Consider the following 56,409-nt stretch of genomic DNA (forward strand, 5'->3'; position numbering starts at 1 on the left):
GCGAAGTCGAAGCCGACCTCCTCGGCGCCGACCACGTGGCGGACCAGGTCCTTCGGTCCGGCCTGCTCGGTCATCATCGTGTAGCCCAGCTGCATGCCCATGCGGCGCGGCTACCCGCAGCTCGGGCGGGCAATCCCCCTCAGGCGCGTTCGGCGGCCAGCGCCTCCCGCATCTTGATCTTGCCGCCGGTGCGGAGCAGGGCGCCCGAGTAGATGCGCCCGCCCAGCCGGACGACGAGCACGATGGCCAACACCATGAGCACGACCGCCAGCGCGATCTCCCACAGCGCCACCTCGCCCGCGGCCTGCCGCACCGGCATCACCAGCGGGGACAGCCCGGGGATGTAGGAGGTGACCCGGGCCAGCAGACCGCCCGGGTCCGACGCGGCCTGGATGCCGATGAAGAACGCGACGATCAGCACCATCGACGTCGGCATGAGGACCGTCGCCAGGTCCTCCTGCCGGCTCACCAGCGAGGCCGCGACGGCGAAGACCGCGGCGTACCAGGCGTAGCCCAGCACGAACCAGGCGATCACGATCGCGACGGTGCTGATCAGGTCGCCGGGCACCTCCACGATGTCGAAGGCCAGCGCCGCGACCACGGCGACGACGCCGATGGTCACGATCTGCCCGAGGGCCAGGAGCCCGAGGCCGAGGATCTTCCCGGCGAGGAGCTGCCACGGGCGCATCGTGGCCAGCAGCAGCTCGACCACCCGGCTGGACTTCTCCTCGACGACGCCCTGGGCGATGAACTGGCCGAACAGGATCAGCAGGCTGTACAGGATCACCACGCCGAAGACCGCGGCCGCGACCCGCTGCCCGTCGGCCGCGGCGTCGGCGTCCAGGGCCGTCACCGCGACCTCCGGCACGTCCAGCTCGCTGATGCCCGCCTCGGTCAGCTGCTCGGTGATCGCGAGCTGGCCCACCGCGCCCTGGACGATCGCCTCGAGGGTGCCGCCCGCGGACTCCCGCACGAGCAGCTCGGCGTCATCCCCGACGAGCAGCGCGCCGTCGACGTCCTCGTCGTCGACCGCCGTCCGGGCGGCGGCCTCGTCGCCGAGCTCGACCACCTCGACGTCGACGTCCAGCGCCTCGCCCTGAGCCTCCAGGGCGGTCACCACCGAGGCGTCGCCCCCGACGAGACCCACCCGGCTCTCCTCGTCCCCGGAGCCCGTCACCACCTGGATGACCACCGCGGCGACGATCACCAGCAGGATCACGACCGAGCTGATGATGAAGCCCTTGTCGCGGATGCGGGTCGCCACCTCGCGCCCGGCGACCAGCCGGACCAGTTGGCTGCTGGAGAGGTCCTGCGGGGCGGTCACGCCGCCACCTCCTCGGTGCTCGGTGCGGCGACGGCGCCGCGGAACAGCTCGACCAGCGTGGGCTGCTGCCAGGCGAAGTGGGTCACCCGGCCGGTCCGCAGCGCCGCACCCAGGACCGACTGGTCGTCGGTGTCCGGTGTCAGCTCGAGCAGGGTGTCGCCGGCCTGCTCGGACACCACGCGGGCGCCACCCAGCCCGTCGGCCCAGCCCGGCGCGGCATCCGGGACGACGACGCGCAGCAGCCGGCCGGCCTCGCGGCGGCGAAGCTCCTCGACGGTGCCGGTGGCCACCATCCGGCCGCGGGCGAGGATGCCCACCGAGTCGCACAACCGCTCGACCAGGTCGAGCTGGTGGCTGGAGAAGACCACGGGGACGCCCTCGCGCACCTGCCCGAGCAGCGCGTCGGCCAGCGAGTCGACGCCGACCGGGTCCAGCCCGGAGAACGGCTCGTCGAGGATCAGCACCTCGGGGCGGCTGACCAGCGCGGCGGCCAGCTGGACGCGCTGCTGGTTGCCCAGCGACAGCTTCTCCACCTGCTCGTCGCGGCGCGGGCCGAGTCCCAGGCGCTCCACCCAGTCCGCCGATGCCTTCGTGGCGGCCGCGGCATCCAGGCCGTGGAGCCGGGCGAAGTACGCGACCTGCTCGCCGACCTTCATCTTCGGGTAGAGCCCGCGTTCCTCCGGCATGTAGCCGACCCGGCGGCGGGAGGCCTGGTCCAGCGGCCGGCCGTGCCAGCGCACCTCGCCGGCGTCCGGCCGGACCAGGCCCATGGCGATCCGCATGGTGGTCGTCTTGCCGGCACCGTTGGAGCCGCAGAAACCGAACATCGACCCCGGGGCGACGGTGAACCCGACGCCCTCCAGGACCCGGACCTCGCCGAAGCTCTTGTGGAGCCCGTCGAACTCGAGCACGTCGCCTCCTCGTGGAAGTTGTCGTCCGAAACCGTATCGGGCCGGGCGGACCGTTCCGAGCCGCCGCGGCCGATGTTCACCGAGCGGTCGCGCACCCTGCCGGCCTGCTGTCTCATCGGTCCATGAGCGAGCGGAACGGGATCGCGCGGCCGCCGTCCGGCGTGGGGCTGGACGGCCTGGCGACCGCGGCGGCCGGCTGCCGGGCCTGCGAGCTGTGGGAGCCGGCGACGCAGACGGTGTTCGGCGAGGGCCCGCCCACCGCGCGCATCGTCTTCGTCGGCGAGCAGCCCGGCGACCAGGAGGACCGGAAGGGCGAGCCGTTCGTGGGCCCCGCCGGGCGGTTGCTGGACGACGCGCTGACCGGCGCGGGCATCGACCGCCGCGACGCGTACATCACCAACGCGGTGAAGCACTTCCGTTTCACGGTGAAGGGCAAGCGGCGCATCCACGCGACGCCGGGCGCGGAGCACCTCCGCGCCTGCGCGCCCTGGCTGCAGAGCGAGCTCGCCGTCCTCCGGCCCGAGGTCGTCGTGGCCCTGGGTGCGACAGCGGCCAAGGCGCTCATCGCGCCGTCCTTCCGCATCACCCAGGACCGCGGGCGGCTGATGCCCTGGGACCTGCCGGGGTTGCCGCCGCCACCGGTCGTGGACGAGGCCGACGACGACGAGCCGGACGAGGCCGCCCCGGCGCAGACCTGGATCCTCGCCACCACGCACCCCTCGGCGGTCCTGCGCACACCCGACGAGGCGCGGCAGGCTGCCTTCGACGCGCTCGTCACCGACCTGAAGGTGGTCGCCGCCGCCCTGGCCTGAGCATCGGTGCCGCAACTATCGGCGGCGCAACTATCGGCGGCGCAACTACTGGGAAGTTGGCCTCCAGGAGCGACGCCCGCCCCCTACTTCCCCGCAGTTGTGGCTGGAGCGCGGCGCGACGCCACTGGCCATCGCTACGAGGGCAGCGGGAAGTCGGGGTGGGTCCGGAGCCCCACCGGCATCCGGCTCGCACCGCTGCGCACGGGTTCCACCCATTCCCAAGCGATGGACGACGTCGTCCCGGCGCTCCTGGCAGCCAGGAACGCGACGTCCTGTGCCGCCTGGAGGAGGCCTTCGGCCAGCATCAGGGTCATGGAGCGCAGTCGAACTGCTCCCTCCCGCAGGAAGAAGCTCGAGCGCAGCGAGGCGTCGACCGTCGAACCGGTGTGCGCCAGGGCGTTGCGGATCGCGTAGGCGTCGCGCAGGTACGCGTCCAGGCTCGCCCCCTCCAGCAGCCGCCACCGGTGCACACCGGAACGGCTCCCGGGTTGGGGCACGACCCGGGCGCGCGCCCGCAGCGGGATCCCGTGCTCCTCGAAACCGTCGACCAGGCCGGCGCTCCCGAGACCCATCGGTTGGCGGCGGGCGTTCCGGATCCCGTGGTGCTCCGCGGCTTCCTTGACGAGGGACTCCCCCGTGGCGAAGGCGAGCAGGAAGCTCCCGGCGGGCAGGCTCTGGTACTCCTGCGCCGGACCTCCTCGAGGGCGGTAGGCCCCCTCTCCGCCGCGCTGCCCGTGCACGTGGATCACGTCCCTGGCGAGCCTGAATCCTGTCGACACCCACGCCACCTCTCTTCCTGCTCGGAGCGGATGCCCCCGCGAGCGCTCATGGTCCCGCGCGCGGTCAGACCGCGGTGCGGGAGGCGCGGAAGAGCCAGAACGAGGGCACCAGCACCGCGACCAGCGCCATCGCGAGCACGACGACGACGCCGCCGGACACCATCGCCACGCTCACCGACGCCGCGCTCGCCAGCGCACCGGCGCGCAGGTCGCCCAGCCGAGGCCCGCCGGCCACGACGACGATGAACACGCCCTGCATCCGCCCGCGCATCTCCTCGGGCGCGGCCAGCTGCAGCATCGAGGAGCGCAGCACCGCGCTCACCATGTCCCCGGCCCCCGCCACGGCCAGGCAGAGAACGGCGAGCCACAGGGACTGCGCCCAGCCGAAGCCGATGATCGCCACGCCCCAGACCGCGATCGCGCCCAGCACCACCGCGCCCTGCCGGTCCACCCGGGACACCCACCCGGACGTCAGCCCCATGAGCAGCGCTCCGATGGAGACGCCGGCGAACAGCCAGCCCAGCGAGTTGGGCGAGTCGGCGAACCGGTTCTCCGACAGCTCGGGGAAGACCGCCTGCGGCCAGGCGAAGCACATGGCGACGATGTCGACGACGAAGGTCATGAGCAGCACCGGCTGTGTGCGGAGGAAGACGAAGCCCTCCCCCACGCCCCGGACGGCGGCACCGAGCCGCAGCGGCCCGATGTCGCGCCCCGGCGGCAGAGCCGGGAGCCCGCGCAGCAGGACGGCGGCGGCCAGGAAGCCCAGCGCGTCGATCGCGTAGGCCAGGAACAGCTCCCCCGCCCCGATGAGGACGCCGGCCAGCAGTGGCCCCGCGATGACCGCGGCCTGGCGCACGGTCATGGACAGCGCGTTGGCCGCCGGCACGCCTGCCGGCCCGACGAGCGCCGGGATGACCGCGCTGCGGGTGGGCTGGTTGACCGCGGCGAAGGCCGAGACGCAGGCGGTCAGGACCCACAGCACCGCGAGGTTGCCCTCGCCGGGCAACAGCGCCTGCCCGGCGAGCAGCACGCTCGTCACCGCAGCACCGACCGACGTGACGAGCATCAGCCGGCGGCGGTCCATCGAGTCCGCGATCGCGCCGCCGAGCAGGCCGAAGACGATCAGCGGCACCAGCGCGACGATCGAGGTGACACCGACCATCAGCGAGTCGCCGGTCAGCGCGTAGACCTGGAAGGGGACGGCGACCAGCGTCATCTGCTGACCGAGCATGGTCGCGGCCACGCCCCAGAACAGCCGCCGGTACGCGGGGTTGCGCAGCGGCGTCGTGTCGATCGCCCAGGAACGCCGGCGGGGAGCCGGCCCGCTCACGGGGCGAGTCGCTGGACGATCCAGCCCCCGCCCTCGGCCTCGTCGCGCACGAAGCGGATCCGGTCGTGCAGCCGGTCCGCGCCGCCCTGCCAGAACTCCACCCGCTCCGGCACGACCCGGTAGCCGCCCCAGGCCGCGGGCCGGGGCACCTTGCCCTCCGGCGTCTGCTCGTCGAGCAGGCGCACCCGCTCCTCGAGCTGCTGCCGGGAGTCCACGACGGTCGACTGCACCGACGCCACCGCGGCCAGCTGCGAGCCGCGGGGTCGGGGGTCCCACAGCGCGTCGGAGGCGGTCTCGCCGATCCGCTCGACGGTGCCGGTGATCCGCACCTGGCGCTGCAGCGCGTGCCACGGGAAGACCAGCGCCGCCCGGGGGTTGACGGCCAGCTGCGCCCCCTTGGCCGAGGCGTAGCTCGTGCCGAACACCACGCCGCTCTCGTCGTAGCCCTTCATCAGCACCAGGCGCCCGTCGGGGGCGCCGTCGGCGTCGGCCGTCGCGACGACGACCGCGTTGGGCTCCGGGATCTCGGCGGCGACGACGTCGGCGAACCAGCGGTCGAACTGCTCCACCCACGTCGCGGCGAGGTCCTCCTCGCGCAGCCGGCCGAGCGTGTAGTCGTTGCGCATGCGGGAGAGGTCGGGCACGCCGCCATGCTGGCACCGGTCCGACCGTCCGGCTCGGGAAGGCTCCTCACATCCCCGGCGCGACGACCCCGGCGACGCCCCACTTGCGTCGGGCGCCTCCCCACGGCCTAGGGTCGGCAGGCAAGCGTGCGCCATGCCTTATGCGCGCACGGGTCCCGCGCGCAGAGGAGCATGCGAGATGGCCGACGACTTCGTACCCGGCCTGGAAGGCGTCATCGCCTTCGAGACGGAGATCGCTGAACCGGACAAGGACGGCGGTGCCCTCCGCTATCGCGGCGTCGACATCGAGGACCTCGTCGGCAAGGTGACCTTCGGCAACGTCTGGGCACTGCTGGTGGACGGGAAGTTCGGCCCGGGGCTGCCCCCGGCCGAGCCGTTCCCGATCCCGGTGCACACCGGTGACGTGCGGGTCGACGTGCAGGCCGCGCTGGCCATGCTCACCCCGATCTGGGGCTACCGCCCGCTGCTGGACATCACCGACGAGGAGGCCCGCGAGGAGCTGGCGCGGGCCGCCGTCATGGCGCTGTCCTACGTCGCCCAGTCCGCTCGGGGCATCGGCACCCCCGCCGTCCCGCAGAAGCGGGTCGACCAGGCCGCCACGATCGTCGAGCGGTTCATGGTCCGCTGGCGCGGCGAGCCCGACCCCCGCCACGTGGCCGCGGTGGACGCGTACTGGACGTCGGCCGCCGAGCACGGCATGAACGCCTCGACCTTCACCGCCCGCGTCATCGCCTCCACCGGGGCCGACGTCGCCGCCTCGCTGTCCGGGGCGATCGGTGCCATGTCCGGCCCGCTGCACGGCGGCGCCCCCTCGCGCGTCCTGCACATGCTCGACGACGTCGAGAAGTCCGGCGACGCCGAGAAGTACGTGAAGGGCCTCCTCGACCGGGGCGACCGGCTGATGGGCTTCGGCCACCGCGTCTACCGGGCCGAGGACCCCCGCGCCCGCGTGCTCCGCCGCGCATCCGAGGAGCTGGGTGCCCCGCGCTTCGAGGCCGCCCTGGCGCTGGAGAAGGCCGCCCTCAAGGAGCTGCGCGAGCGGCGCCCCGACCGGCCGGTCGAGACCAACGTGGAGTTCTGGGCGGCGATCGTCCTCGACTTCGCCGAGGTGCCCAGCCACATGTTCACGTCGATGTTCACCTGCGCCCGTACCGCCGGCTGGTGCGCGCACATCCTCGAGCAGAAGCGGACCGGCCGCCTCGTGCGCCCGTCGGCCCGCTACATCGGGCCCGACCCGCGCAAGCCCGACGAGGTCGAGGGCTGGGACACCATCCAGACCAAGGCCACGACCGAGGTCGCTCCCGCCTGATCGAGGCCCCGTCCGCGGGACCCGCCCTGTGCACCTCCAGGGCGGGTCCCGGCACGGGCCGACCGCACCGCACCGTCGAGAGGCACTTCCCCGGATGACCATCACCATCCCCGCCGAGCTCCTGCCGTCCGACGGGCGGTTCGGCTGCGGCCCGTCCAAGGTCCGGCCGGAGGCCCTCCGGGCACTGGCCGTCGACGGCGCCGCGATCATGGGCACCTCGCACCGCCAGGCGCCGGTGAAGAACCTGGTGAAGGAGATCCGCGCGGGGCTGCGGGCGCTGTTCGACGTGCCGGACGGCTACGAGGTGGTGCTCGGCAACGGCGGGACGACGGCCTTCTGGGACGCCGCGCTGTTCGGCCTCATCCGCGACCGCGCCGCCTTCGGCACCTTCGGGGAGTTCTCCGCGAAGTTCGCCTCCGGCGCGAAGGACGCGCCGTTCCTCGGCGACCCGGTGATCGTGCAGGCCGACCCCGGCACGCTGGCGATCCCGACCGCGCAGCCCGGCGTCGACGCCTACGGCTGGGCGCACAACGAGACCTCCACCGGCGTCATGGCACCGGTGGAGCGGCCGGCCGGCAGCGACGACGCCCTGGTCCTCATCGACGCGACGTCGGGCGCCGGTGGCCTGCCGGTCGACGTGTCGCAGACCGACGTCTACTACTTCGCCCCGCAAAAGTCTTTCGCCGCCGACGGCGGGCTGTGGGTGGCCCTCATGTCGGCCGACGCGCTGGAGCGGGTCGCGGAGATCAAGGCCTCCGGCCGCTGGATCCCCGGCTTCCTGGACCTGTCGATCGCGATCGACAACTCCACCAAGGACCAGACCTACAACACCCCGGCCGTCGCCACGCTGTTCCTGCTCAACGACCAGATCCAGTGGCTGCTGTCGCTGGGCGGGCTCTCCGGCGCCGTGGCCCGCACGCGCGACTCCTCGAGCCGACTGTACTCGTGGGCGGAGAAGTCGCCGTACGCGACGCCGTTCGTGAGCAACCCCGACGAGCGCTCGTTCGTCGTCGGCACGATCGACTTCGCCGACTCGGTGGACGCCGCCGCGCTGGCGAAGACCCTGCGGGCGAACGGCGTGGTCGACGTCGAGCCCTACCGCAAGCTCGGCCGCAACCAGCTGCGCGTCGGCATGTTCCCGGCCGTGGAGCCCGACGACGTGTCCGCGCTCACCGCCTGCATCGACCACGTCGTCGAGCGCCTGTAGCCCCGTCCCGCTCTCCCGGGAACACCCGGTAGCGTTTCCGCCCGCGATACCGGAGCGACGTGGGGGCGTCACCCGGATCCGCCGTCCGATCCCCATGCGCATGCCCGTCCGCGGCAGGAGGTGACCGTGCTCCCCGATTCCCCGTCGGGACCCGGCGGTGACCTGTTCGCCATCGGCGGCGAGGCCGGGCGCATCATGGCCGTCTTCGACTGGTCGACCACCCCACTGGGCCCGGTGGAGGGGTGGCCGGCCAGCCTGCGCTTCGCCATCCGGTCGGTGCTCGTCTCCCGACTGCCGATGGTTCTGGCCTGGGGACCGGAGTTCATCCAGTTCTACAACGACGCCTACGCCCCCCTGATCGGCGCCCAGCACCCGGCGATCGGCCAGGACATCCGGATCACCTTCGCCGCCGGGTGGGACGTCCTCGGCCCGCCGATCGAGCACGCCATGACCACGCTGGAGCCCTCCTGGTTCCCGGCGCTGCCGCTGCTGCTCGAACGCCACGGGTACCGGGAGGAGACGTTCTTCCGGGTCACGCATGCGCCGGTCTTCGACGATGACGGCGCGGTGCGCGGCATGCTGTCCATCGGCCTGGAGGTGACCGGGGAGGTCGTCGGCGCGCGTCGGCAGCGGCTGCTGCACGAGTTGGCGGCGACCACCGGCGACCTCGGGGACGAGGCGCAGGTCGTGCGGGCGATGTGCGAGAAGCTGGGCGGCGATCCGCTCGACGTCCCGTTCGCGGCGGCCTACCTCGCAGGGCCGGACGAGCCGCATCTGCGCCTCGTCGGGACCGTCGGCTGCGACGCCGCAGACCTGCCGGCCGTCACCGAACCGGACGCCGCCGAGGTGGTGCGGGCGCTCGGCGGGCTCGCTCTCCCCGGCGGCCCCTGGGGCGATCCGGTCACCGAGTCGGTCGTCCTGTCCCTCGCCGGCAGCCCGGGGGCGGCACCCGTGGGCGTGCTCGTCGTCGGCAGGAGCCCCAACCTGGCCCTCGACGACGAGTACCGCTCCTTCCACGGGCTCATGGCGGCGCAGTTCGCCGGTGCGGTGGCGACGTCACGGGCGATCGCGTCCCAGCGCCGGCGGGCCGAGGCGCTCGCCGAGCTCGACCGGGCCAAGACCACCTTCTTCTCCGACGTGAGCCACGAGCTGCGGACCCCGCTGACGCTGCTCCTGGGCCCGATCAGCGACGCCCTGGACCGTTCCGAGGGACTCCCCGCCGAGGTGCGGGAGGAGCTGGAGCTCGCGCTGCGCAACGGCCGGCGGCTGCAACGCCTGGTCAACGATCTGCTCGACTTCGCCAGCATCGAGGCGGGGCGGGCGCACCCGGTGCGGGTGCGGACCGACGTGGCCACCTTCACCGCCGAGCTCGCCGGGATCTTCCGCGCCGCCGCCGAGCGGGCGGGGCTGCGGCTGACCGTCGACTGCCCGCCGGTGGCCGGGCCCTCCTACGTCGACCCCCGCATGTGGGAGAAGATCGTCGTCAACCTGCTGGCCAACGCGGTGAAGTACACGTTCGTCGGCGGCATCGACGTGGGTCTCACCTCGGACGAATCGGGTTTCCGGCTCACCGTCCGCGACACCGGCGTGGGCATCGTGGCCGAGGAGCTGCCGCACCTCTTCGAGCGCTTCCACCGGGTCGCCGGGGCCACGGCCCGCACCCGGGAGGGCACCGGCATCGGGCTGGCACTGGTCCAGGAGCTGACCGCTCTCCACGGCGGGACCGTCTCCGTGGTCAGCGAGCCCGGCGTCGGCAGCACCTTCACCGTGGCGCTGCCCTACGGCGCCCCCGATCCGAGCGCTGACGAGGACCGGGCAGCAGCCCAGCCGTCCGAGGCCGCACGGGGCGAGGCGGCGAGCTGGGAGGACGACACCAGCCGGCCCGGTGAGCCGGCGCCGGGCGGCTCCCTGGGCGCGCACGTCCTCGTCGTGGACGACAACGCCGACATGCGCAGCTACCTGGCCCGGCTGCTCGGTGCCCATTGGGCGGTGCGCACCACGGCCAACGGCGAGGAGGCACTCCGGGCGGTCGCCGAGCGACAGCCGGACGTCGTCCTGACCGACGTGATGATGCCGCGGATCGACGGCTTCGAACTGTTGCGCGCCTTGCGGTCGGACCCGGCCACGCGCCACATCCCGGTGATCATGCTGACCGCGCGGGCGGGGCTGGAGGCTTCGGTCGAGGGCCTGGAGGCCGGCGTCGACGACTACCTCGCCAAGCCCTTCCGCGCCGACGAGCTCATCGCCCGGGTCCGGGTCGTGCTCGAGCGCGCCACCGGGCGGACCGGTCCCATCCCGTTGCCCGTGCAGGCGAGGACGGACGGGTTCGCGTCGGTCGCGGCCGCACCGGTGGTCCCGACGGCTCCCCTCGCCGCCGCGGCCCCGGCTCCGCGACCGCCCGCCGACCCCACCCCGCCGGAGCACCAGCTGGGCCGGTGGCGGCTGCCCGCCGAGGCCGCCTCGGTGCCGGTGCTGCGGCGGGGGATGCGCGCGGTGCTGGCCGAGGCGGGCGTCGACCCCGACCGGGCGTACGACCTGCTGCTGGCCGCCGGTGAGGCCGCGACCAATGCCATCGAGCACGCGCAGCGCCCCAGCCAGCCGTTCGTCGACGTCACGGTCGGCGTGCGAGGGGACCGGCTGGAGATCGTGGTGCGCGACTACGGGCAGTGGCGCGAGCGGGTGCCGAGCATGGACCGTGGCCGCGGATCCACCCTGATGAGCGCGTTCGCCGACGTCACCGCCGTCCCCAGCCCCACCGGGACGACGGTCGTCATCCGCAGCCCGCTGGCCTGACCGCGCGGGCGCCCCGGCCTCAGGGCAGTAGCCAGGTGTCCTTGCTGCCGGGGACCGGCCCGCCCAGCTCCACGCGCGTCCACGCCGCTGGCAGGGCCCGGATTCCACCGCCGGTCACGACGGAGAACACCCGCAACCTGGCTCTCCGGGGGTGCAGCGCGCCGTCCACCAGCGCCGGCAGGGTCGCCTCCTCGACGGGCTCCCTGGCCACGAACCGGTGCGGCGCCGCGTCCACCGCGGCGGCCAGCCGGGTGAGCGCCGCGGCACCGCAGGTACGACCGTCCACCGCGCTCTGCCCGCCGTAGGCCGCGACCTCCTCGACGACCAACTGCTGCAGCCGCCCGCGGACCTCGGCCAGCGCGGCCGGATCGGCCAGCACCCAGGTGCGGGGCGAGGGCAGCAGCGGCTGCTCCCCGAGGTAGAAGCCGATCATCGCCGGCACCCAGGCGAAGGTCGCGACGTCGTCGGCGACCCCGTTGCCCGGCACGTTCACCAGGCCCAGCCGCCCGGCCCGCACCGCCTCGGTGAGCTGCACGTCCAGCGCCAGGCCCACGGGCGTCCGGTACGCGCCGAGGCCACCGTCGCCGAAGCGCCGGTACAGGACGTCGACCGGACGGCGCCGGCCGTCCACGGCGATCTCCAGGCCACCGTCGGCGCGCGGCCAGAGGTCGGCGGCCCGCACCAGCGGCACACCGAGGGCCTCGGCGAGCACCGCGTGCTCGAACGAGGAGGTGTCGGTCTCCCCCGCGCTGAGCACGGCGACCTCCGGCGTGCCGGTGCACGCCGGAGGAGCCGCCTCGTCGAGGGCCTGGCGGAGCAGTGCGAGGGCGGCCCCGGGGTCGCCGGGAGCGCCTCCGGCGAACAGCCCCGGGACGGCGGCGCGGAGGGCCAGCCGGTCCTCCAGGGCGAAGCCGAGTCCGGTGGGCGCGCGCAGGTCGTCGGCGGTCACGGCCCACCCGCCGTCGGCGGTGCGGACCAGGTCAGCGGCCGCCACCGTCGCCCGGGGCTGGCCCGGCCAGGCCTGGCCGATGGCGCCGGGGTCGCGGGCGGGGTTGTGCACCACCGCCCACTCCGGCAGCACCCCCGCCCGGACGATCTCCGGGGCGCGGTCGACGTCGCCGCGCCGGCGGCCCGCCGCGCGGTAGGCGTCCGCCAGGAACGCGCACAGGGCGCGGTGCCGCTGCTCCACGCCGGCGGCCAGCAGCCGCCACTGCGCGGCCGGCAGCAGCCGGGGCAGCGGGTCGAGCGGGACCGGGTGCCGCTCGTGACGCCCGTCGGTCCAGGTGCCCAGTGCCACGCCGCGGGTCGCCCGCAGCTCGGCGAGGGACCGGGCCGCCGCACCGAGCCCCTCGGCGCCCAGGTCCGCGAGCGCCGGCTCGAGGACCGCGTAGTCGGGGCTCAGCCGGCCGTCGGGGGTCACCGCCTCGTCGGCGGTGGGAGCGGGGTAGCCGGCGAGCAGTCCGCCGCTCACAGCCAGCTGTCGAACCAGGCGGTGACCCGGCCGCTCAGCTCGACGAGGTGGTCGCGACCGACCACGGTGTGCCCCTCGCCGGGCAGCAGGAGCAGCTCGCAGGGTGCACCCCGGGCGGCGAGCTCCTGATGCGCCTGCACCGACTCGGCGACGGGCACGTTGGTGTCCCGGTCGCCGTGGGCGAGCAGCAGCGGAGCGGTCACCCGGTCCAGTGCCGACATCGGCGAGATCGACGCCAGCATCTCCCGGTCGGCGACGGGGTCGCCGTACTCGGTGACCGAGGCCGCGGCCATCCACGGTTCGGTACCGGCGAAGAAGGTCCGCAGGTCGCTCATACCGGCCAGGGTGGCACCGGCGGCGAACAACTCGGGCCACCGGGTCAGGGCGACCAGCGCGAGATAGCCGCCGTAGGACCAGCCGTGGGCACCGATCCGGCCGGGTGCGGCGATGCCGGAGGTGACCAGCTCGTCGACCGTCGTCCGCACGTCCTCGAAGGAGGACGCACGGGCCGCGCCGTCGTCGGAGGTCATGAACGCGCGGCCGAACCCTCCGGAGCCGCGCACGTTGGGCGCGAAGACCGTCAACCCGGCGGCGACCAGGCTCTGCACGAGCGGGTTGAACGCCGGCCGCTCCTGACCCTCGGGACCGCCGTGGAAGCTGACCACCGTCCGGTTCGGGGCGTGCGCGCCGCGCGGGGTGTAGAGCCATCCCGACAGCGGCATGCCGTCGGGGGCGCGGTACTCGTGCCGCTCGGGCAGCACCATGCGTGCGGCGGACGGGCGGGGGGCGGACAGGCGCAGCGTCGCGGCCGGCCGGACGCCGTCGAGGTCCACCCGCCACAGCGCGCGCGGCGTGGTCGGTCCGGTCAGCTCGGCGACCATCGTGCGGCCGTCGGACGTCAGCGACCAGCCCGGCAGGACGGCGTCGGGCAGCGGGACCCTGCGCACCAGCGCGCCGTCGGACAGCGCGTGCACCGCGAGCTCGGTGAGCCCCCCGGCGTTCCAGATCGCGAGCACCGTGCCGTCGGGGCGCAGCGCGTAGCCGTCGAGGTCGGCGTCGGCGCGGTACAGCACCGTGCGCCCCTCCCCCGTCGGGCCGTCCGGCCCCAGCGGCACCTCGACCAGGCCGGCGCGGTCGGCGAGCAGCGGCCCGGGGAGGGAGGCGCGGAGGTAGACCGCCAGCCCGTCCGCGGCGAACCGGCCGTCCTCGGAGGCGACGCCGCCGGGGGCGTCCGGCCGGAGGACCGGTCGCTGCGTCCCCCCGGCCACGTCGACGGCGACGACGTGCCGGAACCCGCGCGGACCGCGACGGGCCAGGAGCGTCCGGCCGTCGGCCGACAGGGCGGAGACGGAGAGGAAGCCGCCACGGGCCAGCGTGCGGCAGGTTCCCGTGACCACGTCGACGAGGACGACGTCGGCGTCGGGACCGGTGCCGGGGGCGATCGAGCAGAGGTAGGAGCTGGGGCCGGCCCAGAGACCGGCGAACACCGTCGCGCGCGGGTCCTCCCCGGCGACGAGGCGTGCACCGGTGCCGTCGGGCCGCACGACGTGCAGCTCGGCGCAGATGGAGCCACCGGGGCTCACCAGGTAGGCCAGCCAGGCGCCGTCCGGGGACCAGGCGACCGAGACGACCTCCTGCGCCGGCTGCGAGAGGACCCGCGGCGGGTTCCCGCCGTCGACGGGGGCAATCTCCAGGCGCGGGATGCCCGACCGGTCGGTCACGTAGGCGACCTGCCGACCGTCCGGCGACACGGTGGGGCACCAGGCACCGACGGCGCCGGCGATGGACTCGATCTCGGCGACGACGTCGCGCTCGAGCCTCGCGGGCGTGGCGGGCACCAGGTCGGTCACGGGGCTGGCCATCGCACCTCCTCGGCTCTCGAACGTGTGCGTCCCTGGCGGAACGCGAGCGGCAGGATTCCACGGCGCCGGTGCGCACCGGCCCCGCCGGCGACGAACCGACGTCGCGCCGTCGCTCCGCCTCCCCAGCGGCCCCTCCCGTCACAGCGCGCGCCCCACTCTGCCGAGCGCGCGTTTCCGGGAGGTGTCCTCCACGTCATCGGCAGGTGCCGCTCCCTCACCGAGCCCCCGATCGGGTGACGGGACGGCGGGACGCGCCGTGCGGGGCGCGCCTGCGGCGCGCTGCGGGCGTGCGCGGATAGCCTCGGGCTCCGGTCTCTCTCCGGAGCCCTACCGCTCATGCCTTGCAGGAGGTCGCCCGTGCGCACGCTGCGCCTCGTGGGTCTCTCCGACGACGGCACGAGCCTGCTGCTGGTCGCCGACACCGAGGACGGCGAGGAGCGCTTCTCGCTGCCCGTGGACGACCGGCTCCGCGCCGCCGCCCGCGGGGACTCCCGCCGGCTCACCCAGATCGACGTCGACCTCGGCACCGAGCTCCCGCCGCGGGTCATCCAGTCCCGCATCCGCGCCGGCGAGACGCCCGAGCAGGTGGCGGCCGCGTCCGGGACCCGCGTCGAGCGGATCATGCGTTTCGCCCACCCCGTGCTCCAGGAGCGCGAGCGGGTCGCCGAGCAGGCGCGCGAGGCGCGGGTGCGGCTCACCGACAGCACGCCGGGCACCACGCTGCAGCAGTTCATGACCGAGCGCCTGCGGCTGATCGACACCGACATCGACGCCGTAACCTGGGACGCCTACCGCAGCGACACCGGCGCCTGGGTGGTCAGCGGCGCGTGGCGGGCCGGCGAGAAGTCCGGCACCGCCCGCTGGACCTTCGACCTTCCCTCGCGCACGGTCGCCCCGCTGGACGCCGTGACGACCGACTTCGCCGAGGGCACGCGCCTGGTCCGCGTCGTCCCCGACGTCCCCACCGGGCCGCCGCCGGCACCCGTCCAGCCCGCCCGGCCGATGACCGTCCTGCGCGAGGAGGTCCGGCCGACCCCGGCTCCCGAGCCGCCCGCGACGCACGAGGAGCTCCCCGTGCGCGACGTCCACCCGGCCAGCGGTTCCCCGGACGACGCCCGCTCGATGGACTCCTTCCTCGACGAGATCGCCGACCACGACACCGTGGTGCTCGGCCGCCCCGGCGAGGACCTCGACTCCGACGACCCCCGCGCCCGCATCCCGGCGTGGGAGGACATCGTCTTCGGGGTCCGCCGCAACCGCTGAGTTCCACCTGCGCCCGGCCCGAAAGTCGGTCGCTCCCGTCGGGGGTCCGGCCTAGCCTCGATCCCCCATGGACGCCGCCGCCACCCCTCCCGACGACCGGGGCCGGCTCTCCGCCCTGCTCCGGCTGTGGCCCTACGCGCGCCCCTACCGCGGCCTGATCGCGCTGACCTTCGCCGCGGCTCTGCTGGCGACGCTGGCCCAGCTGGCCGTTCCGCTGATCACCGCCGCCGTCGTCGACGGGCCGATCGCCGAGGGCGACCGCGGGGGCCTCGTGCCGCTGCTGGGCCTGGCCCTGGTGTTCGGCGTCGCGGAGGCCGGCCTGTTCTTCCTCCGCCGCTGGGCGATGACCCAGAGCTGCCTGGCGATCGAGCGCGACCTGCGCGGCGCCCTCTACGAGCGCCTGCAGCGGCTGCCGGTGGCGTTCCACGACCGCTGGCCCTCGGGTCAGCTGCTCTCCCGCGCGTCCAGCGACATGTCCACGGTGCGCCGCTTCGTGGGCTTCGCCGCGGTGTTCCTCGCGGTCAACCTGATCACCTGCGTCGTCGTCGCGGTCCTGCTGCTGATCACGTACTGGCCGCTCGGCATCGCCGTCCTCCTCACCACCGTGCCGCTGACCGTGCTCGGCCAGCGCTGGGAGCGGCGCTACAACGTGCAGTCCCGCCGGGTGCAGGACGAGCAGGGCGAGCTGGCGACCGACGTGGAGGAGGCGGTGCAGGGCATCCGGGTGGTCAAGTCCCTGGGGCGGCGCGGGCTGGTCTTCGACCGCTTCGACACCAAGGCGCGGCGGCTGCGCCGGCTGGAGCTGGACAAGGTCCGCACGCTCGCGCTGCTGTGGTGCGTCTTCGAGCTGCACCCGCAGGTGACGCTGGCGCTCATCCTGGTCGGCGGCGCGGCCGCGGTGAGCACCGGCGCCCTGACCGTGGGCGGGATGGTCGCCTTCGTCGCGCTCTTCACCGTGCTCCTGTGGCCGATCCTGTCGCTGGGCTGGCTGTTCGCCTTCGCCCAGGAGACCGCCAGCGCGTGCGACCGCATCGGCGAGCTGCTCGACGAGCCGCTGACGGTCACCGACCGGCCCGGCGTCGTGCCGCAGCCGGTGGGCTCGCCGGCCCGGCTCGCCTTCGAGGGCGTCGGCTTCCGCCACCCCGGGCCGGCCGGCCCGGTGCTGTCCGGTGTCGACCTCGTCGTCGAGCCGGGCGAGACCGTCGCGCTGGTCGGGGCGACCGGCTCGGGCAAGACCACGCTCACCTCGCTGGTCGGACGGCTGCACGACGTGACCGAGGGCCGGGTCACCCTGGACGGCGTCGACGTGCGCGACCTGCCGCTGACCCAGCTGCGCGGGATCGTCGCGGTCGCCTTCGAGGAGGCCACGCTCTTCTCGATGAGCGTCCGGGAGAACCTCACGCTCGGGCGGCCCGACGCCGCCGACGCCGACATCGCCGAGGCGCTGCGGGTGGCCCAGGCGGAGTTCGTCCGCGACCTGCCGTGGGGCCTGGACACCCGCATCGGCGAGCAGGGCCTGTCGCTGTCCGGCGGGCAGCGGCAGCGGCTGGCGCTGGCCCGCGCGGTCCTGGGCCGCCCCTCGGTCCTGGTCCTCGACGACCCGCTGTCGGCCCTCGACGTGCACACCGAGGCGCTGGTCGAGCGGGCCCTCCGGGACGTGCTCGCCGGCACCACCGCGCTGGTCGTCGCGCACCGGCCCTCCACCGTGCTGCTGGCCGACCGGGTGGCGCTGCTGGCCGGCGGCCGGATCGCCGCCGTCGGCACGCACTCGGAACTGCTGGCCGCCGAGCCCACGTACCGCGACCTGCTGGCGCAGGAGAGCGACCTGGCGGAGGTGATCCCGTGACCGACCAGAGCTGGCGCGGCGTCGCCACCGAGGACTCCGACGAACTCTCCGCGGGCGCCGGGCTGTTCCTGCGCGCGCGCTCGCGGCGGCTGCTCGGCGAACTCCTGCAGCCGCACCGTCGATCGCTGTGGTGGCTGCTGGCAACCGTCGTCGCCCAGAACGCCGCGTGGCTCGCCGGCCCGCTGCTCATCGGGGTGGGCATCGACGTCGGCGTGCCGGCGCTGGTCGACGGGGACGCGTGGCCGCTGGTGTGGATCACCGCGGCGATGGTCGTGGCGGCGGTGCTGGACACGGTCCTGCGCTTCGCGTTCCTCACGGGGTCCGGACGAGTGGGCCAGGCGGTGCTGCTGACGCTGCGCCGACGGGTGTTCACCCACGTCCAGGTGCTGCCGCTGTCCTTCCACGAGCGGTACACCTCGGGCCGGACGATCAGCCGGCTGACCAGCGATGCCGAGGCGCTGGCCGAACTCCTGGACGAGGGCCTGGACGGGCTGATCACAGCCCTGTTCAGCGTGCTCGGCATCGGCATCGTCCTGGTGGTGCTCGACCCGCCGCTGGGCCTCACCGCACTGCTGGGCTTCCCTGCGCTCTTCCTCGTGGCGCGCTGGTTCCAGCGCAACTCCACCGCGGCCTACCGGCGCACCCGCGAGACCATCGCCGCGCTCATCGTCCAGTTCACCGAGACGTTCGGCGGCATCCGCGCGGTGCAGGCCTTCCGCCGCGAGCCGCGCAACGACGAGCTGTACGCCGTCCTCAACGAGGACAACCGGCAGGCTCACCACCGGGCGTTCTGGCTCATCGCCGTCTTCGTGCCGGCGGTGGTCCTCATCGGCAACGTGGTCACCGTGGCCGTCCTCGGCTACGGCGCGCTCCGCGTGATGGACGGCGCGATGGCCGTCGGGACGCTGGTGTCCTTCCTGCTCTACCTGCGTCGGTTCTTCGACCCGCTGCAGGACATCGCGATGTTCTACAACAGCTACCAGTCGGCGACCGCCGCGCTCGAGAAGCTCTCCGGTGTGCTGGAGGAGAGCCCCAGCGTGCCCGAGCCCGTCGACCCGGTCCCGCTGCCGGCCGCGGCCGGCGAGGTGGTCTTCGACGACGTCCGGTTCGGTTACGGCGACGCCACCGTGCTGCCCGGGCTGGTGCTCACCCTGCCGCCCGGCGAGACGGTCGCGCTGGTGGGCACCACCGGCGCGGGCAAGTCCACGCTGGCCCGCCTGGCGGCACGGTTCTACGACCCCGTCGAGGGCGAGATCCGGCTGGACGGCGTCCCGCTGCACCGGCTCACCGACGCCGACCTGCGGCGGGCCGTCGTGATGGTGACCCAGGAGAGCTTCCTGTTCTCCGGCACCGTCGCCGACAACATCGCCTTCGGCCGGCCGGGGGCTGACCGCGCGGAGATCGAGCGCGCCGCGCGGGCGATCGGGGCGCACGACTTCATCACCGCCCTGCCCGACGGCTACGACACCGAGGTGGACAAGCGCGGCGGACGGCTGTCGGCCGGGCAGCGCCAGCTGGTCAGCTTCGCCCGGGCCTTCCTCGCCGACCCGGCGGTGCTGATCCTCGACGAGGCGACGAGCTCGCTCGACGTCCCCAGCGAGCGGCTGGTGCAGCACGCGCTGCGCACCCTGCTCGCGGACCGGACCGCGCTGATCATCGCCCACCGCCTGTCCACCGTGGAGATCGCCGACCGGGTGCTGGTGATGGAGGGCGGGCGGATCGTCGAGGACGGCTCCCCCGCCGACCTCGTCGCCGGCACCGGCCGCTTCGCCGCGCTGCACCAGGCGTGGGCCGACAGCCTGGTCTGAGTGGAACACCGCCTGCGCCGGGGTAGTTGACCCGGCATGAGTGCTTCCGTGTCGATGCCGCTGGGCGGCGTCCAGGTCGGTTCCTACGACAGCTACGAGCGGGCCCAGGCGGCCGTCGACCACCTCTCCCACGAGAAGTTCCCCGTCGAGAACGTGACGATCATCGGCTCCGACCTGCGCCAGGTCGAGAAGGTCCTCGGCCGGATGACCACCGGCCGGGCGATCGCGGCCGGTGCGGCCGGCGGCGCCTGGTGGGGCCTGTTCGTGGGCCTGCTGCTGGGGATCTTCTCGGTCGACGGCGCCGGCTGGATCGGCTCGGTGCTCAGCGGGCTGCTCATCGGGCTGGTCTTCGGCGCGCTGTTCGGCTGGATGGGGTACGCGGCCACCCAGGGACGGCGTGACTTCACCAGCACCAGCACGATCGTCGCGGGCCGCTACGACGTCATGTGCCAGCCGGCCCACGCCGAGCAGGCCCGCGATATCCTCGCCCGCTTCTCCCTCCGCTTCTAACTCTGCTTTTCCGCGGTGAAGCAGACTGCGTCTCCGCGGAAAAGCAGAGTCAGCGCAGGGCGGTGAAGGCGATGGCCGCCGCGGCGGCCACGCCGAGGGAGTCCACTCCCGAGCGCATCGGGATGCGGGCGCGGACCCGGGCCGCCTGCTGCGCCTCGGGGGTGAGCCCGGGACCTTCCGCGCCCAGCAGGACCGCGGTCCGCGGGTGCTCGCGCGGATCGACGTCGGTCAGGTCCACCGCGTCGGCGGCCGGGGTGAGCGCCACGGTGAGGTAGCCCGCGTCGTGCAGCCGGTCCAGCGCGGCGGGCCACTCCGGCAGGACGGCGAACGGCAGCGTCAGCACGTGGCCCATGGACACCCGGACCGACCGCCGGTACAGCGGGTCGGCGCACCGCGGGTCCAGGAGCAGCCCGTCGATGCCCAGCGCCACGGCCGAGCGGGCGATCGAGCCGAGGTTCTCGTGGTCGTTGAGCGCCTCGAGGACCGCCAGCCGGCGCGGCGCGGCGGGATCGGGGCCGGCGAGCAGCTGCCCGAGGTCGGCGGGCGGCAGGCGGTCGGCCGACGCCAGGGCGCCCCGGGTCAACCGGAAGCCGATGACCTCGGAGAGCACCCACTTGTCGGCGACGTAGACCGCGACGTCGTCCGGCACGCCGAGGGCCTCGACGCGGCCGGCCACCCCGAACACCGCCCGCACCCGGTAGGGCGAGATCAGCAGCCGCTCGATGGCCGCCGTCCCCTCCACGATGACCGGCGAGGTGCGGGGCGGGGCGCCGGCCGGACGGTCACCGGCCTTGAGGTCGCGGAAGTCGGCCACGCGGGGGTCGTCGGGATCGGTGATCGTCACGGGCACCCGGGCGATTCTGCCGGGCGGGCGCGGACCAGCCGCACCCCCCAGGATCGGGCCATGGATCTCGGGCGCGGACCGCTGACCGTCGTGGGTGCCGGGATCGCCGGCCTGGCCTGCGCTCGCGCCCTCCGGGAGGCGGGGCGCGACGTCGAGGTGCTGGACCGCGGGCGCGCACCGGGCGGGCGGCTGTCCTCGCGCACCGTGCGGGGACGTCCGGTGGACCTCGGCGCCTCCTACCTCACCGCCGGCGAGGGGTCCCCGTTCGCGGACGTGGTGGCCGACTGGGTCGACCGCGGGCTGGTGCGGCCCTGGACGGACACCTTCGCGGTGGTCGGGCAGGACGGCTTCCGCGAGCGGAAGTCCGGGCCGCAGCGCTTCGGCACCCCCGGCGGATCGCGCAGCCTGGCAGCCGATCTCGCCTCCAGCCTGACCGTGCGGCCGGGCACCACCGTGCGGGAGGTGACCGCCGGGCCCGCCGTGGACGGTCGAGCGGTGCCGGCCGTCGCCCCGGCCATGCCGGGACCGCAGGCGGCGCGGCTGCTCGACCCGTCCGGCCCGGCGGGCGGCCTGGCCGCCGCGGAGACCTGGCAGCCGGTACTGGCGGTGGTGCTCGGCTGGACGGAGCGGCGCTGGCCGGCCGACCTGCACGGCGCCTTCGTGCACGACGACCCGGCGGTGGAGTGGATCGCCGACGACGGCGACCGACGCGGCGACTCCGCTCCGGTGCTGGTCGCGCACACGACGGCCGGCCTGGCCGCCGAGCACCTCGAGGACCCGGCCACCGCGGTGCCGGCCGTGGTGGCGGCGGTGCGGTCCGCCCTGGGCATCGACGAGGAGCCCGCGTGGACCGAGGTGCAGCGCTGGACCTTCGCCCGGCCGACCGCACCGCGGGAGGAGCCGTTCGGCCTGGTCGACGGCATCGGTCTGTGCGGGGACGGCTGGCACGCACCGGCCAAGGTGGAGAGCGCCTGGTCGTCGGGCACCGCGCTCGGCCGCGCACTGGCCCACTGACCGTCGGTCGGGCTCCGTGCCCTTGGGCCCCCCGTGCGAGGGAGCCGCCGTCCAGCAGCCGGGCGCCGGTGCCGATGGACCGGCGTGACCCCCAGTCCAGACCCCGGCGCCAGCAGCGAGCTGCTCCGCTGGGGGGTGTTCACCCGGCTGGCCGTCGGGATGACCACTCTCGGCATCGCCATCGGTGCCGTCTTCCCCTGGTTCGCCGAGCTGCTCGACGTGCCGAGCGAGTACTCGCGCGCGACCACGTTCCGGCTGGCCTGCCTCGCGGCCGGCATCGCGCTGGGCGCCGCCAACTGGCTGCTCACCCGGCACGTGATCGGGCGGCGGCTCCAGCTGCTCGCGACCCGGCTGACCGACCTCGCCGACGCCGTCGGCACCCCGTTGGCCACGGCCGGCGCGGACCGCGGCACCGGCACCGGCACCGGCACCGGCCTCGCCCTGCCGGCCGGCGCCCCGGACGACCTGGGCCGCACCGCGGCCGCCTTCAACGCCATGCTCGCCGCCCTCGACCGGGAACGTCGGTTCCGCTCGGTCGTGCACGGGACCAGCGACACCATCTTCGTCGTCGACGCCGACGCCCGGCTCTCCTTCGTCTCGGACTCCGTCGAGGGGCTGCTCGGCCGGACACCGGCGGAAATCCTGGGCGAGGGCGCGCGACAGGTCGTGCATCCCGACGACCTGGCCCGCGTCGGCGCAGGACTGCGCGCCGGTACCCGCGGCACGCAGGACCTGCCGGACGTGCTCGTCGTCCGCGCACAGCACGCCGACGGCAGCTGGCGGCGCCTGGAGATGACGACGTCGGACCGCCGCGCCGACCCGGTCATCGGCGGCCTGCTGCTGACCGCCCGGGACGTCACCGACCGCATCGAGCTGCAGGAACGCCTCGCCCACCAGGCCACGCACGACGCGCTGACCGGGCTGCCGAACCGGGCCGCCGCCCTGGCCTGCGGCGCCCGGCTCCTCACCGACCGCCGCGACTCCGAGCGGGTCGCCGTCCTGCTGCTCGACCTCGACGGCTTCAAGGAGGTCAACGACACCCTCGGGCACGCCGTCGGCGACCGCCTGCTCGCCCAGGTGGGTCCGCGGCTGCGGACCCAGGTGCGCGACGTGGACGTGGTCGCCCGGCTGGGCGGCGACGAGTTCCTCCTGCTGCTCCCGGACGCGACGACCGAGGGTGCAGGCGCTGCAGCCGCCCGGGCGCGGGCCGCCCTCCGCGAACCCTTCCTGGTCGACGGCCGGACCCTCCACGTGGACGCCAGCATCGGCGTCGCCGTCTCCGGTACCGGTCCGGACGACGTCGACTCGCTGCTCCGGCAGGCCGACGCCGCCATGTACACCGCCAAGCGCAGGCGGACCGGGGTCGAGCTCCACGACCCGTCCGGCGACGCCCACCACGGACGGCTGCTGGCGCCCCGTTGACGCGGCCGGATGAACTCATCTAGCGTTGAGTTCATCAGCCGTTGAAATAAGGGAGAAACCATGGACGCCGTCGTCGTCCGGGATCTGGTCGTCGAGCGCGGCCGCCGTCGCGTGCTGCAGCACCTGGATTTCAGCGCTCCGCCGGGCCGGGTGACCGGTCTCCTCGGACCCAGCGGGAGCGGCAAGAGCACGCTGATGCGCGCCGTCGTCGGCGTGCAGCGGGTGCGCTCCGGGAAGGTGACGGTGCTGGGCGAACCGGCCGGCTCACCGGGGCTGCGGACCCGCGTCGGATACGTGACCCAGGCGCCCAGCGTCTACGCCGACCTGACCGTCCGGGAGAACGCCCGCTACTTCGCCGCCCTGTACGGCCGCGGCGCCCCGGCTGCGGACGCCGCCGTCGCCGACGTCGGGCTCGCCGACGCGGCGCACCAACTGGTCGGGAACCTGTCCGGCGGCCAGCGCGGCCGGGCCTCGCTGGCCTGCGCCCTCGTCGGTGAACCGGAGCTGCTGGTGCTGGACGAACCGACCGTCGGACTCGACCCGGTGCTCCGCGTGGAGCTGTGGGAACGCTTCGCCGCGCTGGCCGCGGCCGGCGCCACCCTGCTCGTGTCCAGCCACGTCATGGACGAGGCCGCCCGCTGCGACCGGCTGCTGCTGCTCCGCGACGGCGCCCTGCTGGCCGACACCACGCCCAGCCGGCTGCGCGCCGACGGCCGGAGCGAGGACCTCGAGCAGGCCTTCCTCACCCTGGTCCGCGCCTCGGAAGGAGCAGCGGCATGACCAGCCCGGGCATGACCGCCGCCACCGCGGGACGGGTGCTGCGCCAGCTGCGGCACGACCCCCGCACGATCGCCATGATGGTGCTGGTCCCCAGCCTGCTGCTGGGGCTGCTGTACCTGCTCTGGAAGGACCTGCCCACGCCGCCCGGGCAGACCAGCACGTTCGACCGGATCGGGCTGACGATGCTCGGGATCTTCCCGTTCGTGGTCATGTTCCTGGTGACCAGCATCGCCATGCTGCGGGAGCGCACCTCGGGCACGCTCGAGCGGCTGCTCACCACTCCCCTGTCGCGGCCGGCGCTGCTGTTCGGGTACGGCTGCGCCTTCGGCCTGGCCGCCGCCGTGCAGGCTCTGGTCACGGTCGGGGTGGCCACGACCGTCTACGACCTGGAGGTGGCCGGCTCACTCGCCCTGGTGGTGCTCATCGCGGTGGTCGACGCCATCCTGGGGGTGGCCCTCGGGCTGCTGGCCAGCGCCTTCGCCAGCAGCGAGTTCCAGGCCGTCCAGTTCATGCCGGTGATCGTGCTGCCCCAGTTCTTCCTCTGCGGCCTGCTCGTCCCGCGCGAGCAGATGGCCGGCTGGCTCCAGGCGGTCAGCGACGTCCTGCCGTTGACCTACGCGGTGGACGCCCTGCAGGAGGTGGGACGCTCGACGGAGCCCACCGGCACGATGTGGGCCGACATCGCCGTCGTGGCCGGGGCGGCCGCGCTCGCCCTCGCCCTGGCCGCCGGCACCCTGCGGAGGAGGACCAGCTGAGCAGTCAGCCCGACAACGGTGGCACCCGGCGGCCGGGACGGCGCCCCGGCAACTCCGGGACGCGGGAGGCGGTGCTCGCGGCCGCCCGCGCCGCGTTCGCCGAACGGGGCTTCGACGGCGCGACCATCCGGGGCATCGCCACCGCCGCCGGGGTGGATCCCGCGCTGGTGCACCACTACTTCGGCAGCAAGGACCAGTTGTTCCTGGCCGCGATCGAGGCCCCCGCCGACCCCGCCGACCTCCTGCCCGCGGTACTGGCCGGCGGGCGCGACCGGCTCGGCGAGAGCGTCGTCCGTCTGCTGCTCACGGTCTGGGACGGGCCGATGCAGCCCGCCGCCCTGGCCCTGGTCCGCTCGGCGGTCGGCAACGAATGGGGGGCCAAGCTCCTGCGCGAGTTCCTGGTCACCCAGGTGCTGCGCCGGGTCGTCGGCACGCTGGGCCTCCCTCCGCACGAGGCAGAGGTGCGGGGCGCACTCGTCGCCTCCCAGCTCGTCGGGCTGGTGATGGGCCGGTACGTGCTGCGGGTCGAGCCGCTCGCGTCGGCCGGCCCGGACTGGCTGGTGGCGACGATCGGCCCGACCGTGCAGCGCTACCTCACCGGCGACGTCGACCTGCCGGACTGACCCGGATCAGCGCCCGCGGGAGAGCCGGGCGAGCTGCCGGGCCTGGACGACGAGGCGACCCTCGGAGTCCCAGATGGTGCAGTCCTCGTCGATCCAGCCGCCGGCGATCTGGGTCGCGCGCGCCTCCGCGAGGCACCAGCCCGGTGCCGGCATCGCGCGCACGAGCACCTGCAGCTGCACGGTGGGGGCCCAGCCGCGCTGGCCGATCGCGAAGCCGAGCGGCGGGAGCACGTCGGAGAAGGTGAGGAGGCCCAGCGGGTCGGCCGGGCGGCCGTCGACGAAGCGGATCCACGCCCGCAGCACCGGCTCGTCCGACGGCTCGCCGACCGTCCACCCGGCGGTGGCGGGGTCGAGCCGGCTGTCGACGTGCCGGCTCAGGCCCGGCCGCTTGCTCGGGTCGGGGTTGAGCCGGGCGGAGAGGTCGACGCACTCGTCCGGCGGGGGCATGTCGGGCATCCGCGAGGCGTCGTAGTCGGGGGTCTCGTCGCCGAGGGTGGCCGTGGTGGCCTGCACGACGATCGAGGGGCCGGCGCCGGAGCTGGCCAGGGTGACCACGGAGTGCGCGAGCGTGCGCCCGGCCGCCCCGGGGGTGACCTCGAGCGTGGCCTCCCCCGCCGGCGTGGGCCGCACGTAGCTGGCGGCCACCGCGACCGGGTGCGGGTGCGGGCTCTCGGAGACGGCGGCCCGCGCGGCCACGGACAGCAGGTAGCCGCCGTTCAGGATGCCGCCGCCCACCTGCCAGGTCTGGTCCAGGTCGGCGAGCAGCGCACCCCCCTCGCCACGTCGCACCGCGGTGGCGGTGTCGAAGTCGTAGGTCGGCTGGGCGTCGTCAGTCTGCGGCACGGATCACAGAGTGCCAGGGTGGCGTGCATGGACTACAAGCACCTCGGCCGCAGCGGCCTGACGGTCTCCCGCCTGTGCCTCGGCACGATGAACTTCGGCTCGCGGACCGAGGAGTCCGCCTCCCACGAGATCATGGACCGGGCCCTGGCCGAGGGCGTCAACTTCTTCGACACCGCCAACGTGTACGGCGGCGAGGCCGGCAAGGGTCGCACCGAGGAGGTCGTCGGCAGCTGGTTCGCCCAGGGTGCCGAGCGGCGGGAGAAGACCGTCCTGGCCACCAAGGTCTACGGCAACATGAGCGACTGGCCCAACGACACCTTCCTCTCGGCCCGCAACATCGTGCGCGCCTGCGAGGCCTCGCTGCGCCGGCTGCAGACCGACTGGATCGACCTCTACCAGTTCCACCACGTCGACCTCCGCTCGCCGTGGGAGGAGATCTGGCAGGCCTGCGAGACGCTCGTCGCCCAGGGCAAGGTGCTCTACGTCGGCTCGTCCAACCACGCCGCCTGGCAGATCGCCGCGGCCAACGAGGCCGCGGCCCGCCGGAACTTCCAGGGCCTGGTCAGCGAGCAGTCGCACTACAACCTGCTCACCCGGCACGTCGAACTCGAGGTGCTCCCGGCGGCGAAGCACTACGGCGTCGGCATCATCCCGTGGAGCCCGCTGGCCGGTGGCCTGCTGGCCGGCGTCCTGGAGAAGGCCGAGGAGGGACGGCGGGCCGACGAGCGCACCCAGAAGCGGGTCGCCAAGCTGCGCCCGCAGCTCGAGCGGTACGAGGAGTTCTGCCGGGAGATCGGCGCCGCCCCCGCCGACGTCGGCGTGGCCTGGCTGCTGCACCAGAAGGCGGTGACCGCGCCGATCATCGGGCCGCGCACCATGGAGCAGTTCGAGGGCGCCCTGACGGCGCTGCACCTGCAGCTGACCGACGACCAGCTGGCTCGGCTCGACGAGATCTTCCCGGGCTACAAGGCCGCGCCCATGGAATACGCGTGGTGAACCTCGTAGAGGGGGGCCGCGCCGAGCCGGCTCTCCAGCAGTAGCACCTCGCCGACCGGCCAGGCGGGTCCGCGGTACCCCGCCAGCCGGTCGGTCAGGGTTCCGTCCGCCGCCCGGCGGGGCGGCCAGCGCCCCAGCGTGAGGTGTGGCCGGAAGGGCCGGTCCTCCACCGGCAGGTCCAGCCCGCGCGCCAGCCCGGCCAGCCCGCCGGCCAGCGCGCTCAGCGCGCCGACGTCGCCGTCGACCCCCGCCCACGCAACCGACGGACGGCGCAGCGAGCCGAACCGCCCGGCACCCGCGAGCCGCAGCCGCATCGGCGGCGCGGCGCCCACCACGGGCGCGGCACCGGCAGCGAGGGCCGGCAGCACCTCCCGGGGCACGGCACCGAGGAAGAGCAGCGTGAGGTGCCAGCGCTCCGGCTCGGTCCAGCGCGGGGCGCCCGGCAGGGCGCGCACCGGGTCGAGCGCCAGCCGCAGGTGCGTGCGCGCGGCCTCGGGCGGGTCGACGGCGAAGAACAGCCGGGCCGGGGTCAGTCCCCCACCGCCAGCCCGGCCGCCTGCAGCGCCGCGAGCAACCGGAGCCGCTCGACGTCGCGGGCCCTGCCGGGGGGCCCGGTGGCCAGCGCGTGCGGCACGCCGAGCATCCGCGCCGCCTCGGTCAGCACGTCGTCGTAGGCGGCCTGCAGCGCCCGGCGCCGCGCCATCGGCGCACCCGCGGGGACGAGCGCCAGCTGGCGGCGCAGCCGGCGGACATCCGCGGCCACGGCCTGCAGCGGCCGCCGGTCCAGCGGGGGCGCGTGGCGTGCACGGCGGCGGGCGGCGCGCTCGGCCAGCCATCGCTCGGCGGGACCGAACCCGACCACGACGGCGCAGAGCGCGGCGAACGGGAGCCCGAGCAGGAGCAGCGAACCGGCCATGGCGTCTCCGGACCGTGACGGAGGGACGGCCCGACGGTACCCGCGGATCAGCCGCCCGACGACGTGGACTGCACGCCCGGCGCCTGGGCGGCCACGACCTCCTCGGCGGCGCGCTCGGCCGGCGGGGGGACGGCGCGATCGCCCACGTGCAGGCGGACCCACGGCCGCTGGGGCAGCCGCTCCAGCCGCACCGCGCGGCCGCGGGCGAGGAGCGCGCCGGCGGTCCCGGCGGCCAGCAGCACCACTCCCCCGCCGAGCAGGAGACCCCAGCGCGGCCCCATGTGCTCGGCGATGACCCCGATGAGCGGCGCCCCGACCGGCGTCCCGCCCATGAAGCACATGAAGTACAGCGCCATGACCCGGCCGCGCATCTGCGGGTCCACGCCCAGCTGCACGAAGCTGTTGTTGGCGACGCTGAACACGAGCGCCGCAGCACCGGTGGGCACCAGCAGCACGCCGAACGAGACGTACCCCGGCATCAGCCCGGTGACGATGGTCAGCACGGCGAAGACCAGGGCGGAGCCGATGAGGAAGCGGCGTCTCGGCCGACGGCTGCGGCGCGTGGAGAGCAGGGCTCCGCTCAGGGAGCCGACGGCGAAGACCGTGGCGAGGAGGCCGAAGGCCTCGGCGCCCAGGCCGAACTCGGCGCGGGCCATGAGTGCGATGGTGATCTGGTAGTTGAAGCCGAAGGTGCCCACGACGAAGGCCAGGCCCATCGCCAGCACCAGGTCCCGGTGCGCCCAGGCGTAGGTCACCCCTGCGCGCAGCTGCCCCTTGCCCCGGGCGACCGGGGTGCTGGGCCGCAGCTCCTCGGCGCGCATGGAGGCCAGCGCCAGGATCGTGAAGCCGAAGCTGGCCGCGTTGATGAAGAAGGCCGGCGCGGTGTTGCCCGAGGCCGCGCCGATGAGCAGCCCGGCCACCGAAGGGCCGACGAGCCGGGCGCCGTTGAAGATCGTCGAGTTGAGGCTGACGGCGTTGGTGAGCAGCTCGGGGCCGACCATCTCCGAGACGAACGCCTGCCGGACCGGCGCGTCGATGGCCGCGGCCGCGCCCAGGCCGCTGGCGAGCACGAACACGTGCCACAGGGCGACGGCGTCGGTGACCACCAGGACGGCGAGGGTCAGCGCGAGCAGGCCCATGGCGGCCTGGGAGATCTGCAGCAATCTCCGCTTGGGGTAGCGGTCGGCGAGCACCCCGCCGTAGGGGCTCAGCAGCACGGTGGGGGCGAACTGCAGGGCGGTGACCAACCCGAGAGCCATGCCGCTGTCGTCGGTGAGCTGCAGGACCAGCCAGTCCTGGCCGATCCGCTGCATCCAGGTACCGGTCTGGCTGACCAGGTTGGCCGAGGCGTACCGGCGGTAGTTGCGCACCCGCAGGGCGCGGAACATGCCCCCGTCCGCGGTGCGCTCCGCAGCGCTCACCCGCCCGCCAGCTCGTCCATGATCGCCGCCGCGTCGCGGAGCACCGCCCGCTTCTCGGGGCTGAGCTCCTGCAGCCGGCCGGACAGCCATGCCTCCCGGGCCCGACCCTCGGCCGCGAGCAGCTCCTCGGCCGGACCGGTCAGCCCGAGCACCACCTGCCGCCCGTCGGTGGGGTGCGGCGTGCGGGAGAGCAGCCCCATCCCCTCCAGCGCGACCACGACGCGCGTCATCGACGGCGGCTGGACCCGCTCGTGCGCCGCCAGCTCCCCCGGGCTCATCGGACCGTGCCGCTTGAGGGTCGACAGGGCCGACAGGTGCGTGAGCGTGACCGACGTGTCGACCCGCTGGTTGCGCAGCCGGCGCGAGAACCGCATGACCGCCAGACGCAGGTCGTGCGCCAGCGCCGCGGTGTCCAGCGTGGTCCGGGTCACATAGTTAGCCTACCTCACTAACAACCCCGGCCCCGTCCACGCACGAGGGCCCCGCAGATCAGACGATCTGCTGGATGGGTTCGAGCGCGAAGTAGACGACGAACATCGCCGCGATGATCCACATCAGCGGGTGGACGTCCCGGATGCGCCCGACGACCGCGCGGAGCAGCACGTACGCGATGACACCGGCGCCGATGCCGTTGGTGATCGAGTAGGTGAAGGGCATCAGGGCGATGGTGAGGAACGCCGGGATGACCAGCGACATGTCGTCCCAGGTGAGGTACCGGATCTGGGTGATCATGAGAGCACCGACGATCACCAGCGCCGGCGCGGCGGCCTCTGCCGGGACCACGCCGACCAGCGGCGTGAAGAAGACCGCCACGAGGAACAGCAGGCCCGTGACGATGCTGGCCAGGCCCGTGCGGGCGCCGTCGGCGACACCTGCGGTGCTCTCGATGTAGGTGGTGTTCGACGAGACGCTGCCCGCGCCACCGGCCGCGGCGGCGATCGAGTCGACCAGCAGCACCGGCTGCGACTTCGGCAGGTTGCGCTTCTCGTCGAGCATGTCGCCCTCGGCGCCCACGGCGGTGACGGTGCCGACGGTGTCGAAGAAGTCGGCGATCATGATCGAGAAGACGATGAGCAGCGCGGCGACGATGCCGATGCGCTCGAAGCCTCCGAACAGCGAGAAGTTGCCCAGGAGGGAGAAGTCCGGGCTGCTGACGACGTCGTCGGGCAGCACGGGCGCCTGCAGCCACCAGCCGCGCGCGTTCTCGCCGGCCTCGCTGAAGCGCGGTCCCACGTCGGCGATCGCCTCGATGACGATGGCGAGCACCGTCGTCGCCACGATCCCGATGAGCAGCGCGCCCTTGACCTTGCGGACGACGAGCACGGCGCTGAGCAGCAGGCCGACGACGAAGACGAGCATCGGCCAGCCGGCCAGCTGACCCTGGTCGCCGAAGCTGATCGGCGTGCCCTGCCCCGCCCGGACGATCCCGGCGTCGGCCAGGCCGATGATGGTGAGGAAGAAGCCGATGCCGACGGCGATCGCCGTCTTCAGCTGGGCGGGGATCGCCTCGAACACCGCACGGCGGAAACCGGTGAGCACGAGAACCGTGATCAGCAGGCCCTCGAGCACGATCAGGCCCATGATCTCCGGCCACGACAGCTGGGTGGCCGCGAAGACCGCGACGATGGCGTTGATGCCCAGCCCCGTCGCGAGCGCGAACGGGTACCGGCCGACGACGCCCATGAGGATCGTGAGGGCACCGGCGAGGAGGGCCGTGACGGCGGCGATCGACTCGAAGGAGAGGACGGTTCCTTCGACGTCGGCACCCTGGACGCCGTCGGGGCCCACGATGCTGGTCAGGATGATCGGGTTGAGCACCACGATGTAGGCCATCGTGAAGAAGGTGGTGAGCCCGCCCCGGACCTCGCGGGTGACCGTCGAGCGCCGGGCGGTGATCTCGAAGTAGCGGTCCAGGCCGTTCTTCGGCTTCGCCCGCGGGCCGTCGCTGCGGCGCGACCCGGCGGGTGCGTCGGCGGCGACGTCGGCGGGCGTGTCGCCCGCGGTCGAGCGGGGCAGGTCGGCCATGGCTGTACTCCCGGGGCGTGCGGCGGCGGTCGAGCGGCGACAGAGTGCCACAAGATCGTTCGACTCTCGCGGTCGCCACGGGTCGGACGGCGTCCGCGCTCTAGAGTCGAGGCGTGCCGACGCCGACGAAGCAGGCCCCGCCCCCGCTGCAGGTGGACACCGCCCGGGTGGTCATCGCCGGCATCGGGTTGTGGGCGGTGGCCCTCGTCGTCGTCCTGCTGCTGGGCGACCGGGTGGACCGGATGTGGACCTGGACCTGCCTCGCCGCCATCGGCCTCGCCGTCCTCGGCCTCGGCATCATGCGCTGGCAGGGCCAGCTCGGCCGCAAGGACTAGTCGGTCAGGACGTCGTAGGTGCCGGTGTCGTAGCGCGCGGTGTGGACGACCTCGGTCGGCTCGACCACGACCAGCGTCGCCTGGCTGTGCGCCCCGCAGCCGTAGTCGGCCGTGACGACCCGCCCGTCGGCGGGGGCGTAGCCGTTGCCGCACGCGCCGACGCGCTGGCGCAGCGACCCGGCCAGCGGCAGCCAGAAACCGCACGTGGCGCACGGACCGGGAGCGGAGCGGGCCATCGCGGAGCCGGGACCGAAGTCGCCGTCGGCCCAGCGGGTGACCGCCTCGCCGCGACCCTCGGCGGACATGACCCGCTCCCGGCCCAGGCCGAGCTCGAAGGCGACGATCCGGCCCTCGGGGTCGTCGGCGGAGTCGTCGTCGGCGGTGTAGGCCGGCACCAGCCGCGGGTCGTCCTCGGTGGAGGGCAGCACGTCGCCGACGGAGAGGTCGCCGGGACGCAGCCGCTCGTGCCACGGCACCCAGGCCGGCGCCAGCAGCGCCTGCTCGCCGGGCAGCAGCACGACCTCGTCGACGGTGATCTCGTCCTCGCCGGGCACCGCGGCGACCGTGACCGCCCAGTGCCACCCGACGTAACCGGGCAGCCGGCTGGCGAAGGTGTGCGTCGCGGTGGCGCCGAGCACCTCGGCCGGCACCTCGCCGGTGGCCGGGACGGCGATCTCCGGCTCGATCCCGAGGTGCTCCCCCACGACGGCGGGATCGCCGGCCGTCTCCGCCGCCGCGGCGCGCGCCTGCTCGACCGCCGCCGCCTCCGTCAGGGAGACGGGGAGGGAGGAGGCGGACCGGGAGGACGCAACGGGATCGGACACGTCGCCCATCGTCCCAGAGGACGTGGGCCCGCGGGACCCGGACCCTCCGCGAGGCGACGGGCCGTCCTGCCAGGTCGGTGCGGCACCATGGAGCAGTGCCTGCCTCCCGTCGTCCGGTGCCACCGCCGCCGGACCGCGCGGACACCACGCCCCTGCAGCGACCGCAGACGACGCCGATGCCCGCAGCGGACTCCGGATCGACCCGCGTCACCGTCACCCGCGTGGCGCTCTCGCGCAGCCGCGAGCTCTCCCGCGCCGCAGCGCGCCGCGTGCAGGCCGCCAGCCAGGCCGACGGCGCCGACGCCAGCGGTCTGAGCCGGCTGCTGTGGGTCAACGCCCTGCACATGGCCGGGGACGCGCTCATCGCCGTCTCGCTGGCCGGCACCCTGTTCTTCGCCGCCACGACCGACGCCCAGCGCGGCAACGTGGCCCTCTACCTGCTGGTCACGATGGCGCCGTTCGCGGTGCTCGCCCCGGTCATCGGCCCGCTGCTGGACCGGCTGCAGCGCGGCCGGCGGTGGGCGCTGGCGGCCAGCTCGTTCGGCCGCGCGGTGCTCGCCCTGTTCATGGCGGCGCACTTCGACGACCTGCTGCTGTACCCGGCGGCCCTCGGCGTCCTGGTGTTGTCCAAGGCGCACAACGTGCTGCGCGCCGCCGTCGTCCCCCGCGTCCTGCCGCCGGCCCTGTCCCTGACCTCGGCCAATGCGCGGCTGTCGGTCTTCGGGCTGGCGACCTCGGGCGTGGCCGGCGCGATTGGTGCCGGGGTGGCGTGGGCGCTGGGCTTCCCGCCCGAGCTGTGGCTGACCGCCGCCGTCTTCGCCGTCTCCGGGGTGCTGGCCGCCCGGCTCCCCCGCCACGTCGACGTCCCCACCGGGGAGCAGCCCGCGGACGTGCTGAGCACCGCGGAGATCCCGGTGGCCGGGCGGCGCCGCCGCCGGGTGAGCCCGCACGTCGTCCTGGCCCTCCGGGCGACCGCGGCCCTGCGCGGGCTCACCGGCTTCCTCACCATCTTCCTGGCTTTCCTCGTCCAGGCCGAGTTCGCCGACGGGTGGTCGGCGACGCTGGCCCTCGGCGGCGTCGCCCTGGCCGCCGGTGCGGGCAGCTTCGTCGGCACCGCCGCCGGGTCGCGGCTGGGCGCGGCCGCACCGGACCGCGTCGTGCTGATCGCGGCGGGCACCGCGACGGCGGTCACCGTGCTGGCGGCGGTCTTCTACGGCTTCGGGATGGCCGTGCTCGTCGCCGGGGTCGCCGGGATCACCAACGCCCTGGGCAAGGTGGCGCTGGACGCGATCATCCAGCGCGAGGTGCCCGAGGAGCTGCGCGCGTCGGCCTTCGCCCGCTCCGAGACCGTGCTGCAGCTGGCCTGGGTCGCCGGTGGCGCGCTGGCGATCGCGCTGCCGACCACAGGCTGGATCGGGTTCACCGTCGCCGCGTCGCTGCTGGTGCTCGCCGTCGGCCTGGTGGTCTGGAGTCTGGTCGCCGGCCGCCCCTCCCCCGCACCGGTCTCGCCGGACGCCCCGACGACCCCGGTGGGACCGCAGTGGACCTGAGACGGACGACGGCGGCCGGCGTGCTGGTGGTCCTGCTCGGCGGCTGCGCCAGCGGGGACGACGGCCCGGGCGAGGTGCGGGTGCAGGTCGGCGCCCAGGACGTCACCGCCCAGGCCGTGCAGGGGTGCGACGACGGCGAGGAGGTCCGCTACGAGACCACCCCGCCGATCATCGAGGTGTCCCCCGACTCCGACATCACCCTCACGGTGCCGGAGTCGGTGGCCGAGCGCGGCTGGGGCGTGCAGGTCTTCGACGAGCGGCTCGAGGAGAAGCTCGGCACCGTCGACGTCCCCGAGGGCGAGGAGCGGTTCGCCGGCATCAACAGCTCCGACGTCGTCCCCCCGGCCTTCTACCTGCTCGTGGTGGAGGACAAGGGCGGCGACTGCGGCGTCTGGTCCCGGGCCTGGCCGGTCGGCTTCATCCGGGCCGGCGGCTGATCAGCTCTCCAGGTCGGTCGCGACGGCGCGCAGCACGGAGCCGATCTTGCGGGACTCCGCGCGGTCGGGGTGCCGGCCGTGGCGCAGCCCCTCGCCCACGTCGTCGAGCAGCTTGATCAGGTCCTCGATGATCGGGACCAGCTCGTCGGGCTTCTTCCGGCTCTTCGCGGCGACGGTGGCGGCCACCGACGGCAGCGGGTCCAGGACGCGCACCTGCAGCGCCTGGTCACCCCGCTTCCCCGCGACGATGCCGAACTCCACGCGCTGGCCGGGCTTGAGCTCGGCCGTGCCGGCGGGGAGGGCGTCCTTGTGCACGAAGACGTCCGGCCCGTCCTCGCGCGCGAGGAAGCCGAAACCCTTCTCAGGGTTGAACCACTTCACTTTCCCGGTGGGCACGTCAGATCCTCGGTTCCTCGCTGGCAGGACAAGCTCGGCTTCAGGTTAGTGCCGGGGCGAACTCCGGGACGACGCCGAGGCGGCCGAGCAGCTGCAGGAACACCACCGCGAAGTCGTTGCCTGCGACCTGCTGCTCCACCAACGGCCAGTCCACCTGCTCGCGGAGGGCCCGGGCGACCGGCAGCATCCGGGCGAAGTCGCAGTAGTGCTCGTCGAGCGCCATGAGCTTGGTGGTGAGGATGTCGGTGGCCGCCAGCACCGGCATGTGCACCGAGAGCACCGGCAGCACGTCGGCGCGGTCGATGAGGTCTTCCTCGACGGGGTGCCCGCAGGTGCGCCAGAGCACGTCGACGAAGACGTCGTCGCGCACCACCTTGAGCAGCCAGTCCTCGGCCGGGTCGGCCACCTGGAGGCCGGCGTCGGCGAGCACCTTCGCGGCGCGCTCGGCCTCCGCGGCGGGCACGAGGAAGTCTGCGTCGTGGTCCGGCTCGGGGGCGCCGCGCACCCACGCGGCGTAACCCCCGCACAGAGCGAACGGCACGCCGCCCTCCTTCAGCGCGACCGCGGTGCGCTTGAGGAGGTCGCGGACGTTGTCGCGGAGGTCGTCGATGGCGAGGCTCGGCACGGGCTGCTGCTACCCGCTCCCGGCGGGATACGCACGGTAGATCGCATCGGGGCCGGGGCACTGCACTCCCGTGCGCATCGCGAGCTTCAACATCCTGCACGGCCGCTCCCTCGACGACGGGCGGGTCGACGTCGACCGGCTGGCCGGGGCGGTGAAGGCGCTGGACGCCGACGTGCTGGGCCTGCAGGAGGTCGACCGCGACCAGCCCCGGTCCCTGCACGCGGACCTGACCGCCGTCGCGGCCGAGGCGATGGGTGCGGTGGACTCCCAGTTCGTCGCGGCCCTCTCGGGCACCCCGGGCGGCACCTGGATGGCGGCCACCGGCGAGGAGCAGCCGGGCTCGGCGAGCTACGGGATCGCGCTGCTGTCGCGCTACCCGGTGATCTCGTGGCGGGTCGTCCGGCTCCCTGCGCTGCGGGCCAGCGTGCCCCTGTGGTCGCCGCAGACCCACCGCCCGTTCCTGGCCCAGGACGAGCCCCGGGTGGCGGTGGCCGCCGTCCTCGACGGCCCGTCGGGCCACTTCACCGTCTGCAACACCCACCTGTCGTTCATCCCGGGGTGGAACAGCGCGCAGCTGCGCCGGCTGGTGCGCTCGCTGGAGGGCACCCGTGAGCCGCTGCTGCTCATGGGGGACCTCAACATGCAGCGGCGGCAGGCGGCGCGCTCCAGCGGCCTCACCCCGATCGCCTCGGCGCTCACGTTCCCGGCGGACCGGCCCGCCCGGCAGCTGGACCACGTGCTCGTGCGGGGACCGGTGCGGGCCACGGGCCCGGCGGAGGCGGTGCAGATGCCGCTGTCGGACCACCGCGCGCTCGTGGTGCCGTGCGCGATCGGCTGACCTGCGGACACGGGTCGCGCCGCGGTGGCCCCCGGTAGATCATGTCGCCATGGCACGCACCGGTTCGACGCGCATCTTCACCCTGCTCGCCACCGTCGTCCGCGTGGTGGCATCGGTGATCGGCGCGCTGATCATCGCCCACGCGGTGTTCGTGTTCTTCGAGGCGAACCCGACCAACCCGCTGGTGGAGTTCACCGCGAGCATCCGGGACAGCTTCGGCTGGTTCACCAAGGACCTGTTCCAGCCCGACGACGCCAAGATCGGCGAGACGATCAACGACGCGCTGGCCGCCCTGATCTGGGTCGTGGCCGGCAACCTGGTCTCGAAGCTGATCGTCCGGCTGGCGCCCACCTCCAGCGCGAAGGCCTGAGGCGGGCGCCGCCCGGTCAGCGGTTCTCGGGGAGCTGCACGCCGGCCCGGTTGGGCTTGTCCGTGGGGTGCGCGTAGCGGACGAGCTCGACCGGCATGGGGAAGTTGTGGTCCTGACCGAACGGGGAGAGGCCGCCGGCCACGGACGCGGAGAGCTCGGTCAGCGGCGGGCCGCCGTCCTCGGACTCGCCCCAGGTGGGCTCGACCAGGTGGGCGTTCTTCGAGCTGCGCTTGGACATGGCACCCATCTTCCCCGATGCCCCGCCCGCACCGCACGGCGCCGCTCCCTGGGCCCGTCGTAACGTGGACCGGATGCCCACCGCCCCTCCGCCGACGCTCGCCGCCTGGCTGCGCACCCGCGACGACGCCCAGCTCGGTGCCCTGCTGGCCGCACGTCCCGACGTCGCGCGCCCGGCGCCCTCGGACGTCGTGGCGCTCGCCTCCCGGCTGGCGGTGCCCGTGTCGGTGGACCGCGCGCTGGACGAGCTCGACGCCGGAACCCTCCAGGTGCTTGACGTGGTGCTGCTCGCCCCGACCGACGGCGTGGCACCCGAGGACGTCGTCGCGGCACTGCCCGAGGTGCCCGAGGACGTGCTGGCCCGGGCACTGACGACGCTGACCGACCGCGCGCTGCTGTGGGGCGACGACGTCCTGCGCGCCCCGGACCCCGTGCGCCGGGCGGTGCGGCACCCCGCGGGGCTGGGCCGCCGGGCGGTCGACCTGCGGGTGCAGCTGCCCGCCGACCTGCCCGCGGCGGTGGCGGCGCTGTCGGCCGAGGAGCGCTCGGTGCTCGAGCGGCTGGCCGGCGATCGCCCGGTCGGCCACCTGCCGGAGAGCGCGGCCGGCGCCGAGTCGCCGGCCCGCCGGCTGCTGCAGCGCGGTCTGCTGGCCCGCATCGACGCGCTGAACGTCGAGCTGCCCCGCGAGATCGGGCTGCACCTGCGGGGCGCCCGCCCCTACGGCCCGCCGCGGGTGCGCCCGGAGCCCGAGCTCCTCACGCGCGAGCCGAAGGCGGTGGACCGGCAGGCCGCCGGCGCCGCGCTGGAGTCGGTCGGCCGGATCGGCGAGCTGCTGGCCCTGCTGGAGGACGAGCCGGCCGGGCTGCTCCGCAGCGGCGGGGTGGCGGTGCGCGACCAGAAGCGGCTGGCCCGCGAGCTGCACGTCCCCGAGCCCGAGGCGGCCTGGCTGCTGGAGCTGGCCTTCGCCGCCGGGCTGCTGGACGTCGGCGGGCCGCACCGCGACGAGTGGCTGCCCACCCGGGCCTACGACGGATGGCGGGAGCAGGACCTCGCCGACCGGTGGGCGGTGCTGGCCGCGGGCTGGCTCGGCGGCATCCGGCTGCCGGCCCTGGTCGGGCAGCGCGACGTGGCCGGCAAGGCGGCCAACGCGCTCTCCCCCGACCTCGTGCGGCACACCGCTCCGGCGATCCGGCGCTCGGCGCTGACCGCCCTGGCGGCCTACCCGGCCGGGTCGGGGCTCGCCCCCGACGACCTGGTGGCGCTGCTGCGGTGGCGCACACCCCGGCGCGCCGACCGCCTCGCGCCGGTGCCCGGCATGCTGGCCGAGGCCGCACGGCTGGGCGTCCTGGTCAGCGGTGTCCTGTCCTCGGGCGGGCGCGGCCTGCTGGCCGGCGGCGAGGACGGCGCGGCGACCGGCATGCGCGGCCTGCTGCCCGAGCCGGTCGACCACGTGCTCGCCCAGCCGGACCTCTCGCTGATCGCGCCCGGCCCGCTGGTGGCCGAGCTGGCCGACACGCTCGCCGTCGTCGCCGACGTCGAGTCCTCCGGCGGGGCGACGGTCTTCCGGGTCTCGGAGTCGAGCGTCCGCCGGGCCCTGGACGTGGGCTGGTCGGCCTCGGACCTGCACGACTTCTTCACCCGCGCCTCGCGCACGCCGGTGCCGCAGGCCCTGGACTACCTGGTCGACGACGTCGCCCGGCAGCACGGCCGGCTGCGGGTCGGGGCGATCGAGAGCTACGTGCGCTCGGACGACCACGGGCTGCTCGCCCAGGTGCTCAGCGACCGGCGGACCGCGTCGGCCGAGCTGCGCCGCCTGGCGCCGGGAGTGCTGGTGAGCGGGCTGGCGGCCGACGAGGTGCTGACCGTCCTGCGCGACGCGGGGTACGCCCCCGCCGGGGAGAACCCGGGCGGCGCCGTCCTCACCCGGCCACCGGGCCGGCCGCGCGCCGCCGGACGGCGGCCCAGCGGCACCGAGGGCCCGTCCGCGCCGCGACCGCTGACGCCGGACGAGGTCGCGGCCACCGTGCGGGAGATCCGGGCCGGGGACGCCGCGGTGGCGGCCCGCCGCGGCGAGGCCGTGCGCCAGGTCCCGGGGGTGACGACGGCGTCGACGTTGGAGCTGCTCTCGCGCGCCGTGCGCGAGGGGACGCCGGTGTGGCTCGGCTACGTGGACGCGCAGGGCAGCGGCAGCCAGCGGGTCGTGCAGCCGGTCTCGCTGGTCGGGGGCTTCCTGCAGGGCTTCGACGAGCGACGGGGCGAGAGCCGCACGTTCGCGGTCCACCGGATCACCACGGTGGCCCTCGTCGAGGACGACGACGCCCTCCCCGGCTGACCGGAAACCGCTTCACTCTTCTCACGGATCCCGGAAGAATCCCTGCTCATCTCGATGTTGCGCCGACAGTTGGTTTCGGCAACTTCGCACATGACGCGGAGGTTTCCGACCGGTGACGAGGAGCAGACATGGCAGGACGACGGACGGTGGCCGACCGGCTCGCGGCGGCCCTGAGCGCGGTGCTCGGCACGACGGAGCTCCCCCTGCGCCTGCGCGGCTGGGACGGCTCGGTGGCCGGACCCCCGGGTGCACCCGTGCTCGCGGTGCGGTCGCGACGCGCGCTGCGGCGGCTGGTGTGGTCGCCCGGGCAGCTGGGCCTGGGGCGGGCCTACGTCGCCGGCGAGATCGACATCGAGGACGACGTCTTCGACACCTTCGCCGCGCTGCGCTCGGTGGGCCGGCTCGCCGAGAAGGGGCGGATGGTGCCGCCCACGGCGCGCGATCGACTGGGCCTGGTGGGCACGGCGCTGCGCCTGGGCGCGATCGGCCCCGAGCCGGAGCCCCCGGCGGAGGAGGCCGACCTGGGCCGCTCGGGCCGGCGGCACTCGCGCCGCCGCGACGCCGCCGCCATCTCCCACCACTACGACGTCGGCAACGACTTCTACGAGCTCGTGCTCGGCCCGTCGATGGTCTACTCCTGCGCGGTGTGGGCGTCCCCGGACACGGGGCTGGACGCGGCGCAGGAGGCGAAGCTCGACCTGGTCTGCCGGAAGCTGGGGCTGACCGACGGCGACCGGCTGCTCGACGTGGGGTGCGGTTGGGGCAGCCTGGCCATCCACGCCGCGCAGCGGTACGGCGCCACCGTCGTCGGCATCACGCTGTCGGAGGAGCAGGCGCAGCTGGCCCGGAAGCGGGTGGCCGAGGTCGGACTGACCGACCGGATCGAGATCCGGGTGCAGGACTATCGCGAGATCGACGACGGCCCCTTCGACGCGATCAGCTCGATCGGGATGTCCGAGCACGTCGGGCGCGCCGAGATGCCGCCGTACGCCCGGCGGCTGCACGACCTGCTGCGGCCCGGTGGGCGGCTGCTCAACCACGCGATCGCCTGGAACGCGGGGACGACGACGTGGAACCCCGACACGTTCATCGCGCGGTACGTCTTCCCCGACGGGGAACTGCTGGGGCTCGGCGAGACCGTGGGCCTGCTCGAGGACGGCGGCGCGCTCGAGGTGCTCGACGTGGAGGCGCTCCGGCAGCACTACGCGCTGACCCTGCGCGCCTGGGTGCGCCGGCTCGAGGCCGAGTGGGACGCCGCCGTGGCCGCGTCGAGCCCGGGGCGCGCGCGGGTGTGGCGGCTGTACATGGCCGCGTGCGCGCTGGCGTTCGAGTCCGGCGAGATGGGTGTCAACCAGGTGCTGCTCCGGCGTCCCGGTGGCGAGCAGCCGCCGCTGCGCCGGGACGCGTGGGTGTGAGGCCCCCGGCACACCCTCGTCCGGAAGGGCCCGTCGTCCCGCGGCGTTACCTTTGGCAGTCCGGCGCGCACGTCCGCGCCGAAGCCCCCGAACGAAGGACGCTGACGCGTGTCTGACGGCCCCCTGATCGTCCAGTCCGACAAGACGCTGCTGCTCGAGGTCGACCACCCGCAGTCCAAGGAGTGCCGGGCCGCGATCGCGCCGTTCGCCGAGCTGGAGCGCTCGCCCGAGCACGTGCACACCTACCGGGTCACCCCGCTGGCGCTGTGGAACGCGCGCGCCGCCGGGCACGACGCCGAGCAGGTCGTCGACGCGCTGGTCCGCTTCTCGCGCTACCCGGTGCCGCACGCGCTGCTGGTCGACGTCGCCGACACGATGGACCGCTTCGGCCGGCTGACGCTGGCGAACAACCCGGTGCACGGCCTGGTGCTCACCTCGTCGGACCGGGCGGTGCTCGAGGAGGTCATCCGCTCGAAGAAGGTCGCCCCCATGCTGGGCGCCCGCATCGACGAGGACTCGGTGATCGTGCACGCCGCCGAGCGCGGGCGGCTCAAGCAGGCGCTGCTGAAGATCGGCTGGCCGGCCGAGGACCTGGCGGGCTACGTCGACGGCACCGCGCACCCGATCGAGCTCGACCAGGCCGACTGGCACCTGCGCGACTACCAGCAGGAGGCCGTCGACGGGTTCTGGGCCGGCGGTTCGGGCGTCGTCGTCCTCCCCTGCGGGGCGGGCAAGACGCTGGTCGGCGCGGCCGCCATGGCCGAGGCGAAGGCCACCACGCTGATCCTGGTGACCAACACGGTCGCGGGGCGGCAGTGGAAGCGGGAGCTGATCGCCCGCACCTCGCTGACCGAGGAGGAGATCGGCGAGTACTCGGGCGAGCGCAAGGAGATCCGTCCGGTCACCATCGCGACGTACCAGGTGATCACCACCCGCCGGAAGGGCGAGTACATCCACCTGGACCTCTTCGACGCGCAGGACTGGGGCCTGATCGTCTACGACGAGGTGCACCTGCTGCCCGCGCCGATCTTCCGGCTGACGGCCGACCTGCAGTCCCGCCGGCGGCTGGGGCTGACCGCGACGCTGGTGCGCGAGGACGGGCGCGAGGACGACGTCTTCTCCCTCATCGGGCCCAAGCGGTACGACGCCCCGTGGCGCGACATCGAGGCGCAGGGCTACATCGCCCCGGCGGAGTGCATCGAGGTGCGGGTCTCGCTCGACGACGAGGAGCGGATGACCTACGCCGTCGCCGAGCCCGAGGAGCGGTACCGGATCGCGGCGACCGCGCAGTCGAAGCTGCCGGTGATCCGGCGGGTGCTGGAGCGGCATCCCGACGAGCCGTCGCTGGTGATCGGCGCCTACCTCGACCAGCTCGAGGAGCTCGGGGCCGCGCTCGACGCACCGGTGATCCAGGGGTCGACGACGAACAAGGAGCGGGAGCGACTGTTCCAGGCGTTCCGCACCGGTGAGATCCGCACGCTGGTCGTCTCCAAGGTCGCGAACTTCTCCATCGACCTGCCCGAGGCGGCCGTCGCCGTCCAGGTGTCGGGGACGTTCGGCTCGCGCCAGGAGGAGGCGCAGCGGCTGGGCCGGCTGCTGCGGCCGAAGGCCGACGGGCGGCAGGCGCACTTCTACAGCGTCGTCAGCCGGGACACCCTGGACAGCGAGTACGCCGCGCACCGACAGCGCTTCCTCGCCGAGCAGGGCTACGCGTACACGATCGTCGACGCCGCCGATCTGGCCGGACCGGGCGAGGTCAACGGCCCGGACTGGGTGGACGAGTCGGCCGACTGACACGCACGACTGTCGCCCCTACCTTCGCACAACCACCGACGCGGCCAATAGGTCGGGGTAGGCAGATGAGTATTAGAGGCTGAACGGTGGCCTGAGCACCTCAAGAGCGCTAGCGTTCGGCCACCCAACGGCGGAAGGGAAGCAATGCGGAATATCGATCCGCCGCCGAGCATAGTCATCATCGGTGTTGGTCCATCTGGCACTGCAGCGATTGACAGCATGCAACTTTACGGCCTACAGGGCGTCGAATTTGCCTCGTTCGGCGACGGCCCTGGCCTGACTGCTTCTCGGGTATTAGTATCGGCGGGGGCCCTCTATGGCGCAGAGGACACAGAAGATGCTACGCGCGCGGAGTGGGCCTCGGAGGAGATCCGCAAGGTCGTAGCCGATCAAGCAAAGATAATCGGCGACAGGCTCAGTGGTACCAGCGTGGCCTTCATAACCCACGGGAAGGACTCCGTGGGACTTAAGGGTGCGTCACTCTTAGCTGAGATCGCGACGTCTCTAGGGATTCTGACCATCGGGGTATCCAGTCAGCGGGGACGATCGGCTCACTCGTCACTGAGCGCTATGCAAGAGGATGACTTAACTGATTTCAGCGCAAAGGTGAACACCCTGATGCTGGTCTCACCCGACGCAGCCAAGCCCAATTCTGAACGCGACCTGACGGTTATGGATGTTCTCGATCCAGTCGAGTCCTCAATCCTCACAGCCGTTCAGGGTGTCGCTGCACTATTCACAACGCCAGGCTTGATCAATCTGGACCTTGACGACCTTCGGTCAGTACTTGCGACCGGCGGGCGGTCCATGGTTTCGGAGGGTTACGCCACGGGGGACGACAGAGCCCTAAGAGCCGCCGAGATGGCCCTAAACGCGCCTTACTCCGATGACACAATAGCCGGTGCTCGTCGCCTCTTGCTCTCAATCCAGGGACCCTCGGATCTTGGACTTTTCGAGATCAATGAAGCCGCCAGCCTGGTCGCGGACGCTGCACACGACGATGCCACCATCATCTTTGGCGCCGTTATCGACGACACAGCGAGCGGTGAAGTACATGTCATCGTCCTAGCATCAGAGCTCGATGAGTCCGCCAGGAGGATTAGCATCTCCGGAGCGACTCAAGAATCTCGAACAGTCGAGACGTCCCCGGCTGATTACAAGCGCGTCATGCGGGCGCTGCACCGGGTCTGGGCACCCGGCATTGCCGAGGACTGGTTGAAATCGCCCAATTCGTACCTCTCGGGCGCGCGTCCCATGGACGCGCTTAGAGAGGGCGACGTTCAAGACGTAATACGAGCCATCGCCGCCGAAGAAGCCGGCAGCTTCTCATAGAATGCTTTGCTACCGGGTCTTCCCATACCTCGCAAGCGCTGGACCTGGAGAGCCGGGTCACCCCAGCTATCTACACCTACCGCAGGGGAACGGCCGCCTGGACAATCCTCATCGTTATAATGTCTGGTATCTTGCCACGGAGGCCTCCGGGGCGGTCGGCGAGACCTTCGGAAATATCTCCCATTGGCGCTCCGAGATGTTCGACTTCCCTGCATTGAGCGGATCCCGACGCGCGCTTGGCACCTTCTCGATTTCGGACGACGCCCGCTTGCTTGATCTCGATGACGCTCGAAATCTTCTGGAACGGGGCCTACGCCCTACTCAGGTAATCGACCGAAATCGGGGGGTGTCACAGGGTTGGGCTTTACGCGCTTGGGAGGAGACTGACGGACGAGGCAGTCAAGTCTGGGCAGGCATCAGGTGGTGGTCCTTTCAACGACCTCACTGGCGCGTCCTAGGCATATGGGGCGAGACGCCGCAATGTGTCGACATTCAGGAACTCACTGTGCACCATCCAGCGGTGGTGGATGCCGCGAACACACTCCTTCGACGCCTTCCCTGAGCCTCCGAAACGGGAGGGGCCACGGCTCAGTGGTCGAGGGTCGTCTCGAAGGTCGCGGACTTCTCCATCGACCTGCCCGAGGCCGCGGTCGCCGTGCAGGTGTCCGGGACGTTCGGGTCGCGGCAGGAGAAGGCGCAGCGGCTGGGCCGGGTGCTGCGCCCCAAGGCCGACGGCCGGCAGGCGCACTTCTACACGGTGGTCAGCCGCGACACCCTGGACAGCGAGTACGCGGCGCACCGGCAGCGATTGCTCGCCGCCGGACGTTGGGACGACGGCGGTGCTCGACGTGCGCTCCGAGTGCCCGCTGGTCGACGAGGGGACCACCGCCGGCGCCGAGGTCGAGCAGTCGGCGGCTGGGGCGGTCCGGCTCGGCAATCGCATCCCCACCGCGATCTGCCAGTTCTTCCCGCCAGTCCCGGCCGACCTGGTCGTGTCGCAGGCCGAGGACGAGGCGGACTACGCCGAGCTCAAGGTAACCAGCGGCGCGGTGCGGCAGGTGGGCAACGTGCAGACCGAGCAGGAGGTGGAGGTCGGCGACCTCACGGTGCTCGTGGTCCGCGTGGAGTACCCGACCAATCCCGCCGCGGGGGTCGACTACCGGGCGCGCCTCTTAGACGACGAGGCCCTCGGACGGGTGACGCTGAAGGTGGCCGACGCCGAAGAGCGGGACCTCGACTACGACGAGCAGGCGGCGGCCGAGGACCTGGTCGCCCTGCTCGCCGACTGAGACCCCTGTCACGCGCTGGGGGGAACGGCCCGTAGCTTGCTGGCGACGGTCCGGTCCCGCTCCCGCTCCCGAGAGGCACATCCCCATGGACGAGATCCAGCAGCTGGTCGCCCAGAACGAGATCCGCAACCTGGTGGCCCAGTACGCGCAGTACACCGACGACACGCGGCTCGAGGAGTGGACCGCACTGTTCGTCGAGGACGCCCGCATGGAGGCCATGGGCCAGCAGCTGGAAGGTCGCCCTGCTCTGACCGAGTGGATCACCGGCGTTACTTCGAGCCTGAAGCTGCGGCACATCATGGGCGGGGTGACCGTGACGCTGGACTCGGCGACCGAGGCGCACGGTGCCGCCGACATGGTCCTGCTCCTGGCAGCCGAGGGCTCCTGGGTCGTCGCCGGCGCCCCGCGTTACGTGGACCGGTACGTGAAGACCGACGTCGGCTGGCGCTTCGCCGAGCGCATCCTCGAGGACCGTTCCGCGAAGGCCTGACCACCGCCGTCTGACCGCCCGTCGGTCAGAAGGGCGGCGGGGTGGTGCCGGCCAGGTGGTGCGCCAGCCCGGGGCCTGGTGCTTGCCCCCGGTGGTGGGGCGTGCCTTTAGGTCCGTGATGATCGTGCGCCTCAACGATCCTTACCGACGAATGAGTCCGACGACTAGGGGCGCGCCATCGTTGCAGAAGGCTAGCGCGACACCACCGCGCGCATGCCTGCGAGCTACTCGTCGGAGTCCTGCAGGTGTACGACACCGTCTCGTCGCGGCACCCGTGCCCTAGTCGCACTTCTCGGTCGCATCTCGAGGACCTGCGCTATCCGCTCCTCAGTGGCCGTTGGCGTCCAGTCCGTCCACCGCTGGAAATGAGCTGTCTCCAGCCCCGCCTCTCGCGCAGCAGCAAGAAGGGGGTTCGACTGCCCAGCGAACCTCTTCGCAAGTGCTCGCTCAAGCCAGATGGCAGACTCCGGGCCCACGACTACAGGCTCACTCTTATTCCAACCCCTCGCGGAGATCTGCTTGTAAAGACTCCGCGCGTGATCAGCATCAATCACCTCAAGGTTGCGAAGACGCATCACCAAAGCTTTTATTGCAACTCCCCAGCGCTCCTTCAGCGACGCTAGGGTTTGGAGGGTGACCCGCCCCCCAGCGGATGAGAGCTCTTCCAGTAGCGCATCACCGGGCAGGAGAAATGCGCCCGCGAAGTAGTGTGCCTGCCTCTCAACTATCGCCGCCTCTTGCGCAGACTGCGGTGGTCCCAGATGGCCGTGCATTCCAAGGTGTCCAAGTTCGTGCGCCACCGTGAAGCGCTGGCGGTCGCCAGGCACACGGCGATCGGTCTCGGCAGATGCCCGACTCACACAGATGACGGGCGTCGAATCGAGGCGCGTTGACATGCCAAGGTGACGGCCTAATTCGTCAGGCATTGGGAGTACCAAACATCCAAGTCGCTCGGCCGCCCGGATTACGTTCCCAACTACGGCGCCCTCCTCAACTTGGGCTGCGACCCGTACGTCGGCCGCAAACTGCTCAATGTCAGCCTCGTCCGCAAGATCCCCAGCCCATGTCGGCAGGGCGTCAGGAATTGCCTTGAGCCCTAGCCGTTCGGACACTTCAGTGACGATGGATGCGTCGGCCACCTGCCGATCGACTGCCTTCTTTGGCGCGTCCGCATAAGCCCGCAACAGCGGTTGAGAGACCAAGGGGGACCTATCCGGCTTACGCAAGAAGTCCACCGAACACCCGAGAACGTTACCGATCGATTGAAGCAGGTCCTCCGCGACCGGCGTTCGTCCATTCTCGATCATGGAGATTGAACCGCTACCTATGTTAAGCAAAGCTGCAAACTCGACTTGCCCCAAGCCGCTCGCCAAACGAAGGCGGCGAATACGTGCCCCGAGTTCGGCGCCGTTCATCTGTAACACCCGTCTAAGCAATAAGAGTTTTGATCAAGGGTCACCTCGTCACAGCAACCCAGTGTCGCCGTCACCCTCTTCATCGTCCTCGAATCCCGGGAGCTCTTCGTCAGTCGGCTTAAATCCGCCCGTGGGAGCATCAGGACCCAAGAGCTGCGTAAGCTTCCCAAGAATGAGGCGGCCCGGCCGGCCGTCCTCGAGACCCAGGATTTGTGCGGCAAACACGTTCTCGACCAGGAAAGAGTCGGACAAAACGTATGCAAGAACCCAGAATTCCTCCGGGATCAGCGACTCGTCCGCTACCATCACAGCCGCACTCGAGTTGGCGACGACCGTGAATGCGCCAGAGTCGTCGCGCCTTGCTCGACGAAGCCTGTACCGCCGATCCACGCCGTCAGAGAAGGACCGGAACTCACGGCCGGCCCCGTTAACGGGCCTGAAGTCGAGACCCACCCGACTGGCCGACTCACTCGCGGCATCGATAGCGAGATCCCGGGCCAGAGCCGCCCTCGAGACGCCACTGCCGAACGCAAAGTCGACGTCCATGGCGCTGTCGATACGGTAGCCGCGCTCCGCGAAGACCTCGCGGAGGTCGGAAGCAATCCGCCGCAGACGCTGAACCTCGAGATCCGTAAGCTGTGACATGACTGCAGAGAATATTCAGGGGAATGTCACACGTCAAGTGCTCCAAGCCGCGGCGCGTCGGGGTCCTCGCCACTCCCGAGGAGAGAACGGATGCGGCTGGGAGCAGCGTGACCGGCGGGGCGTGACGTATCCGTCCCTCACAGGATGGGAATCACCACAGGACTCGCCGGTCGGATGGCATCGCCGCAGGTCAGACGCGTGCGAGTCGTCCCTATACGACGGCCCGAGCGGGGCGCGCGGCAGCCCCCGGGTTGGGCGTGTTGCTCCTCCGACAGCCAAGATGGACCCCGACATGGGGAGCGCAGCACGAGCGGAGGCCTTGAGCCCGCAGACGAACAGCCGGCCGCTCCGGGCGTGGCAGACCGCCGCCCTCCAGCAGTACGAGGAGACCTCCCCGAAGGACTTCCTCGTCACCGCTACCCCCGGCGCCGGCAAGACGACCTTCGCCCTGACGCTGGCCTCGCGCCTGCTCTCCCGCCGCGAGGTCGCCCGCGTCGTCGTCGTCTGCCCGACCGACCACCTGCGCATGCAGTGGGCCGACGCCGCCGACGCGATGGGCATCGTCCTGGACCCCGGGCTGACCAACGCCGTCGGCCCGGTCCGCGCCGGCACCCAGGGCTACGTGACCACCTATGCGCAGGTCGCCGGCAAACCGATGCTGCACGCCGCCCGTTCGACCTCGGTCAAGACGCTGGTGATCCTGGACGAGGTGCACCACGCGGGTGACGGCCTGTCCTGGGGCGAGGCGGCCGAGGAGGCGTTCGGCCGCGCCGCACGCCGGCTGTGCCTGACCGGGACGCCGTTCCGCACCAAGCCCGACGAGCGCATCCCCTTCGTGCGGTACGAAGAGGACACGTTCGAGGGCGAAGCGGGTGGTCTGGTCAGCCGCGCAGACTTCACCTACGGCTACAAGGAGGCGTTGGCCGAGGGCGTCGTCCGCCCCGTCGTCTTCGCCGCCTACACCGGCACCTCGCGCTGGCGGAACTCCGCCGGCGAGGTCGTCGCCGCATCCCTTTCGGAGGCCGGCACCCGCTCGGTCGAGATGCAGGCGTGGCGCACCGCGCTGGACCCCAAGGGGCAGTGGGTGCCGCACGTCATCGCCGCGATGGACGACCGGATCACCCACCTGCGCGAGAACGGCATGCCCGACGCCGCGGGGCTCATCCTCGCCAGCGACCAGGACGACGCCCGCGCCTACGCCAAGATCGTGCGCCGGGTGACCGGCAAGGCGGCCGAGCTCATCCTCTCGGACGACCCGAAGGCCTCGAAGAAGATCGAGCGGTTCGCCACCGGGTCGGCCCGCATCGCCGTGTGCGTCCGGATGATCTCCGAGGGCGTCGACGTCCCGCGTGCCGCCGTCCTGGCGTGGATGACCTCGTACCGGACGCCGCTGTTCTTCGCCCAGGCCGTCGGCCGCGTGGTCCGCTCCCGGGCGCCGCACGAGTCGGCGACCGTCTTCCTCCCCGCGGTGCGCCCGCTGCTGTCGCTGGCCGCCGCCATGGAGGAGCAGCGCAACCACGTCATGCCGCCGCCGCGGACCCAGCCGGACGAGGAGCTCGAGGCGCTGGACCTGCCGCCGCGCGAACCGCGCGAGGGCGAGGCCAAGCAGTGGGAGGCCCTGGAGGCCGACGCCCGCTTCGCGCACGTGCTGCACAGCGGGACGGCGCACACCGGCGAGGGTTCGGGCCCCACGGTGGTCGTCGGGGAGGAAGAGGAGGAGTTCCTCGGCATCCCCGGGCTGCTCACCCCCGCGCAGACGGCGGAGCTGCTGTCGAAGCGCGACGACGAGCTGCGGGTCCGGATCGCGGCGAGCCACCGGGCGGACGCCGAGGACTTCATGGTCGTCGAGGACCACCCCGACGAGGACGACGCCGGCCGCTCGTGGCGCGACGCCGCAGAACTGCGCCGGGAGATCAACAAGCTGGTCAACCGGGTGGCAGCCCGCACCTCGCAGCCGCAGGCGGTCGTGCACACCCAGCTCCGTCAGTCGGTGCCCGGCCCGCCGTCGGCGTCGGCGTCGGTGGACGTCCTCCGCGCCCGCCGGGAGCGCCTCCGCACGATGCTCTGAGGCCCCCGGCTACGGCAGCAGGCCGCGCTGGGCGGCGATGGCGACGGCCTCGGTGCGGCCGTTCGCGCCCAGCTTGGCCAGGATGTTGCTGACGTGCACGCTCGCGGTCTTCTCGCTGATGTAGAGCTCGGCACCGACCTGCCGGTTGGTGCGACCGGCGGCCAGCAGCCGGAGCACCTCGGCCTCGCGCGGGGTCAGGACGGCGCCGACGTCCACGGTGCGCACGCCGGCGACGTCGAGCCGGCCCCGCCGGGCCAGACCCTCGAGCGCCGTCCGCAGCGGTGTGGCGCCCAGCCGCACGGCGACCTCGTGGGCCGCCGCCGCCTGCTCCGCCGCCCCTGCCCGGTCGCCGGTTGCGAGCAGTGCCTCGGCCAGCCGCCACCGGGACCGCGCCCGCTCGTAGACGTGCCCGAAGCCGAACCCCTCGACCGCCGCGCGCCACAGCTCCGGCGCCACCTCGCCGCGCGCGCGGGCTGCCTCCGCCTCGATCCGAACCTGCCAGGCGCACGCCTCGACGCCCATCGTGTCGCCGTAGGTCCCGCAGTAGATCTCCACCGCCGAGCGGGCCGCCTCGACCAGCTCCGCCGCCGCCTGCCCCCAGCGGTCCGCGCCCGCGGGGTCGCCGTCCCGTCGGGCGAGCTCGGCCGCGTCGGCCACCGCCGCGAGCGCACCCCCGGCCAGCCGCAGCACGCCGAGGTGGTCGTCGTCCCACTCCTCCCGGAGCCGCCGGTAGGTGGCCAGCGCGACGTCGACGGCCTGCTGCGGTCGGCCCTCCCACGCCGCGAGGTCGATCTCCGACGCCGCCGTGACCAGGTCCAGCAGGACGTGGGCGCCCAGCCGCGGGATCAGGGTGCGCGCCCACCGGATGCGTTCCTGCGCGGCAGGATCGCCGCGGCCGACCAGCACGAGCAGCCCGTCGGCCCGCACGTGGGCGGCCATGTCGGGGACCCGGGCCAGCACGTCGGCCTCGGCCAGGCTCTCGTCCCAGCTCCCGGCCATGTACAGCGTGGTCACGTGCAGGTGGCGCAGCTCGGCGGCGTAGTGCGACCACTCGACGCCGAGGTCCCGGGCGCGAGCCGTGCCGTGCCGCGTCCACTCCAGTGCCTCGTCGATCCGCCCCGCCTCGAAGGTGACCGTCGCGAAGTTGAAGAGCACGCGCATCTCGACCTCGACGTCGCCGGACCTCCGGGCCCGGGTCAGGGCCTCGTCCAGCCGGGCCCGCACCTCGCCGAGGTCCGCGCCGGGACGCGCCCGCACCCGGGTGACCGCGATGTCGGCCCAGGCGCTGTCCAGCCCCAGGGCATCGGCCGCGGCCAGCGCCTCGTCGGCGGCTGCCTCCGCCTCCTCGACCCGGCCGACCGCGTAGCTCATCCGCGCGTGGGTGGCCGCCGCCCACGTCCGCACCTTCGAGGGCGGCTGCGCGGGCACGAGGGCCATGGCCGCAGCGCTCTCCCGGTAGCCGCCCGAGTCGTCCTCGACCCGGACCATGGCCTGCGCCAGCGTGTAGTGGATCCGGGCGCGCACCTCGGGCCCGGCGTCCGACGGGAGCCCCTCGAGCGCCGAGCGCAGCAGGGCGACGGCGCGGTGCGGCTCCCCCACCGTCCGCGCGGCGGACGCGGTCTCCAGCAGCAGGGCGGCCTGGTCCCGCCCGGCCCGGGCCGCCGCGTCGGGGACTGCTGTCCACAGGGCGAGCGCGGTCTCCAGGTGCTGCAGCTGCTCGGCGGGTGCGCCCACCCCGCCTGCCGCGTCCGCCGCAGCCAGGGACGCGCTGAAGGCCCCCGGCAGGTCGTTGCTCTCGCGGGCGTGGTGCGCCCGCTCCGCCGCCGTCCCCGCCTCCGGGACCCGGGCCAGGTAGGCGGCGATGGCGGCGTGCAGCCGCACTCGCTCACCCGGCAGCAGGTCGGCGAGCACCGCCTCGCGCAGCAGGGCGTGCCGGAAGCGGTACCGGCCGTCGTCCGAGACCACCAGGAGGTAGTGGTGCACGGCCTCCGCCAGCGCCGTCTCCAGGTCGCCGTCGGCGAGCCCGCTGACGGCGGCCACCAGCTCGTGCCGCACCCGGCGGCCGGCCACGGCGGCGACCCGGAGCACCTGCTGGGCCGCCGGCGAGCGCTGCTCCACCCGCGACAGGAGGACGTCGGTCAGCGCCAGCGGCAGCGCCTCGCCGTGCAACCCGGCCGCCAGGAGCTCCTCGGCGTAGAAGGCGTTGCCCTCCGCGCGGGTGACGACGTCCTCGACCACCGACTCGGGCAGCGGCCCGACGTCCGAGCCCAACCGGCGCACCAGTGCGCCGACGTCCGCGTCGGGGAGCGGGCTGAGCTCCAGCCGCTCCACGCCGGGCAGCCGCACCAGCTCGGCGAGCAGGGGCCGCAGCGGATGGCGCCGGTGCAGGTCGTCGGCGCGGTAGGAGGCGATCACGGCCACCGGCTCGTCCGCGAGCCGCGCCAGCAGGTAGCGCAGCAGGTCGCGGCTGGACCGGTCGGCCCAGTGCACGTCCTCGAGCACGAGCAGGAGCGGCCCCGCGCCGGCCAGCTCGCACACGAGGGCGGCCACTGCCTCGAACAGCTGGAGCCGCCCGTCGTCGACCGGCGGCGGCGCCGCGCGGTGCGGCAGGGGGCGGTTGAGGTCGCGTCCCTCGGATTCCGGCTGCACCGGCGGCGAGGACCCCGGACGGCCGGCGAACAGCGGGGCCAGGACGGGGTCGGCCACCGAGACGGGCGCCAGGGACGGGTCCGCGGCGACCGGCCGGAGGAGGTCGACGAACGGCAGGTACGGCAGGCCGACGTCGCCGAGGTCGACGCAGTGCCCGGTCAGCACCCGGACGCCGCGCTCGACCGTGCGTGCCGTGACCTCGCTGAGCAGCCGCGTCTTGCCCACGCCGGCATCGCCGGACAGCAGCACGGTGCTCGCCCGGCCGGCTGCGGCACGGTCGACGCACGCCAGCAGGGTGGCGAGCTCGGAGGCCCGTCCCACCATCGGCGCGTCATCCCAGCGTGGCACGACGCCGATCGTGGCACGGGCCCCCGACGGAACCCGAATCCTGTGCGGGCGCGCGGGCCCGGTCAGCGCCGGCGCCGGCGGATGCGGAACCAGGGCCCGGGCCGGGTCGGCCGGCTGCGCCCGGAGGCCATGAGCACCTCGCGTCGGTAGGCGAGCTCGGCGTCCAGTGCGGGATTGCTGTAGTGGATGGTCATCGCCGTCCCTCTCGTCGTCGTCGGTCGATGACGGCGACGTTCGTCCTGAGGCCGGGCAGCGGACATCGGCAGGTCACGCAGGATCTCGGGGCACCGGGCGTCTGAGGGGCCCTCAGACCCACCCTTTCGGAGGACATGGGAGGCCTCGGCGGTTCCTGCCGCGACCCCGCCGGGCACTCGCTCCACCGCGGCACCCGCCGCCGGCGCGGGCCCGCCCGCGCGGTGAGAGAGGGAGTACGTCATGAGGCTCGGAACCGGCATCGTCCTGCTCGCGCTCGGCGCGATCCTGACCTTCGCCCTGAACGTGGACGTCAGCGGCATCGACCTGCAGGTCGTGGGCTGGATCCTGATGGCCGTGGGTGCCCTGGGCATCGTCCTGGAGCTCGCGGTGTGGGGTCCCCGCCAGCGCCGGGTGACCCGCACGACGGACGCCTACGCCGAACCGGCCGGTGCCCCCGTCCGCCGGAGCACCACCGAGGAGACGTACTGAGCGATCCCGCTCCGCACGGCACCAGGGCCCCCGTCCGTACGGACGGGGGTCCTGGTGCGTCGATGAGGTCCGGACCGGATGACGGCCGCCTCGCGGCGAAAAGCACAACACGGCTCCAGGCCCCCGGCCGAGGCCGGGGCGGTAGTCCGTGAAGGCGTAACCAAATGGCACCCGGGGGCACGTGGCACCCGGTCCGGACGGGTTCGAGGGTACCCGCCGGGAGCGAGATCATGTCCGGCCGACGGGCGTCCGCGCCGGCTCAGTTGAAGCCGCGGTCGTCCTGCTTCAGGGCGGTGTCCACGGTCAGCGCGGAGGCGATGACCAGGCTTGCCAGCGGCTCGGGGAGCCGGACGTGGATCAGCACCACGTAGCGGTCGGCGGTGGTGAACAGCGTCCGGGCCAGGCCCTCCCACTTCTTCGTGATCCGGGCGACCTCGGTGCCGGCCGCGTCGGTGATCGCGAAGTCCCAGGCCCGCCAGTTCTCGGCCTGGATGGCACCGACCACCTGACCGCCGGCGACCAGGTCGAACCGGATCCGGCCGAACACGTTGGCCTGCACGATCTCGCCGACCGGGCTCCCGTCGGGCCGGGTCACGACCACCCGGGACTTCATCAGCTTCGCCGGCCGGGTCAGCACGAGCACCGGCCCGCGGGCGTCGCGCACCTCCAGCGTGTGGGTGAGGAACTGGTCGAGCTGGCTGAACAGCCGCACAGCCTTCTTCACGGCGGTCTGCCCCACCTGGACGACGGCGCCGATCTGCTGGCCGTTTCCGTCGAGGACCGCGTACTCGTTGGTGAGCTCGATCAGCTTCGTCTTCTGGTTGACCAGCAGGACGGGCTGCTCGTAGAGCGAGGGCCCGGCAGCCTGCGGTGCGGACGGCGGTGGCGGCGGTGGCGGCGGCGGCGCGGCCTGCTGGACGTGCTCGGTCCAGGCCTGGCCGTCCCACCAGCGGGTGCCGGGGGTGCCGGCGGGGTCGGGGTACCAGCCCGCAGGGGGCGGCGGCTGCGTCACGGCCGCACCGTATCCGCACCGGCGCCCCGTGCCAGACTCGCCGCGTGAGCGAGCTGGTCGGGTTCGAGGCGTGGGCGGCCCTGACGGGCGACTCCCCCACCTCCCGCACCGAGTGGGCCGCCGTCGTCCGCGCGTGGGGCGAACCGCACCGCCGGTACCACGACCTGGCCCACCTGGCCGCCGTCCTCGGCATCCTGGACCGGCTCGCCGCCGACGCCCCCGACCCCGACGCCGTGCGGCTGGCCGCCTGGTACCACGACGTCGTCTACGACCCCCGCCGCAACGACAACGAGGCGGTCAGCGCCGGGCGTGCCCGGGCCGGGCTGCGCGGCCTCGTGCCCGACGAGCGGATCGCCGAGGTCGAGCGGCTGGTGCTGCTCACCGCCGGGCACGAGCTCGATCCCGGCGACGCCAACGGTGCGGTGCTGTGCGACGCCGACCTCGCCGTCCTCGCCTCTCCCCCGGAGGCCTACGCGGCCTACGCCTCGGCGGTGCGGGAGGAGTACGGGCACGTCCCCGACGACCTGTTCACCACCGGACGCATCGCCGTCCTGGAGCAGCTGCTGGCGCTCCCGCGGCTGTACCGGCTGCCCGCCGTGGCGGAGAGCTGGGAGCCGCGGGCGCGGGCGAACATGGCCGCCGAGCTCAGCCTGCTGCGCTCCCGGGCGGCGTCGGGCGGGGCTTCCGGGAACGGAGCCCCGCCGCCAGCAGCCGGCTGAGCAGCTCCCGGGCGCCCACCGGCTGCGCCCCGGCGGCGACGGCGACGTCGTAGAGGTCCTCCGGCACGTCGTAGTGGTCGCCCTGGAACGCCCGCCGCGGGATGCCCAGCTCGGCCTCCACGAAGGCGTGCAGCTCCTCGTATGACACGTCGCTGACCAGGTGCGACCACTTCCGGCCCCGCCACGGCCACACCGGGGTGTCGATCAGCACCGTCACGGGTGGCAGTCTGCCCGCCATGGCCCACGAGCACCCGCAGGTCCGCGTCTCGCCGATCTTCCCGGTCACCGACCTGCCGCGGGCCCTGGACCACTACGCCGCGCTCGGCTGCGCGGTGTCCACCCACGACGAGGGGTACGGGTTCGCCGCGCTGGCCGGGGTCGAGCTGCACCTGGTGGTCACCGAGGGGCACGACCCGCTCCGCACGGCTGCCGCGGCCTACCTGCACGTGCCCGACGCCGACGCCCTCGCAGCACGGTGGGCCGACGTCGAGCGGACGACGGCGCCCATCGACACCGACTACGGGCTCCGCGAGGGCGCGCACATCGACCCGGACGGCAACCTGCTCCGCTTCGGCTCGCCGCTACCGTCGCACGGGTGAGCACCGAGATCCGCTGGGGCATCGTCGGGCCGGGTCGCATCGCCGAGAGCGTGCTGCCCGACTTCGCGCACGTCCCGCACGCCCGCCCGGTCGCCGTCGCCTCCCGGTCCCAGGAACGCGCCGACGCCTTCGCCACCCGGCACGGGCTCGACCACGCCCACGGCTCCTACGCCGCGATCCTGGCCGACCCGGAGGTCGACGTCCTGTACGTGGCGACCCCGCACTCCCAGCACCACGCCTTCGCGCTCGCCGCCCTGCGCGCCGGCAAGGCGCTGCTGGTGGAGAAGTCGTTCACCGCGACGACCGCCGGTGCCGCCGAGGTGGTCGACCTCGCGCGCGAGACCGGCGTGTTCACGATGGAGGCGATGTGGACGCGCTTCCAACCGGCGGTCGTGGCGATGCGCGAGCTGATCGCCGACGGCGCCATCGGCGAGGTGCGCTCGGTGCAGGCCGACCTGGGGGTCGCGCGCGAGTACGACCCCGCCGACCGGCTCTTC

Annotated in this window: 56 protein-coding genes and 1 pseudogene (2 of these 57 cut by a window edge); 32 read left to right on the forward strand and 25 right to left on the reverse strand. The window is 73.5% G+C overall.

What is annotated here, in order from left to right:
- The 3 genes in view from BLS70_RS06215 to BLS70_RS06225 are tightly spaced (at most 38 nt apart) and all read right to left on the reverse strand, a layout consistent with a single transcriptional unit that may run on beyond the window.
- Positions 1-101, reverse strand: partial view of a TIGR03557 family F420-dependent LLM class oxidoreductase gene (locus BLS70_RS06215; RefSeq protein ID WP_091764740.1) — the beginning only. It extends 880 nt beyond the left edge of the window; the window shows 101 of its 981 coding nt (coding positions 1-101); its start codon is at positions 99-101; the stop codon falls past the left edge of the window.
- 38 nt (positions 102-139) lie between these two features.
- Positions 140-1,324, reverse strand: coding sequence for an ABC transporter permease (locus BLS70_RS06220; protein ID WP_091764741.1), 1,185 nt, complete (start codon positions 1,322-1,324; stop codon positions 140-142).
- Positions 1,321-2,235 (reverse strand): ABC transporter ATP-binding protein, encoded by a 915-nt coding sequence (locus BLS70_RS06225; RefSeq protein ID WP_091764742.1) that lies wholly within the window; start codon positions 2,233-2,235, stop codon positions 1,321-1,323. Before BLS70_RS06225 ends, BLS70_RS06220 begins: the two co-directional genes overlap by 4 nt.
- A 122-nt stretch (positions 2,236-2,357) precedes the next feature.
- On the opposite strand from BLS70_RS06225, the gene BLS70_RS06230 reads away from it, so the two are divergent.
- Positions 2,358-3,047: a UdgX family uracil-DNA binding protein gene (locus BLS70_RS06230; RefSeq protein ID WP_091764743.1), complete on the forward strand. Its 690-nt coding sequence runs from the start codon at positions 2,358-2,360 to the stop codon at positions 3,045-3,047.
- A 134-nt stretch (positions 3,048-3,181) separates the two neighbouring features.
- On the opposite strand, the gene BLS70_RS06235 is transcribed toward BLS70_RS06230, so the two are convergent.
- The 3 genes from BLS70_RS06235 to pdxH all read right to left on the reverse strand — a co-directional run bounded on the left by BLS70_RS06235 (position 3,182) and on the right by pdxH (position 5,800).
- Positions 3,182-3,796, reverse strand: a complete 615-nt coding sequence (locus BLS70_RS06235) for a hypothetical protein (RefSeq protein ID WP_176946308.1) — start codon at positions 3,794-3,796, stop codon at positions 3,182-3,184.
- A 94-nt stretch (positions 3,797-3,890) separates the two neighbouring features.
- Positions 3,891-5,156 carry an MFS transporter gene (locus BLS70_RS06240; RefSeq protein ID WP_255362263.1) on the reverse strand — a complete coding sequence of 422 codons (1,266 nt, stop codon included), beginning with the start codon at positions 5,154-5,156 and terminating at the stop codon, positions 3,891-3,893.
- Complete coding sequence (pdxH, locus tag BLS70_RS06245) at positions 5,153-5,800, reverse strand: pyridoxamine 5'-phosphate oxidase (protein ID WP_091764745.1); 648 nt, start codon at positions 5,798-5,800, stop codon at positions 5,153-5,155. Before pdxH ends, BLS70_RS06240 begins: the two co-directional genes overlap by 4 nt.
- Before the next feature lie 178 nt (positions 5,801-5,978).
- Between pdxH and BLS70_RS06250 the strand changes: the two genes are divergently transcribed.
- From BLS70_RS06250 to BLS70_RS06260, 3 genes are all read left to right on the forward strand, one after another.
- Entirely contained in the window at positions 5,979-7,109 is a 1,131-nt protein-coding gene (locus BLS70_RS06250) for a citrate synthase 2 (protein WP_091764746.1), read from the forward strand.
- A 94-nt stretch (positions 7,110-7,203) separates the two neighbouring features.
- Positions 7,204-8,316: a phosphoserine transaminase gene (serC, locus tag BLS70_RS06255; protein WP_091764747.1), complete on the forward strand. Its 1,113-nt coding sequence runs from the start codon at positions 7,204-7,206 to the stop codon at positions 8,314-8,316.
- A 126-nt stretch (positions 8,317-8,442) separates the two neighbouring features.
- Entirely contained in the window at positions 8,443-11,109 is a 2,667-nt protein-coding gene (locus BLS70_RS06260; RefSeq protein WP_255362264.1) for an ATP-binding protein, read from the forward strand.
- A 19-nt stretch (positions 11,110-11,128) separates the two neighbouring features.
- Here the strand turns inward: BLS70_RS06260 and BLS70_RS06265 are convergent, their stop codons facing one another.
- Positions 11,129-12,580, reverse strand: a complete 1,452-nt coding sequence (locus BLS70_RS06265) for a circularly permuted type 2 ATP-grasp protein (RefSeq protein ID WP_091764748.1) — start codon at positions 12,578-12,580, stop codon at positions 11,129-11,131.
- The gene (locus BLS70_RS06270) at positions 12,577-14,442 is read right to left on the reverse strand and encodes a S9 family peptidase (protein WP_091764749.1); all 1,866 of its coding nucleotides are present in this window, start codon (positions 14,440-14,442) and stop codon (positions 12,577-12,579) included. Before BLS70_RS06270 ends, BLS70_RS06265 begins: the two co-directional genes overlap by 4 nt.
- 357 nt (positions 14,443-14,799) lie before the next feature.
- On the opposite strand from BLS70_RS06270, the gene sepH reads away from it, so the two are divergent.
- The 4 genes from sepH to BLS70_RS06290 all read left to right on the forward strand — a co-directional run bounded on the left by sepH (position 14,800) and on the right by BLS70_RS06290 (position 19,869).
- The gene (gene sepH / locus BLS70_RS06275; protein WP_091764750.1) at positions 14,800-15,705 is read left to right on the forward strand and encodes a septation protein SepH; all 906 of its coding nucleotides are present in this window, start codon (positions 14,800-14,802) and stop codon (positions 15,703-15,705) included.
- A 67-nt stretch (positions 15,706-15,772) separates the two neighbouring features.
- Positions 15,773-17,551 carry an ABC transporter ATP-binding protein gene (locus tag BLS70_RS06280; RefSeq protein ID WP_091764751.1) on the forward strand — a complete coding sequence of 593 codons (1,779 nt, stop codon included), beginning with the start codon at positions 15,773-15,775 and terminating at the stop codon, positions 17,549-17,551.
- Positions 17,548-19,359, forward strand: a complete 1,812-nt coding sequence (locus tag BLS70_RS06285) for an ABC transporter ATP-binding protein (RefSeq protein WP_091764752.1) — start codon at positions 17,548-17,550, stop codon at positions 19,357-19,359. The genes BLS70_RS06280 and BLS70_RS06285 overlap by 4 nt, the downstream gene beginning before the upstream one ends.
- Before the next feature lie 36 nt (positions 19,360-19,395).
- Positions 19,396-19,869 carry a YflT domain-containing protein gene (locus tag BLS70_RS06290; RefSeq protein ID WP_091764753.1) on the forward strand — a complete coding sequence of 158 codons (474 nt, stop codon included), beginning with the start codon at positions 19,396-19,398 and terminating at the stop codon, positions 19,867-19,869.
- Positions 19,870-19,918: 49 nt separating this feature from the next.
- Here BLS70_RS06290 and BLS70_RS06295 read toward each other — a convergent pair whose 3' ends face one another.
- Positions 19,919-20,719 (reverse strand): TrmH family RNA methyltransferase, encoded by an 801-nt coding sequence (locus BLS70_RS06295; protein WP_255362265.1) that lies wholly within the window; start codon positions 20,717-20,719, stop codon positions 19,919-19,921.
- Between the two features lie 54 nt (positions 20,720-20,773).
- Here BLS70_RS06295 and BLS70_RS06300 point away from each other — a divergent pair, with 54 nt between their 5' ends.
- The 5 genes from BLS70_RS06300 (at position 20,774) to BLS70_RS06320 (ending at position 25,307) form a co-directional block, all read left to right on the forward strand.
- Entirely contained in the window at positions 20,774-21,727 is a 954-nt protein-coding gene (locus tag BLS70_RS06300; protein WP_091764893.1) for an NAD(P)/FAD-dependent oxidoreductase, read from the forward strand.
- Between the two features lie 84 nt (positions 21,728-21,811).
- On the forward strand, positions 21,812-23,149 hold the full coding sequence (locus BLS70_RS06305) for a sensor domain-containing diguanylate cyclase (protein WP_091764754.1): 1,338 nt from the start codon (positions 21,812-21,814) through the stop codon (positions 23,147-23,149).
- 60 nt (positions 23,150-23,209) lie between these two features.
- Positions 23,210-23,929, forward strand: coding sequence for an ABC transporter ATP-binding protein (locus BLS70_RS06310; protein ID WP_091764755.1), 720 nt, complete (start codon positions 23,210-23,212; stop codon positions 23,927-23,929).
- The gene (locus tag BLS70_RS06315; RefSeq protein ID WP_091764756.1) at positions 23,926-24,684 is read left to right on the forward strand and encodes an ABC transporter permease; all 759 of its coding nucleotides are present in this window, start codon (positions 23,926-23,928) and stop codon (positions 24,682-24,684) included. The genes BLS70_RS06310 and BLS70_RS06315 overlap by 4 nt, the downstream gene beginning before the upstream one ends.
- 71 nt (positions 24,685-24,755) lie before the next feature.
- The gene (locus BLS70_RS06320; RefSeq protein ID WP_091764757.1) at positions 24,756-25,307 is read left to right on the forward strand and encodes a TetR/AcrR family transcriptional regulator; all 552 of its coding nucleotides are present in this window, start codon (positions 24,756-24,758) and stop codon (positions 25,305-25,307) included.
- A 6-nt stretch (positions 25,308-25,313) separates the two neighbouring features.
- On the opposite strand, the gene BLS70_RS06325 is transcribed toward BLS70_RS06320, so the two are convergent.
- Positions 25,314-26,150, reverse strand: coding sequence for a thioesterase family protein (locus BLS70_RS06325; RefSeq protein ID WP_091764758.1), 837 nt, complete (start codon positions 26,148-26,150; stop codon positions 25,314-25,316).
- Positions 26,151-26,177: 27 nt separating this feature from the next.
- On the opposite strand from BLS70_RS06325, the gene BLS70_RS06330 reads away from it, so the two are divergent.
- Positions 26,178-27,146, forward strand: a complete 969-nt coding sequence (locus BLS70_RS06330) for an aldo/keto reductase (protein ID WP_091764759.1) — start codon at positions 26,178-26,180, stop codon at positions 27,144-27,146.
- Here BLS70_RS06330 and thpR read toward each other — a convergent pair.
- From thpR to BLS70_RS06350, 5 genes are read right to left on the reverse strand one after another with little or no spacing between them, the layout of a single operon-like run.
- Positions 27,113-27,679: an RNA 2',3'-cyclic phosphodiesterase gene (thpR, locus tag BLS70_RS06335; RefSeq protein WP_255362277.1), complete on the reverse strand. Its 567-nt coding sequence runs from the start codon at positions 27,677-27,679 to the stop codon at positions 27,113-27,115. The genes BLS70_RS06330 and thpR overlap by 34 nt on opposite strands.
- Positions 27,676-28,062: a hypothetical protein gene (locus BLS70_RS21220; protein ID WP_255362278.1), complete on the reverse strand. Its 387-nt coding sequence runs from the start codon at positions 28,060-28,062 to the stop codon at positions 27,676-27,678. The genes thpR and BLS70_RS21220 overlap by 4 nt, the downstream gene beginning before the upstream one ends.
- Positions 28,063-28,109: 47 nt before the next feature.
- Complete coding sequence (locus BLS70_RS06340) at positions 28,110-29,483, reverse strand: MFS transporter (protein WP_255362266.1); 1,374 nt, start codon at positions 29,481-29,483, stop codon at positions 28,110-28,112.
- Positions 29,480-29,914, reverse strand: a complete 435-nt coding sequence (locus tag BLS70_RS06345; RefSeq protein WP_091764761.1) for a MarR family winged helix-turn-helix transcriptional regulator — start codon at positions 29,912-29,914, stop codon at positions 29,480-29,482. Before BLS70_RS06345 ends, BLS70_RS06340 begins: the two co-directional genes overlap by 4 nt.
- A gap of 58 nt (positions 29,915-29,972) precedes the next feature.
- Positions 29,973-31,508 (reverse strand): NCS2 family permease, encoded by a 1,536-nt coding sequence (locus BLS70_RS06350; protein ID WP_091764762.1) that lies wholly within the window; start codon positions 31,506-31,508, stop codon positions 29,973-29,975.
- Positions 31,509-31,621: 113 nt separating this feature from the next.
- On the opposite strand from BLS70_RS06350, the gene BLS70_RS06355 reads away from it, so the two are divergent.
- Positions 31,622-31,843, forward strand: a complete 222-nt coding sequence (locus BLS70_RS06355; protein ID WP_091764763.1) for a DUF2530 domain-containing protein — start codon at positions 31,622-31,624, stop codon at positions 31,841-31,843.
- On the opposite strand, the gene BLS70_RS06360 is transcribed toward BLS70_RS06355, so the two are convergent.
- Entirely contained in the window at positions 31,840-32,676 is an 837-nt protein-coding gene (locus tag BLS70_RS06360; RefSeq protein WP_091764764.1) for a DUF3027 domain-containing protein, read from the reverse strand. The genes BLS70_RS06355 and BLS70_RS06360 overlap by 4 nt on opposite strands.
- An 86-nt stretch (positions 32,677-32,762) precedes the next feature.
- On the opposite strand from BLS70_RS06360, the gene BLS70_RS06365 reads away from it, so the two are divergent.
- Both BLS70_RS06365 and BLS70_RS06370 read left to right on the forward strand, forming a co-directional pair.
- On the forward strand, positions 32,763-34,217 hold the full coding sequence (locus BLS70_RS06365) for an MFS transporter (protein ID WP_255362268.1): 1,455 nt from the start codon (positions 32,763-32,765) through the stop codon (positions 34,215-34,217).
- Positions 34,208-34,654 carry a DUF2771 family protein gene (locus BLS70_RS06370; protein WP_255362269.1) on the forward strand — a complete coding sequence of 149 codons (447 nt, stop codon included), beginning with the start codon at positions 34,208-34,210 and terminating at the stop codon, positions 34,652-34,654. Before BLS70_RS06365 ends, BLS70_RS06370 begins: the two co-directional genes overlap by 10 nt.
- Here BLS70_RS06370 and BLS70_RS21700 read toward each other — a convergent pair whose 3' ends face one another.
- The gene (locus tag BLS70_RS21700; RefSeq protein ID WP_091764766.1) at positions 34,655-35,050 is read right to left on the reverse strand and encodes a cold-shock protein; all 396 of its coding nucleotides are present in this window, start codon (positions 35,048-35,050) and stop codon (positions 34,655-34,657) included.
- Between the two features lie 40 nt (positions 35,051-35,090).
- On the reverse strand, positions 35,091-35,675 hold the full coding sequence (locus BLS70_RS06380; protein ID WP_255362270.1) for a hypothetical protein: 585 nt from the start codon (positions 35,673-35,675) through the stop codon (positions 35,091-35,093).
- 70 nt (positions 35,676-35,745) lie between these two features.
- On the opposite strand from BLS70_RS06380, the gene BLS70_RS06385 reads away from it, so the two are divergent.
- Positions 35,746-36,513, forward strand: a complete 768-nt coding sequence (locus BLS70_RS06385) for an endonuclease/exonuclease/phosphatase family protein (protein WP_091764767.1) — start codon at positions 35,746-35,748, stop codon at positions 36,511-36,513.
- A 49-nt stretch (positions 36,514-36,562) separates the two neighbouring features.
- The gene (locus BLS70_RS06390) at positions 36,563-36,883 is read left to right on the forward strand and encodes a hypothetical protein (RefSeq protein WP_091764768.1); all 321 of its coding nucleotides are present in this window, start codon (positions 36,563-36,565) and stop codon (positions 36,881-36,883) included.
- A gap of 16 nt (positions 36,884-36,899) precedes the next feature.
- Here the strand turns inward: BLS70_RS06390 and BLS70_RS06395 are convergent, their stop codons facing one another.
- Complete coding sequence (locus tag BLS70_RS06395) at positions 36,900-37,121, reverse strand: hypothetical protein (protein ID WP_091764897.1); 222 nt, start codon at positions 37,119-37,121, stop codon at positions 36,900-36,902.
- Positions 37,122-37,194: 73 nt separating this feature from the next.
- Between BLS70_RS06395 and BLS70_RS06400 the strand changes: the two genes are divergently transcribed.
- From BLS70_RS06400 to BLS70_RS06435, 8 genes and pseudogenes are all read left to right on the forward strand, one after another.
- Positions 37,195-39,453: a helicase C-terminal domain-containing protein gene (locus BLS70_RS06400; protein WP_091764769.1), complete on the forward strand. Its 2,259-nt coding sequence runs from the start codon at positions 37,195-37,197 to the stop codon at positions 39,451-39,453.
- Positions 39,454-39,581: 128 nt separating this feature from the next.
- Positions 39,582-40,868, forward strand: coding sequence for a class I SAM-dependent methyltransferase (locus BLS70_RS06405; protein ID WP_091764770.1), 1,287 nt, complete (start codon positions 39,582-39,584; stop codon positions 40,866-40,868).
- Between the two features lie 108 nt (positions 40,869-40,976).
- Complete coding sequence (locus BLS70_RS06410) at positions 40,977-42,662, forward strand: DNA repair helicase XPB (RefSeq protein WP_091764771.1); 1,686 nt, start codon at positions 40,977-40,979, stop codon at positions 42,660-42,662.
- A gap of 144 nt (positions 42,663-42,806) precedes the next feature.
- Complete coding sequence (locus tag BLS70_RS06415; RefSeq protein ID WP_091764772.1) at positions 42,807-43,994, forward strand: antitoxin Xre/MbcA/ParS toxin-binding domain-containing protein; 1,188 nt, start codon at positions 42,807-42,809, stop codon at positions 43,992-43,994.
- A gap of 1 nt (position 43,995) precedes the next feature.
- A complete protein-coding gene (locus BLS70_RS21605; RefSeq protein WP_091764773.1) occupies positions 43,996-44,556 on the forward strand; it encodes an RES domain-containing protein in 561 nt (186 codons plus the stop codon).
- 51 nt (positions 44,557-44,607) lie between these two features.
- Positions 44,608-44,796 (forward strand): annotated as a pseudogene (locus BLS70_RS06425) (DNA repair helicase XPB); the annotation flags it as partial.
- Between the two features lie 37 nt (positions 44,797-44,833).
- On the forward strand, positions 44,834-45,283 hold the full coding sequence (locus BLS70_RS06430; RefSeq protein ID WP_091764774.1) for a hypothetical protein: 450 nt from the start codon (positions 44,834-44,836) through the stop codon (positions 45,281-45,283).
- An 85-nt stretch (positions 45,284-45,368) separates the two neighbouring features.
- Positions 45,369-45,773, forward strand: a complete 405-nt coding sequence (locus BLS70_RS06435; RefSeq protein WP_091764775.1) for a nuclear transport factor 2 family protein — start codon at positions 45,369-45,371, stop codon at positions 45,771-45,773.
- A gap of 224 nt (positions 45,774-45,997) precedes the next feature.
- Here the strand turns inward: BLS70_RS06435 and BLS70_RS06440 are convergent, their stop codons facing one another.
- Positions 45,998-47,188, reverse strand: coding sequence for a helix-turn-helix domain-containing protein (locus tag BLS70_RS06440; RefSeq protein WP_143030353.1), 1,191 nt, complete (start codon positions 47,186-47,188; stop codon positions 45,998-46,000).
- A gap of 48 nt (positions 47,189-47,236) precedes the next feature.
- The gene (locus BLS70_RS06445; protein ID WP_091764777.1) at positions 47,237-47,833 is read right to left on the reverse strand and encodes a hypothetical protein; all 597 of its coding nucleotides are present in this window, start codon (positions 47,831-47,833) and stop codon (positions 47,237-47,239) included.
- Positions 47,834-48,152: 319 nt separating this feature from the next.
- On the opposite strand from BLS70_RS06445, the gene BLS70_RS21485 reads away from it, so the two are divergent.
- Positions 48,153-49,901, forward strand: a complete 1,749-nt coding sequence (locus BLS70_RS21485; protein ID WP_304457103.1) for a DEAD/DEAH box helicase — start codon at positions 48,153-48,155, stop codon at positions 49,899-49,901.
- 9 nt (positions 49,902-49,910) lie between these two features.
- On the opposite strand, the gene BLS70_RS06455 is transcribed toward BLS70_RS21485, so the two are convergent.
- Both BLS70_RS06455 and BLS70_RS21235 read right to left on the reverse strand, forming a co-directional pair.
- A complete protein-coding gene (locus BLS70_RS06455; protein WP_218122301.1) occupies positions 49,911-52,898 on the reverse strand; it encodes a helix-turn-helix transcriptional regulator in 2,988 nt (995 codons plus the stop codon).
- Between the two features lie 62 nt (positions 52,899-52,960).
- A complete protein-coding gene (locus BLS70_RS21235; protein ID WP_255362271.1) occupies positions 52,961-53,092 on the reverse strand; it encodes a hypothetical protein in 132 nt (43 codons plus the stop codon).
- Between the two features lie 241 nt (positions 53,093-53,333).
- Between BLS70_RS21235 and BLS70_RS06460 the strand changes: the two genes are divergently transcribed.
- Entirely contained in the window at positions 53,334-53,582 is a 249-nt protein-coding gene (locus BLS70_RS06460) for a DUF6458 family protein (protein WP_091764780.1), read from the forward strand.
- A 259-nt stretch (positions 53,583-53,841) separates the two neighbouring features.
- Here the strand turns inward: BLS70_RS06460 and BLS70_RS06465 are convergent, their stop codons facing one another.
- A complete protein-coding gene (locus BLS70_RS06465) occupies positions 53,842-54,594 on the reverse strand; it encodes a phospholipid scramblase-related protein (protein WP_091764781.1) in 753 nt (250 codons plus the stop codon).
- A 44-nt stretch (positions 54,595-54,638) separates the two neighbouring features.
- Here BLS70_RS06465 and BLS70_RS06470 point away from each other — a divergent pair, with 44 nt between their 5' ends.
- Positions 54,639-55,313, forward strand: a complete 675-nt coding sequence (locus tag BLS70_RS06470) for an HD domain-containing protein (protein ID WP_091764782.1) — start codon at positions 54,639-54,641, stop codon at positions 55,311-55,313.
- Here BLS70_RS06470 and BLS70_RS06475 read toward each other — a convergent pair.
- On the reverse strand, positions 55,240-55,530 hold the full coding sequence (locus BLS70_RS06475; protein ID WP_091764783.1) for a DUF4031 domain-containing protein: 291 nt from the start codon (positions 55,528-55,530) through the stop codon (positions 55,240-55,242). The genes BLS70_RS06470 and BLS70_RS06475 overlap by 74 nt on opposite strands.
- 19 nt (positions 55,531-55,549) lie before the next feature.
- Between BLS70_RS06475 and BLS70_RS06480 the strand changes: the two genes are divergently transcribed.
- Positions 55,550-55,912 carry a bleomycin resistance protein gene (locus BLS70_RS06480; RefSeq protein WP_091764898.1) on the forward strand — a complete coding sequence of 121 codons (363 nt, stop codon included), beginning with the start codon at positions 55,550-55,552 and terminating at the stop codon, positions 55,910-55,912.
- On the forward strand, positions 55,909-56,409 hold the 5' portion of the coding sequence (locus BLS70_RS06485; RefSeq protein WP_091764784.1) for a Gfo/Idh/MocA family protein. 492 nt of this gene lie beyond the right edge of the window; the window shows 501 of its 993 coding nt (coding positions 1-501); the start codon lies at positions 55,909-55,911; its stop codon lies beyond the right edge, outside the window. The genes BLS70_RS06480 and BLS70_RS06485 overlap by 4 nt, the downstream gene beginning before the upstream one ends.

The sequence above is a fragment of the Blastococcus aurantiacus genome (assembly GCF_900102425.1).
Classification (GTDB): Bacteria; Actinomycetota; Actinomycetes; order Mycobacteriales; family Geodermatophilaceae; genus Blastococcus; species Blastococcus aurantiacus.

What these genes read in the sequence shown, in the direction of transcription:
- BLS70_RS06250 (WP_091764746.1), top strand. Translation starts at nt 5,979, where the DNA reads ATGGCCGACGACTTCGTACCCGGCCTGGAAGGCGTCATCGCCTTCGAG.
- BLS70_RS06395 (WP_091764897.1), bottom strand. Translation starts at nt 37,121, where the DNA reads ATGTCCAAGCGCAGCTCGAAGAACGCCCACCTGGTCGAGCCCACCTGG.
- BLS70_RS06445 (WP_091764777.1), bottom strand. Translation starts at nt 47,833, where the DNA reads ATGTCACAGCTTACGGATCTCGAGGTTCAGCGTCTGCGGCGGATTGCT.
- BLS70_RS06390 (WP_091764768.1), top strand. Translation starts at nt 36,563, where the DNA reads ATGGCACGCACCGGTTCGACGCGCATCTTCACCCTGCTCGCCACCGTC.
- BLS70_RS21605 (WP_091764773.1), top strand. Translation starts at nt 43,996, where the DNA reads ATGCTTTGCTACCGGGTCTTCCCATACCTCGCAAGCGCTGGACCTGGA.
- BLS70_RS06350 (WP_091764762.1), bottom strand. Translation starts at nt 31,508, where the DNA reads ATGGCCGACCTGCCCCGCTCGACCGCGGGCGACACGCCCGCCGACGTC.
- BLS70_RS06270 (WP_091764749.1), bottom strand. Translation starts at nt 14,442, where the DNA reads ATGGCCAGCCCCGTGACCGACCTGGTGCCCGCCACGCCCGCGAGGCTC.
- BLS70_RS06435 (WP_091764775.1), top strand. Translation starts at nt 45,369, where the DNA reads ATGGACGAGATCCAGCAGCTGGTCGCCCAGAACGAGATCCGCAACCTG.
- BLS70_RS06280 (WP_091764751.1), top strand. Translation starts at nt 15,773, where the DNA reads ATGGACGCCGCCGCCACCCCTCCCGACGACCGGGGCCGGCTCTCCGCC.
- BLS70_RS06360 (WP_091764764.1), bottom strand. Translation starts at nt 32,676, where the DNA reads ATGGGCGACGTGTCCGATCCCGTTGCGTCCTCCCGGTCCGCCTCCTCC.
- BLS70_RS06330 (WP_091764759.1), top strand. Translation starts at nt 26,178, where the DNA reads ATGGACTACAAGCACCTCGGCCGCAGCGGCCTGACGGTCTCCCGCCTG.
- BLS70_RS06400 (WP_091764769.1), top strand. Translation starts at nt 37,195, where the DNA reads ATGCCCACCGCCCCTCCGCCGACGCTCGCCGCCTGGCTGCGCACCCGC.
- BLS70_RS21220 (WP_255362278.1), bottom strand. Translation starts at nt 28,062, where the DNA reads ATGGCCGGTTCGCTGCTCCTGCTCGGGCTCCCGTTCGCCGCGCTCTGC.
- BLS70_RS06415 (WP_091764772.1), top strand. Translation starts at nt 42,807, where the DNA reads ATGCGGAATATCGATCCGCCGCCGAGCATAGTCATCATCGGTGTTGGT.
- serC (WP_091764747.1), top strand. Translation starts at nt 7,204, where the DNA reads ATGACCATCACCATCCCCGCCGAGCTCCTGCCGTCCGACGGGCGGTTC.
- BLS70_RS06230 (WP_091764743.1), top strand. Translation starts at nt 2,358, where the DNA reads ATGAGCGAGCGGAACGGGATCGCGCGGCCGCCGTCCGGCGTGGGGCTG.
- BLS70_RS06440 (WP_143030353.1), bottom strand. Translation starts at nt 47,188, where the DNA reads ATGAACGGCGCCGAACTCGGGGCACGTATTCGCCGCCTTCGTTTGGCG.
- BLS70_RS06290 (WP_091764753.1), top strand. Translation starts at nt 19,396, where the DNA reads ATGAGTGCTTCCGTGTCGATGCCGCTGGGCGGCGTCCAGGTCGGTTCC.
- BLS70_RS06315 (WP_091764756.1), top strand. Translation starts at nt 23,926, where the DNA reads ATGACCAGCCCGGGCATGACCGCCGCCACCGCGGGACGGGTGCTGCGC.
- BLS70_RS06300 (WP_091764893.1), top strand. Translation starts at nt 20,774, where the DNA reads ATGGATCTCGGGCGCGGACCGCTGACCGTCGTGGGTGCCGGGATCGCC.
- BLS70_RS06310 (WP_091764755.1), top strand. Translation starts at nt 23,210, where the DNA reads ATGGACGCCGTCGTCGTCCGGGATCTGGTCGTCGAGCGCGGCCGCCGT.
- BLS70_RS21235 (WP_255362271.1), bottom strand. Translation starts at nt 53,092, where the DNA reads ATGACCATCCACTACAGCAATCCCGCACTGGACGCCGAGCTCGCCTAC.
- BLS70_RS06460 (WP_091764780.1), top strand. Translation starts at nt 53,334, where the DNA reads ATGAGGCTCGGAACCGGCATCGTCCTGCTCGCGCTCGGCGCGATCCTG.
- BLS70_RS06405 (WP_091764770.1), top strand. Translation starts at nt 39,582, where the DNA reads ATGGCAGGACGACGGACGGTGGCCGACCGGCTCGCGGCGGCCCTGAGC.
- BLS70_RS06480 (WP_091764898.1), top strand. Translation starts at nt 55,550, where the DNA reads ATGGCCCACGAGCACCCGCAGGTCCGCGTCTCGCCGATCTTCCCGGTC.